This window comes from Vibrio sp. 10N.222.55.B11 (genome assembly GCF_041473705.1).
Taxonomy (GTDB): domain Bacteria; phylum Pseudomonadota; class Gammaproteobacteria; order Enterobacterales; family Vibrionaceae; genus Vibrio; species Vibrio crassostreae_C.
In genome coordinates, this window is record NZ_JBFRST010000003.1 from 1 (window position 1) to 57,671 (window position 57,671).

Genomic DNA, 57,671 nt, shown 5'->3' on the forward strand with positions numbered 1-57,671 from the left:
CTCGCATCTCGCATCTCGCAGTATGTTACAAGCAATAAAAAGCCCCGCAAGCTTTCACTTGCGGGGCTTTTTTAGCTAATTGAGAAAAGGGCTAATTACTTACCAGCTTCTTTTTCTGCTTTAACTTTTGCAATCACTTCGTCAGCAACGTTAGTTGGACATGGTGCGTATTGTGCGAATTCCATAGAGAATTGGCCACGACCAGAAGTGATAGTACGTAGGTGACCGATGTAGCCGAACATCTCAGAAAGAGGTACGTCAGCTTTAATACGAACACCAGTAACGCCAGCTTGTTGATCTTTGATCATGCCACGACGACGGTTAAGGTCACCGATAACATCACCAACGTGATCGTCTGGAGTGAACACGTCAACGTTCATGATTGGCTCAAGAAGTTGCGCGCCAGCTTTAGGCATAGATTGACGGAATGCGCCTTTCGCTGCGATTTCAAATGCGATAGCAGATGAATCGACTGCGTGGAAACCACCATCGAAAAGTTCAACTTCAACGTCTAGAGTTGGGAAGCCAGCTAGTACGCCGTTTTCCATCATAGATGCGAAGCCTTTCTCAACTGCAGGCCAGAATTCTTTAGGAACGTTACCGCCCACAACTACAGAGTTGAACTTGAAGCCAGAACCTGCTTCGCCTGGTTTGATACGGTAATCGATCTTACCGAATTGACCAGAACCACCAGATTGCTTCTTGTGCGTGTAGCTATCTTCAATTGCTTGAGTGATAGTTTCACGGTAAGCAACTTGAGGAGCACCTACAGTTAGGTCAACGCCGTATGTACGCTTAAGGATATCTACCTTGATGTCTAGGTGAAGTTCACCCATACCTTTCAGGATAGTTTCGCCAGTCTCTTCGTCAGTCTCAACTTGGAAAGATGGATCTTCTGCAACCATTTTACCGATAGCGATACCCATTTTCTCAGAACCGCCTTTATCTTTTGGAGATACAGCGATTGAGATTACTGGAGTTGGGAATACCATTGGCTCAAGCGTTACTTGGTGCTTAGGATCACATAGAGTGTGACCAGTTTGCACGTTCTTCATACCAACGATCGCAATGATGTCACCAGCTTGTGCGCTAGTTAGTTCGTTACGGTCATCAGCTTGCATCTCAACCATACGGCCAACACGTTCAGTCTTGCCAGTGAATGAGTTAAGAATCGTGTCACCTTTGTTCAGTTTACCAGAGTAAATACGAACGAAAGTTAGAGCACCGAAGCGGTCATCCATGATTTTGAATGCAAGCGCTTTGAAAGTCTCATCTGTAGAAACGATAGCGTGTTCGCCAGTTTCTTCACCGTTCTCATCCATTAGAGGCTGAGGGTCAACTTCAGTTGGTGCTGGTAGGTAATCTACTACAGCATCAAGGATAAGTTGCATACCTTTGTTCTTGAACGCAGAACCACAGAACGTTGGGAAGAATGCGATATCACGAGTACCTTTACGGATACAACGCTTAACGTCTTCAATAGAAGGCTCTTCACCTTCCATGTAAGCTTCCATTAGGTCATCGTCTTGCTCTACAGCAGTTTCGATTAGCTCTTCACGGTATTGCTCAACGTCATCAACCATGTCCGCTGGAACATCTTTGATTTCGTAGTTTTCAGGAAGACCAGTGTCATCCCAAACGTATGCTTTACGGCTTAGTAGGTCTACAACACCAACGAACTCGTCTTCACGGCCGATTGGTAGAACCATTACTAGAGGAGTTGCACCTAGAACGTTTTTAACTTGATCAACAACGTTGTAGAAGTCTGCACCCATACGGTCTAGTTTGTTAACGAAGATCAGACGAGATACTTCTGATTCGTTAGCGTAGCGCCAGTTAGTTTCTGATTGAGGTTCAACACCACCAGAACCACAGAATACACCGATACCGCCATCAAGAACTTTAAGAGAACGGTATACTTCAACTGTGAAGTCAACGTGTCCAGGAGTATCGATAACGTTTAGACGGTGATCGTTCCAAAAACAGCTTACAGCTGCTGATTGGATAGTAATACCGCGCTCAGCTTCCTGTTCCATGAAGTCAGTCGTTGATTCGCCATCATGTACTTCACCAGTCTTGTGGATTTGACCAGTTAGCTTAAGGATACGCTCAGTGGTAGTTGTTTTACCCGCATCAACGTGCGCGAAAATACCAATGTTTCTGTATTTCGATAAATCTGCCATTGTCTTACTCTGTTAATAGGATATAAAATGCGCGCAGAGTATATCACAATCTGTGAAGACTGATAGCTTTGCATGCATTTGGGACTAAAAAACTTTGCCTTTTTCTAACATATAGAAAAAGGCACTCAGTAGTAACAATCTAAATGATTGTTAATTATAGTGCTAAACTAAAGCCTAATCGGCGTTAAGGTTAGGCTGAATTGCTGCTGTATAGAGTAGCTGAAGTGAGTTCAATTACAACTCATCAAAAGCATTAATTGCTTCCGATAATTTTTTCACACCGTGGATCTGCATTCCTGGAATGCCACCTTTAGGCATGTTAGCCGCCGGTACAATCGCTTTCTTAAAGCCGTGTTTAAATGCTTCATTTAAACGCTCTTGTCCGCTCGGTACAGGTCGAATCTCACCCGCTAGGCCTACTTCTCCAAATACCACCACATCTTTTGGTAATGCGCGGTCTCTGAAACTAGAAAGTAGAGCCATCACCAACGCAAGATCAGCACTGGTTTCGGTTACTTTAACACCACCGACGACATTCACAAACACATCTTGGTCAGCCATTTGTAAGCCGCCGTGTTTATGCAGCACCGCTAATAACAAAGAAAGCCTGTTTTGCTCTAGGCCGACAGCGACACGACGTGGGTTAGCCAGCTGTGAATAATCCACCAGCGCTTGGATTTCGACAAGAAGTGGACGCGTCCCTTCCCACACCACCATGACAGAACTGCCCGAGGTTTCTTCTTCACCACGAGACAAGAAGATAGCGGATGGGTTGCTGACTTCTTTTAGCCCTTGGCCTGTCATCGCAAACACACCCAGTTCATTCACTGCACCAAAACGGTTTTTGTGGCTGCGTAGCGTTCTAAAACGGCTATCGGTTCCGCCATCTAATAAAACAGAACAGTCAATAATGTGCTCAAGTACTTTTGGCCCTGCTAAGGTGCCGTCTTTAGTTACGTGTCCAACTAAGAACACAGCAACGTTATTCTGTTTTGCGTAGCGCGTTAATGCGGTTGCCGATTCACGAACCTGTGCAACACTGCCCGGAGAAGATTGAACATCCGCAACGTGCATAACTTGGATCGAGTCGATAACCATGATCTTAGGTTGTTCTTTCTCTGCAACCTGACAAATCTTATCCACGTTCGTTTCTGAGAGCATCTTTAGGTGCTCTTTTGGCAATCCAAGTCGAGACGCACGCATCGCGACTTGTTGCAGAGATTCTTCCCCGGTTACATAGAGAGTCGGTAATTGAGAAGAAAGCTGACACATGGTTTGTAATAGCAGCGTTGATTTACCGGCACCCGGGTTACCACCAATCAGGATCGCAGCACCCGGTACGACACCACCACCAAGTACGCGGTCTAGCTCTTTAAAGCCACTGCTAAAACGTGGGACTTCTTGCAGATCGATTTCTGACAGCGTTTGAACCGAAGATTCAGTTGCACCGCCCGCATAACCACTCAATCGTTCATTACGTGCGACCTGAGGTGAAGCGGCTAACCTAACTTCTGTGATCGTGTTCCAAGCACCACATGCATTGCACTGCCCCTGCCAACGTGGAAAATCGGCACCACAGTCATTACACACATAAGCTCGCTTTGCCTTCGCCATAAAACCTCAATAATTTACTCAATTACACAATAATGTTGTCAATTTGTGACTTATTTGACCGTACGGATGAAAATAAAAGTTGCAGTCATACCACTTATACTTAAAGATCGATTTAAACTAGTCGATAACATAAACGCACCGTCCATTCTAACAAGAAAAGTATGCAGCAATCTGAAATTCTATCTGTAGCAGAACGTTTAATCCCGGCTTACCACGCCGAAGATTTCGAATTCCTTCTTTCTCAAATGACAGAAGGGGAATCGCCGTCTCTGAAGCTGCTCGTTAAAATGGAACTGAATCGTATCATGGCTCCGTGTACAAAGAGCATTGATTTACGCGGGCGTATTGATAATGAGTGTCGTCAGTTCACTCTCGATGGCCGTAAGCACTGGCTCGATGATATCGCTTTAAACGCATATCAACGTGGTACGAAAAAGTTTAAAGGTTACACAGAAGGCGCATGGGAGTTAGTAATGACTCCGCGAACTCAGCCTCTGAGCGTTGTTAAAACATCTTCTCAAGGTAACCACGACATTACTAGCGCCAATAGCCCGTACGAAGCGGAAGCTATTAACCTAGGTTACGACTTAAAACGCCAAGAGAACAGACTCAAGATTAGCTCGCAGGTCGAGATCACCACATCGAAAGGGCAAAGCCTACATGGTGTAACGGTTGATATCTCCCCGTCGGGTGCAAAGTTCAAAGTACCGAGCGCCTTTCGATACAACCTCGGCGAGATCATCAGCGTTAAGTTCTCAGAGCTTATCGAAAAGTCCCAAGAAAACGATGTTAACCAAGCGGTTGAATTTCGTGTTTTGGGTATCGACGAATCTTATGAGAACAACGCGGTCAAATTTCTAAGAACCATCAAGGTAAGCGACAACAATATTGTGGCTCGCTTACTCGATGAGTCTTTAAATAGCACCAGTAAGAAAACCAGCCATGAGAATCAAGATAGGATTATTCGAACTCGTACTCGAGGAATCGAACATACCTATCTAAAGCATACTTGTAACCTACCCCTGTTTTTCAGCGGCAGCGAACTAAAGCTTGCCCTACTGACGGATAACAACCATCCATTATGGCAATATTGGCACGACGAACGAAATCAACAAGCGCTGGGTACCCTGTTCAACGAGCAACGTATGAACCTGTTGGCGAAACCAGGAGTGAAGGGAACCAGTAACGTTATCTACTCTTTTACCCATGAACACCAAAACAAGACCTTGTTCTATTCAATGATGCTGCCTGAAGCCTCTCGTGAACAAAGACAGCTGTTCTGGCACATCGGTGGCAAACGTAAAAGTTGGAAGGCGTTCAAGTTCTCGGTTTTCGAACTTTCAGACACTGAGCGACAAGCATTAGCTAAACACTCGGATACGCTGGCTCAAAGCTCAGCTCAACTGACTCATTGCGGAATCTTGCAAGAGATTGGCGATCACGAAAGTGCGGCGGACTATCTTCTGAGTGAAAAGCCACGCATTCCAAGCAGTGAATTGAACCGCTTCCGTCACCCGCGTACTGTCGTCGGCAATATTCAAAGCATCTACTTTGACTCTCAGACTCGTCGTAAAGAGCCGAGATACCAATTTAAGTCACCGTTGCAACTTACATCACAAGATGGCGCAGCGGCGAACGGACACACCTTAGATATTTCGAAGCGTGGACTGAGCATTAGCCTTGAACACCCAATGGTACTCAAGATTAATGATCCGGTATTAGTGAACTTCAATGAACTGCAGCTCTATGACAAGAACCTGCCACTGAGCACAGTGCCTTACCACGTAATTCGAGTGAGTCCGAATGGTCGCAACGTGCAGTTGGTTATTGCCGAGAACGCCAAGACAATGCGTACCATCGCTTTCCTTAATGGGCTTATCGATCAAAACCAAAGTAAGCTGATTAAGAAGCAAGAGATACTGCCAACACATTCGCTACTCGAATCACTGCACAACATTTTGTTGAGCAAGATGGTCAGTAACCCAATATTCATTGATAAGCCAAGTTCAACGCTGCGCTGTAAGATCATTGGTGTGAATTTCCCACTGAATAAGCATCTAACGTTACTTGCTAAACTTGGTCACAACCAAAAGTTCTCACTCGAGCCAATCTTCAAGGGTCACACCAACTCACTGTTGGCTGAGCCACTAAAAAGAATTGAAGGTGCGGAGCCTAAGCATCATGACGTGTACATTGCTGCAGTGAAGTTTGGCGACAAAATCCAGTCGGTACACACCAAGTTGGTCAAAGACTTCACCTCAGCAAAGGAACGCATCTTATTCATCAAGAAAGCGCAGCACTTAGGTGATGTGTATGTATTGCGAGTCACCACGGCACCTATCTTTAATCCGCTAACGAGTTTATTCCAGTCGGATTTAGAAGAGCTTTCACGCATCAGTATGCATCAAGCTAAGAAGCTAGAGAATGAGGTGACGGCGTTTATCGGTTATGGCGAGATAGAGGACATTACCGATGAAGTGCTGATTCGATTGGAGCTAACACGCTAGCCTCGAGTGGCGTATTAACTTAAGCATGAAAATTGAAAAAGCAGGCTGATAGCCTGCTTTTTTTGTGTCTGAGCCACTATTGCTAAATAAGATACATCGCCAATAGCACTTAGGTAGAGCCCCTAAGGTTTCGCTTGCCAGCTGATCTTCTGTTGCTTAGCCAATACACCCGACAAGATACACAGCACACCGCCTAAACCTGCGTAACGAACAGCAGTTTGAGCTTGCTGCTCTACTTTTGGTTTTGCGTGGTAGGCAATGCCTAAACCTGCAGAGCCCATCATCACCAAGTCATTGGCACCATCACCAACGGCAACGGTATTATGTAGTTCCAATTCGTACTCTTCAGCCAACTCTACCAAGATATCCGCTTTGGTCTGCGCCGAAACAACATCGCCTAAGACTTCACCCGTCAACTTACCGTTGACGATCTCAAGCGTGTTTGATTGAGCATGGTCTAGATCAAGGGTATCTTTCAGGTAGTCAGAGAAGTAAGTAAAACCGCCTGATGCAATCGCCGTTTTCCAGCCAAGCTTATTTAGAGTATTCACCAGCCCGACCAAGTCTGGCATGAATGGCAATGACTGACGCACTTGCTCTAATATCGATTCATCCGCACCTTTCAGTGCTCCTACTCGCTGGCGTAGGCTCTGTTCAAAGTCGAGCTCGCCTTGCATTGCTCGTTCTGTGATTTCAGAGACTAACTCTCCCACTCCAGCTAGCTTGGCAATCTCATCGATGCATTCAATTTGAATCGCTGTGGAATCCATATCCATCACGATCAAACCTGGCTTAGATAAGTCTGGAACCTCGCTAAGGCAAGCATAATCAAGCTTTAGCGCTTGGAGGATTTCTTCGTGTGCTGGCGTTAGATTGCCTGACATCAAAGCCACTTCATAATGCCCAACCTTCCACGTATCGAGGATGGTGTTGTAAGTGCCAGTGAAAAAGTCGATGTCATCGAAAGATTGTGGAGATAGGTACTCACCAAACACAATCCAATTGGCCTTGGATTTAGCGAGTTGAGAAGCGAAACGAGTCTCGGGGAGTCGAGTTAATAATGTCGTATGCCTTTTTATCGGCAGATATTTCTGAGCGTCCATGTGTATGATTCCTAATTAACTATGCTAAACGTTAACCTATTGCAATTTGAAAACGCAAGTCTCAATATGTCTTAATCATAACATTTGTTTATTTCAGGCTTCGTGAAACATGAATGAATCATTGTTCTCAATACGTAACGCTTTACGAATGCTAGCCCTCATTTTGTTGGCTACCATGTTCGTTGTAACGATTAAAAATACGGTCGTGATCAGTAAAGGTAACGAGAAGATCCAAGCAAAACAGTTGGAAACTCTTACCAAGCTGCTTATCTCTCAGGCATCACTTTCAGCCAGCAAGATGATCACGCAACAAGACCAAGAGCGATTGCTTGATCTGACTAACCAGCTATCTCAAGACCGACTGGTGTTCGATACCACCATCTATGATGCAGAGGGTATTCGACTGGCTTCGAGCGAAAAAGCCCTCTCGGTACGTGAGGTTCTTGGCTTAGATACACCACTTTCAACAGCAAGTATCGGCAGACAACAGTTAGTTGAACCTATTTATTCTCCAGAGAAAACGATCATCGGCTTTATTCGAGTGACTTTTGAAACCGGTAAGATGACGGCGATTTCTGATCACCACTACCGCAAAAGTGATCGCTACATGATCGGTATGGTGTTGATGGGGTTTGTGAGTGGCGTGTTGTTCATCATGCTGATTCGCAGAAGACCAACTAAGTCTGGTGAGAACTTACTATTGAAAAATGTAAGCTCATAAACACACTAGGCTGACAATAAATACTAGACTCAGAATAAATACAGCAATCCAATAAAAAGCCCCGACGCTCAGGCAGCAACGGGGCTTTTTGTTATCTGTTAACTTATCAAGCTAAGACAAATCAAGATTATTCTTGGTCACCAAGCAACACTGAGTCTAGTGCGATAACCATCATGTCGTTGAAAGTCGTTTGACGTTCATCTGATGTCGTTTGCTCACCAGTCTTGATGTGGTCAGAAACAGTACAGATCGTTAGAGCTTTTGCGCCGTATTCAGCACATACACCATAGATGCCAGCCGCTTCCATCTCTACGCCAACAATGCCGTATTTGTCCATTACTTCGAACATCTCTGGATCTGGCGTGTAGAACAGCTCAGCCGAGAACAGGTTACCGACTTTTACGCCGACACCGAGAGCTTTGGCTGCATCTTCTGCCGCGCGCACCATTTTGTAATCCGCAATCGCCGCAAAGTCATGATCTTTAAAGCGAATACGGTTCACTTTAGAGTCAGTACATGCGCCCATACCGATCACCACATCACGCACTTTGATATCTTCGCTCACTGCACCACAACTGCCCACACGAATGATCTTCTTCACACCAAAGTCTTTGATAAGCTCAGTCGCGTAAATAGAACAAGATGGAATGCCCATACCGTGTCCCATTACCGAAACCTTACGACCTTTGTAAGTACCGGTGTAACCAAACATGTTGCGAACGTCGCACACTTGAACCACTTCGTCTAAGAAGGTTTCAGCGATGTATTTAGCACGTAGCGGATCGCCTGGCATTAAAACTACGTCAGCGAAATCACCCATTTCAGCATTAATATGTGGAGTAGCCATTGAAAATATCCTTAATCTCAAAACAAAAAAAGAAGAGAGAAGTTTCCCTCTCTCTTCGTTAACTATTATAGAAAGCTTGTACCGTGTCCCATTGGCGATGTACCAAAGTATGACGCTAAGCTTTGACCGATATCAGCAAATGTATCGCGACGGCCTAAAGAACCGGCTGGAACCTTCTGACCGTAAACAATCACAGGGATGTGCTCACGAGTATGGTCTGTACCTGGCCATGTCGGATCACAACCGTGGTCAGCAGTTAAGATAAGCACATCGTCTTCTTTCATCATATCGATGATTTCATTGATGCGACCATCGAAGTACTCAAGTGCCGCTGCGTAACCAGCAACATCACGGCGGTGGCCGTAAGCTGAGTCAAAATCAACGAAGTTAGTGAACACGATAGTGTTGTCGCCCGCTTCATTGATCGCATCTTTGGTTGCTTCAAATAGCGCAGGGATACCTGTTGCTTTGGTTTTCTGAGTGATGCCACAACCCGCGTAGATATCAGAGATCTTACCGATTGAGTGAACGTTACCGCCCTTCTCATCAACCAACTTCTGAAGAATGGTAGCTGCAGGTGGCTCAACAGAAAGGTCACGACGGTTACCAGTACGTTCGAATTGACCTTTACCTGGGCCAATGAACGGACGAGCGATAACACGACCAATGTTGTAATCTTCTAGCTCTTCACGAGCAATCTGACAAAGATCTAATAGGTTTTGCAGGCCGAATGTCTCTTCGTGACAAGCGATCTGGAAAACAGAGTCTGCAGAAGTATAGAAGATTGGCAGACCAGTCTTCATGTGCTCTTCACCTAGGTTATCTAGGATTTCCGTACCAGATGAGTGGCAGTTACCCAAGAAACCAGACAGGCCTGCACGCTCAAGGATGCGGTCAGTCAGTTCTTTTGGGAAGCTGTTCTCTTTGTCGGTGAAGTAGCCCCAGTCAAACAGTACAGGAACACCTGCGATTTCCCAGTGACCTGATGGCGTGTCTTTACCAGAAGACAGCTCAGCAGCGTGACCGTAAGCGCCAATGATCTCAGCGTCTGCATCCATACCAGGAGCAAAACGACCCGTAGACTCTTTGTGAGCCATCGCTAGACCTAGCTTAGACAGGTTTGGCAGCGTCAGTGAACCTTTACGATCTGCATTGTCTGCAAGACCTTGGTCACAATGATCTGCGATGTGGCCCATAGTGTCAGAACCTACATCACCAAATTTGTCTGCATCCGCTGTTTCACCGATACCGAATGAATCTAAAACTAAAATAAATGCTCTTTTCATTTTCTTCACCAACTTATTGCTCTTTGCACCAGAACTCTGTTTATCGGTATACGCGAGGCATACCGATATCTGTTATTTACACGTCTTCAGAACGAATCTGACGGTAAACGTCTGGCGTTGCTGTATATTCTCCGCCCACAGTGATTGCATTTTGTAATGCAGTTGCAGCTTCTTGCCACTGTTGTTCGTTACGAGCATGAATCATTGCTAATGGCTTATCTTCACTTGCTACTTCACCTAGGCGAATGAAGTGATCAAAACCGACTGCGTAATCAATGCTGTCAGTTGCTACACGACGACCGCCGCCCATACCAACCACAGCCATACCAATTGCACGAGTATCCATTGCTGATACCACACCGCTTTCTAACGCGTACACTGGCTTAATAATGTCTGCTTTTTCTAGGTAGTTATCGTAGTTCATTACGAAATCAACTGGACCACCAAGGCCCGCTACCATTTTACCGAAGCACTCTGCTGCCTTACCGTTATCCAGTACTGCCATCAGTTTTTCACGCGCTTCGTCTGAGTCTTTAGCTAGGTTACCGAGCACCAGCATTTCAGCACACGATGCTAGAGTGATCTCTAACAAGCGAGGGTTACGGTATTCACCCGTTAGGAACTGAACCGCTTCACGAACTTCTACTGCGTTACCCGCTGAAGAAGCCAGCACTTGGTTCATGTCCGTTAGGATTGCTGTTGTTTTAGTACCCGCACCGTTTGCTACTGCAACGATAGATTTCGCTAGCTCTTCAGATGCTTCGTAAGTCGGCATGAATGCGCCTGAACCTACTTTTACATCCATCACTAGAGAATCAAGGCCCGCAGCCAGTTTCTTAGATAGGATTGAAGCCGTGATCAGCGAGATGTTATCGACTGTTGCTGTGATATCACGAGTTGCGTAAACACGCTTGTCAGCAGGAGCTAGATCGCCTGTTTGACCGATGATAGCCACGCCAGCATCTTTCGTTACTTCACCGAACACATCGTTGGTTGGTGTAATGTTGTAACCCGGAATAGATTCCAGCTTGTCTAGCGTACCGCCAGTGTGGCCTAAACCACGACCAGAGATCATTGGAACGAAACCGCCACATGCTGCCACCATTGGGCCAAGCATCAGAGAAGTAACGTCGCCAACACCACCAGTAGAGTGTTTATCAACGATTGGGCCATCAAAGTTCATGTGGCTCCAGTCAATCACCATGCCTGAGTCACGCATTGCACACGTTAGTGCGATACGCTCTGGCATTGTCATTTCATTAAAGAAGATAGCCATTGCGAATGCTGCAATTTGGCCTTCAGAAACCGTGTTCTTAGCTACGCCTTGAATGAAGAAGTTAATCTCTTCAGCTGTTAGGACTTCACCGTCACGTTTTCTGCGAATAATTTCTTGAGGTAGATACATTAGTGCCTCCCAAACTCTAGTGAGTATGGTTTGTAGGGAAAGAGGTAATGTGGAGTGACTTAACGCCACTCCATCAAACAGACTAAATCTTGTTACACCCGATTGGGATATTAGTATGCTGCTGGATCAGCAGTCTGGTCTGTCACTTCTAATGTATTAAGAAGGTTAGTTAGTAGGCTTGAAGCACCAAAACGGTAGTGCATGTTGTCTGCCCACTCAGCGCCTAGTAGCTCATCAGCCATTGCTAGGTATAGTGCTGCATCTTCAGCAGTACGTACGCCACCAGCTGGTTTGAAACCAACTGTTTTAGCAACGCCCATGTCACGGATAACTTCAAGCATCATGCGCGCGTACTCTGGAGTCGCGTTTACTGGCACTTTACCTGTTGAAGTTTTGATGAAGTCTGCACCTGCTTCGATACAGATTTGAGAAGCTTTCTTGATTAGTGCTTCTTCTTTCAGTTCACCTGTTTCGATGATCACTTTAAGCGTGATGTCACCACAAGCTGCTTTACACTGTTTAACTAGCTCAAAGCCAACTTCTTCGTTGCCAGCAATAAGAGCACGGTATGGGAATACTACGTCAACTTCGTCTGCGCCGTACGCTACCGCTGCTTTTGTTTCTGCAACAGCAATTTCGATGTCGTCATTACCATGAGGGAAGTTAGTTACAGTCGCAATGCGTACTTCTGGAGTACCTTGCTCACGCAACGCTTTCTTAGCTGCTGGGATAAAGCGAGGGTAAATACAGATTGCAGCGGTGTTGCCTACTGCAGTCTTCGCGTCATGACAAAGCGCCACTACTTTTTCAGTAGTATCGTCGTCATTTAGCGTAGTTAGGTCCATAAGTTTAAGTGCACGTAGAGCTGCTGCTTTTAAATCGCTCATTTCTATCTCCGATCAATATATTCAAATAGTTAACTACTTCGCCCTCCATCCAGTATAGATGGATATTTTAGTAATGCTCAGTAGCCACAAATGAACGGACTTGGTTCCCTGAAGACTTGATAACTTTCGCTACCAATTGCAATCCTTGTCACCGCACAGTACCAGTTTGGTCTATGGCACAACAAATCAGTCATGTTGTGTCTAACATCTATAGCGTATCGCTAATTTTGGCTTAATCCCAGAAGAATAACGTTCGAGTTGATTTCGAGGTTACTTTCTTGCCAACAGAGACATCCTATCCCTTTAGCTTATACATTATAGGTATCCATCAATAAATTGTAGTGCTCCTTAGAACGCAAACGGTTTGTATCTCAAAAAAACATTCTAGACCCATTATCGACTTCAAGCTGATGCTTATGCTCATCTCAAAAGAATCACTAGGCCTAAAAACAAAAAAGCCCCGCAGCAATTTCTTGCTACGGGGCGATATTATTATGGCGTCTATATATCTAAATCTACTTGATTAGAAAGATAGGAAGAAGCCAGCAATTGTTGCTGCCATCAGGTTAGATAGAGTACCAGCAATTACCGCTTTAACACCCATACGTGCGATGTCGTGGCGACGGCTTGGTGCAATACCACCTAGACCACCTAGAAGAATCGCAATAGAAGAAAGGTTTGCGAAACCACATAGTGCGAATGCGATGATAGCTTGAGTCTTCTCAGACATCACTTGACCAGTTGCTGCAACAACTTGAGCGTTTTCACCAACGTATGGTACGAAGTTTAGGTATGCAACGAATTCGTTAACAACTGTCTTCTGACCAATGAAAGAACCAGCGATAGTTGCTTCTTCCCATGGAACACCAATGATGAATGCTAGCGGTGCGAAGATCCAACCTAGAAGAAGTTCTAGAGTTAGGTTTTCCATACCGAACCAACCACCGATGCCACCTAGGATACCGTTGATTAGAGCAATTAGACCGATGAATGCTAGTAGCATTGCACCAACGTTAAGTGCTAGTTGTAGACCAACTGATGCGCCACCTGCTGCTGCGTCGATAACGTTAGCTGGTTTGTCATCGCCACCGTCCATTTCGTCAGCGATGTTGTCGTCTGGCGTATCTGTTTCAGGCTTGATGATTTTAGCGAATAGTAGACCACCTGGTGCTGCCATGAATGATGCTGCTACAAGGTACTCTAGAGGTACACCCATAGATGCGTAACCCGCTAGTACACCACCAGCTACAGAAGCCAAACCACCACACATTACTGCGAATAGTTCAGAGTTAGTCATTTTAGGAACAAATGGACGAACAACTAGAGGTGCTTCAGTTTGACCAACGAAGATGTTTGCTGCTGCAGACATAGACTCGGCGCGAGAAGTACCTAGAGCTTTCTGAAGACCACCACCAAGAACTTTGATTACAATTTGCATAACACCAATGTAGTAAAGTACAGAGATAAGTGCAGAGAAGAAAATCAGAGTTGGTAGTACTTGGAAAGCAAAGATGAAACCGATACCGTCAACTGAGAAGTTAACTAGGCTGCCGAATAGGAAACCAGTACCGTCTTTACCGTAGTCGATCACGTTTGCTACACCAGCAGAGAAACCTGCAAGTAGATCACGACCCCAAGGGATGTAAAGTACGAATGCACCAAGTGCGAATTGGATAGCGAAAGCGCCACCCACTGTTCTTAGATTAATAGCTTTGCGGTTGTCAGATAGTAGTACTGCGATTGCGATCAGTGCAACCATTCCGACTAGGCTCATAAACAGGCTCATAGTTTATGACTTCCTTATTAGTTATTTATTGGCGTGTTACAAAATGGGGCTATAAAGCGGAGGCAATTATACTCATGCGACCACTAATAAAGTAATGCCGTCCTCACACTTTCGTAGAAGATTCATGTACCATTCACACGCAAATGTGACCCAAATCACAAGCTCAGTGCAATTTACGCAAACGATAAACAAAAACCTTCGATTTTATTCACATATACCGAATGCGCGATGGCTATTTTGCCAAATTTGCGCTGCAATCGATTGCTTTGGCTCTTTTCTAAGCAAAAAAAGTTCATTTAAGATCGTAACTAAATATTTGGAATGATTAACATTTCCTTGGTTTCCATACATGGGCATGTCCGGAGCATCCGTTTCCAATACCAGACATTCAAGGGGCAATTTTGCGATGGTTGTGCGTGTTTTTTGCGCTCTTGGGTAAGTTATCGTTCCACCGACGCCAATATAGAAACCGAGCTTGATCCACGCCAAAGCTTGCTGTTCACTCCCAGAAAAACCGTGAATCACACCACCTAAGGTGAACTTATGCTGCTTTATTAGCTCGATAAGTCGGTTGTAAGACTTCCTCTCATGGATGATTAAAGGCAGGTCAAACGCCTTGGCAAGTTCCATTTGCTGGATGAAAAAGCGCTCTTGTTTCTCCTGTTCCACATCCACAAAAAAGTCCAACCCACACTCACCAATGGCCACACACTGACGTGTTTTTGATGCGAGTAGTTGGTGAAGTTCTTCAAATTGCATCTCATCCGCTTGCTCTAAAAAGTAAGGATGAAAGCCTAATGCGTGGTAAACATTGGGGTGAGATTGCGCAATTTTCTCAAGCTTATGCCAGTTATTTTGACCGATAGAAGGGATGAGTAACTTCTCAACTTGAGCCTGTTTTGCCTCTTTGATATATCCCTCAATGCTCAGCTCATGGGTAAAACCTTGCTCAAACGCCTCAAAGTCTGCGTGGCAATGTGTATCAAATAGCGGAAAATCACTTGTTTGCTGTGTCATCTTTCCCACTCTCAGCTTGCTGCCCTTGAGGATCTCGACGATAAGGAACACAACTGCGCTTGTTTTCAGGCGTTAGCCCAAGCTCTTCACACCACTTATCGTATTTCCTAATCCAAGCTTTTATCCAACCGAACATATTTACCTCGCGCCTTCTATCAATACTTATGAAAAGCCAACACATAAAGTAGAGAACTCAAACTACACATACAAATCATTTAAAAGCCTAATGATTAGCCAAAATATCATAAAAGCATAAATCCAATTTATACATTAACACTAGCTGGCTATATTGTTGAAAACCTCACCACCGAGAATAATAAACGCACTTGCCAAGGAGGCATTGATAGCAAGACGCTCCATTCAATAACGAGATCCTACTTTATGAAAGCATCACTCTTAGCCATATCAATTTCTAGCGTATTAGCAGCACCTGCTTTTGCTTCTGCACCTCAAGTTGACGTAGAGCTAGCAAACCAACAAACACTTCAACTTATTGACGGGCAGATGAACGCTATCGATGCTTCTGTTCAGTATAAGTTAAACGAACAATACGCGAATGCAACTCCGGGCACGACAGCCACAATCGATGACGTCACTTACGAAAAACAATCTAACGGTACTTGGGCTGCAGTTGGTGCCGCTTCTGCTGCATTGGTTGCAGGGCTTTTGAGCACGTCGTCTAGTTCCAATAGCGACAATGATGTGGATTATCTCCCACAACACCCAGACGTTGATGTTGACGCTACACCACGTTGGTCTCCTGAATTCGGTGAAGACCGTCCCGAGATGGAAGAGCGTGACCTTACAATTAAGATCATTAACGGCGAAATCCACGTTATCGACGAAAACACCAGTGAGTGGGTAGGTACTGTACAACGCAAGGATGGTGAGATCATTTTCCGTGGCAACGGCGACTTTGAAAAAACTCTAGTAAAAGTTGAAGGTGACCTAGAAGCTAACGGCAGTGCAGCCATCGTTAAAGGGAATGGCGAATGGTTAGCAACTGTTGAGCGTGTGGATAGTGGTTTTGAGATAACTAGTGGCAAGGGAACTATTGTAATTGATAGCCCACGACCTACTCTCCCAGCCTCTCCAGAGCACCCAGATATGGACTTTGATGATACACCTCGTTGGTCTCCAGATTTCGGTGAAGACCGTCCTGAAATGGAAGAGCGTGACCTGACAGTTAAGATCATTAACGGCGAAATCCACATTATCGACGAAAACACCAGCGAGTGGGTAGGTACTGTCCAACGCAAAGATGGCGAGCTCGTATTTATTGGCAACGGAGACTTTGAAAAAACACTACTTCGTGTGGAAGGCGATGTTACTTCTGACCAATTCTCTTTAGTCAAAGGCAACGGTCAATGGGTTGCGACTGTTTCAAAAATAGATGACGGTGTACGTATTCAAACAAAGAATCACGATCATGTGTTTGATGGTTCAAACATCGACCGTAGCAAGCTTCAATCTATCGACCCAACTAAACTACAGAAAGCTAAATCCGCTATTCAACAACGTTTACGCGGCTAAAATTCAACCTGAGTTGAACCCGCTCACCCGATAATAGTGAACGCTATTATCGGGTGTTTTTACACACTAGCTAAGGAAAGCGATTCGGAATTTGAACATGAAACGCCTTCTATTAATACTTGCTTTGACCTTCCCTTTTTACTCGTCTGCAAATGACACCCTTGTTGAATCTATTGAGCGTTTTACAGATATCTTTTCCGTCAGCTTATCTCAAAACCCAGACAATGATAAAACGGTCGCTACACTTGATATCAACTATCAAATCAATGATAAATTGCGTGTTTTTGGAGAGGTTGATACTCAAGACTATTGGCAAGCAGGGTTGGGATATTCTTTCTGGCAAGGGGACACGTACTACACTGAAAACACCGTAAAAGTCAGCGAACATGAGATCACAACAGGCATTTTTGTTGCTAAGTTGATTCATGAAAATTGGACACTGAACGGTGACATTAACTACAACTATATGGATAGAGATTTCGACGCTTGTCTCCCAAACTTATGTTTGGCATATAAAGCTTCTGACACATTCGATTATAGTGCAGGCGCTCTGTGGAGCCCGATTCAATATGCTGACTTTCTTTACAAATTCAACCAAGAAATCGGATTCAAAAAAGATACCCAAGACTTTTATATTAAAGATGATACTACTACGAGATCTAGACATATCAGAAATGAAACTAGGACCAACATTCATTATCACGAAGTAGCTGTATTCTTTAACTTGAAGTACGTAAAACCGTCCGTTACCTACACCATATACCCTGAAAACAAAAACTATGTGGAATTCGGTTTAGCCTTCGATTTCTAGCTATTTAATAACTGTTTAAGCTCATCTCGTAGCTCTTGGTGTTGCCCATTAGTTTGATACTTCTTGTGATAGAAAAACTCAAACTCCACAGGACGCATTGAAAATGGAGGCTCATGAATCCGTAAGCCAATGGTTTTTGCTAATTGGATCATGCTAACCGGAACCGCAGCAATGTAGTCAGTCCCTTTTACTGCTAAGATCAAGTTAGTTAGATTTCGAACTTCAATTGCCACATCACGTGTGAAGCTCTTTTCGGAAAGAAAGTCGACTATTTGAGTATCTTGTCGAAGTAACTTCAAGGTTACATGCCGTGCTTCAAGAAACTCATCCATCGAAATCTTCTCACCAAATTGACTGTTTTCAGGATCACTCATAAGAAGCAGTCTATCAGTAGTTGCAAATTCAGACGCTAAACTTGACTGTTTAGGTAAACCAGTATCGACCACTAAATCTACTCGATTGAGTCGGATATCCTCGACAACATTCTCTACAGAAATTGGGGATTCAACTAACTGAACACCATTGAGCATGGGCATTTTGTGGAGCAGATTCGCAGGCATATAAACCGTAAAATCACGCTTTCTTGATACTGCACCTTCCATCAGCTCTAAAGCATCAGATAATTGACCTGCCAATTTGTGAGCCATTGACGTTGGTTCTATTGAACGCCCTACTCTTACGAACAACGCATAGCCTACCACCGCTTCAAACCTCTTGATTGCAGCACTAACCGCAGGTTGAGTTAGCTCTAACGATTCAGCCGCTTTGGTTATCGATCTTTGTTGATATACAGAGAGGAATGGCTTTACTAAATTGAGATCAAACACGCTTTACTCCATCAAAACGGTGTACTCTTAGTGTAACAAAAAAGCCGAATGCTAGAAGCAATTCGGCTTTAATATTATCCAACAGTGTTATGTAGAACTGTCGCTATTAGTGCTCGCGCGTCGCTCGGAATTGAACTTCAGGGAAGCGTTCAGAAGCTAGGTTCAAGTTCACCATAGTTGGTGCGATGTAAGACAGGTTGTCACCGCCATCTAGCGCTAGGTTAGATTGGTTCTTACGTTTGAATTCTTCTAGTTTCTTAGCGTCATCACATTCAACCCAACGAGCTGTTGCAACGTTAACACCTTCGTAGATAGCTTCTACGTTGTATTCCGCTTTCAAGCGCGCTACAACCACGTCGAACTGAAGGACACCAACCGCACCAACGATCAGGTCGTTGTTCTGCATAGGACGGAATACTTGTACTGCGCCCTCTTCTGAAAGCTGAACTAATCCTTTTAGAAGTTGCTTCTGCTTCAGTGGATCGCGTAGACGGATACGACGGAATAGCTCAGGTGCGAAGTTAGGAATACCAGCGAACTTAAGGCTCTCACCTTGAGTAAAGGTATCACCAATCTGGATAGTACCGTGGTTATGTAGACCGATAATATCACCCGCGTATGCTTTTTCAGCACGTGCACGGTCACCCGCCATAAAGGTTACCGCATCAGAGATACTTACACTCTTGCCTGTACGAACATGGTTCATCTTCATACCTTGGTTGTAAGTACCCGAAACGATACGCATGAATGCGATACGGTCACGGTGTTTAGGGTCCATGTTTGCTTGGATCTTAAATACGAAACCAGAGAACTTCTCTTCTGTCGCTTCAACATCACGCTCGTTCGCTTGACGCGTTTGAGGTGCTGGAGCCCATTTCGTTAGACCATCAAGCATGTGGTCAACACCAAAGTTACCCAATGCAGTACCGAAGTAAACCGGCGTTAGTTCACCCGCTAGGAATAATTCATGGTCAAACTCAGGACAAGCACCGATAACAAGCTCTAGCTCTTCACGTACGCTTTCCGCAAGATCAGCACCTACTGCTTCATCTAGCTCAGGGTTATCTAGACCTTTGATGATACGAACTTCTTGGATCTCGTGGCCGTGGCCAGATTCATACAAGATCGTTTCATCACGGTGAATGTGGTAAACACCTTTAAACTCTTTACCGCAACCAATTGGCCATGAGATTGGAGCACAAGCCATACCTAGCTCGCTCTCTACTTCATCAAGCACTTCCATTGGGTCACGAACGTCACGGTCAAGTTTGTTCATAAACGTTACGATTGGCGTATCACGCAGACGTGTTACTTCCATTAGTTTACGAGTACGATCCTCGACACCTTTCGCAGCATCGATAACCATCAAACATGAATCAACCGCTGTTAGCGTACGGTACGTATCTTCCGAGAAATCTTCGTGTCCTGGAGTATCTAGTAGGTTTACTAGGCAATCATTGTATGGGAATTGCATTACCGACGTAGTTACCGAGATACCACGTTCTTTTTCCATCTCCATCCAGTCAGATTTAGCGTGCTGGTTAGAGCCACGGCCTTTTACGGTACCCGCTTTTTGAATCGCGTTTCCGAATAAAAGAACTTTTTCAGTAATCGTGGTTTTACCCGCATCCGGGTGAGAGATAATCGCAAACGTTCTACGTTTGCTCACTTCTTGTTGGAAAGACATAGTCGCCCTTTGCTGATCTAAAGCGTAAAAAGGGCAAGTAGATAATACTTGCCCTTGAATTCTGTGTGCGGATTATACAGAAAGCGTATCACTTTCTAAAGGGTCAGTTTACACCCTATTTTTTGGCTAATTTTGTGATTAGCTATCTAGTTAGCGAAAAGACGTAACATGACTAGCTAAAAGACATAAAAAGATAGCTCATAATGATGGCATCTTCGTTGCCTTGTTTAGTTGGATAGTAATTACGACGGCGATCAACTTCGTTGAAGCCGGCCTTTTCGTAAAGATTAAACGCGTTCACATTACTTTCGCGAACTTCTAGCCAAGCGCTTTCAGCATCAGCTTGTTCACATATATCAAGGAAATGTTCCGTTAACGCTTTTCCATACCCTTTGCCTTGCTGGCTTGGGTCTACCGCGATATTAAGCAATGTGACTTCGCCAACGATGTTTTGCGCGAAGAAATAGCCCACCACTTGTCCATCAACTTCAAGGACATGATGACAAGCGCCTCGGCTATCAAGATCTCGGATCATATTTTCAGACCAAGGGTGAGAATGCGCGGCCTGCTCTATCTTCCAAATGGCGTCTAGGTGTTGTTGTGAAGTCGGTAAAAATTGATTAGTCATAAGCACAAATTTGTTGCCATAAGTCGCGGCGGTGTTGGTTGTTACCGTTAATGTCAGACAGTAATGGCGATTGAAGTGTTTTAGCCTTCAGCTCTTGAGCCGACTCACAACCAGCAAACCATATCCACTCAACCGAACCTAAATCCACAGTAGACAAGTGTTGCGGTTGAAGGTGTAAAGCCTGAGATAAGTCGAGCTTGATACTTTTGAGTACTCGCTCAAACATCACGGCGAGATCTTCCTGAGGTTTTTCAGGCGAAACCAACAGTAACTTGCAATCGCTCGAGAGCGGAGTCAATTCAGATTCATAACCTGCTAAACGCTCTGGGTGACTTAGTTCCCATTGGCTAATGCCCATCTCATGTAGGTATTGCGCGTGTGTTTGTGACATATCTAGCGGTAGTAACCTTAAGTTTATTGGAGCCAAAGTTTATTGAAACCAGAAGTTTGTTAGAACTAGTTTTGTGAAAGCTGCCTCTATTGAAAGAGCGCTTATTAGAGCAGGGCTGATACTAACAAAAAATAAAGGAGCATCAAGCTCCTTTATTTAGACTAAATCAGTTTGTATCTTGTTGCGTGATAAATCAGCTTATAAGTCGTTGAACTCAGGACTGTAAGCAATCTCACCAGAATGCCCTGCAAGCGCACCTTCAACTAACTCGATAGCTTGGAAAGCTCCTTCAGGTACATCCCAAGTGCAGCTCAAACCAAATTCACTCGCAGCCTTGAAACCAAAGCGACCGTAATAGGCAGGATCACCAAGCACGACACAGGCTGGGTAACCAAAATCAACCAAAGTAGAGAAAGCATCTTCAACCAGTGATTTAGCAATGCCTTGGTTGCGGAACTCTTCTTTCACAGCAAGTGGTGCAAGCCCCTGCCAGTTGTGATCGTCACCTTTAAGGGTAATTGGGCTAAACATCAGGTGACCAACCACCTCGCCTTCGTCAGAGCAAGCCACCAGCGATAGCGTTAAATGACTATTCTCACGCAAGCTCATAACCAAATTAGCTTCTGCATCCGTTTCAAAAACAGATTTCAATAGACGATCAATGACAAGTATATCTGCCGGTGCTTCAGTTCGAATAAGCATTCATTACCTCACTTTGTGTATCTGGGGATTGTACTCCCTTCTGCACAAAATCAGCTAATTGATTTAACAAAGTTTTCATAGGAGTCGGCAATAAGTCCAAATCTACGCTATCCATCAAGTTTTTGACCTCTAAACCGAGCTCTGTATCACCTTCAATAGACAGTCGACGTTGGAAGAAAAGCGTATCTGGGTCTTCTTTACGTCCCGCAATCAACACAAGATCGTTAAGATTGCCGCTAAAGCTTACATCTTCAACCACCTCTTTATCAGCTACAACCAGTTGCTCATTTTTGTAGCTAATACACCAACTTAACCCCATGTCTTTTATTGAGACTTTCAGCCATTTGTCTTCTAAAAACTCAAAGTCACCGTCCTCTAAAGCTTCCTTGAATACATTCTTAAGCGCCTCCAATAAGGCTCTTTTTTGTACTGTTTTAGGCAATAACTGGACTGGAGATCGCAAAATTGATGCGGCATTTTGAACTAGTTGAGTGCGAATCTTGTTTATCACGTGACTTATCCGTAACTTTGTCAATAATATGGAATGCATCATAGATGATGTTGAGATCTCAGTTACTGTTATGTATCAAATTAACTTCTGTTTGATACTCGACCTTTAATATCCTGAAAATCACAGTTATAGTAACTCAGGTAATGAGAATTACAGCGGATCGCTGCACTCACAGGTAAATATCGATAGCCACACAAAAAGTAATAAATATTTATCGATAGTGAATATTCAAGCTCTTGGAGAATTGGTAGTACTTTGATGCCTCCCCAACAACTACAACATTGGTTTACCCAGCTAACTGCAAATAGTCCGTTCTTTTTTGCAGTACTTGATGCTCAACATAACTATTTTATGGTGAATGAGCGTTACTGCGATATTGCTGGTTTGAGTCAAACAGAGCTTGCAGGCATGAATGATCGCCAAACATTGGGCGAACAGTTCTACCAACATCTCAAGCCTTACTATGAGCGTGCATTCAGTGGCGAAACGATTGAGGCCGAAGTCACCCTCAACGAAACAGACCTCGATACCAGCCTTCATTTCAGCCTATCTCCGCTTACCAATGGCAACAAAACCGACTACATCGTCTTTCACGCCTTCGACACATCAGAAAACCAAGTACTTGTCCGTTCTTTAGAAGAATCCGAAGCCAAATTCCACAAACTATCTCAACTACTCCCTGACGGATTACTGCTCGTTGAAAGTGACTATATCTTGTCATCTAACCCAGCGGCAGCGCGCCTGCTTGGCTTTAACTCAACCACAGAGTTAATTGGCGAACAGCTGGGACGCCTATTTATCGATGAACAAACCAAAACAGTCTTCAATAATAACCTCAGCTCTATTATTTCTGAGTCTGGTTTGGTTTGCTTAACGGGTGCGCGATGCGGCTTTGAACGTAAGGTCCAGCTCAACATCGACTCCACCACCGTTCTTGGAAGCAACACTCAGCTGGTGCTTATTCAAGACGCACAAGAAACCGCAAAACAATACACACCAGCAAACAGTGAAGATGCCTACATAGATGCACTGACCAAACTCTACAATCGAGTTGGGTTTACTAAGCGTCTTGAGCAGTTCATTCACAACGATACGCCGGTGGTGATGCTCTACTTAGACATTGATAACTTTAAAAATATCAATGACTCACTTGGTCATCACATCGGTGACAAGGTGATTAAAGAGGTCGCTTCGCGTCTTAAACGCTTACTGCCTCGTAAGGCCGTGATTGGACATTTAGGCGGGGATGAGTTTGGTATTATCCTTCCAGAACCTGAACATCAGCGAACACCTGAAATGCTCGCTGAAAAGATCATTTCCCTGATCAATCAACCCTTCGATCTTCACCACTTTAGCAAGCGCTTAGCCTGCTCTATTGGTAGTGTGAGCTTTCCTCAAGATGGTACTGATGCTCGTATCTTGCTGCAAAATGCAGACACAGCAATGTATGAAGCGAAAGATCGTGGTCGTAATCGTCTGATCAAGTTCAACGAACAGATGAATAAAGAAGCGCGTATGCGACTGTGGCTTGAGATAGAGCTCCAAAAAGCACTGCAACAAAATGGACTTGAGGTTTGGTATCAACCGAAAGTGAATGCCCGTGATTTCACCATCAACGGCGCTGAAGCTCTGGTACGTTGGAAGCATCCTGTCGAAGGTTATATCAGTCCGGCCGCGTTCATTCCTGTGGCGGAACGAGCAGGGCTTATTGAACAACTTGGCCGAGTGGTAATGCGTGAAGTATTTGCTACGGTTAAGCGCTGGAAGATGCAAGGTATCCTTCCAGGTCGAGTGGCTATCAACCTTTCACCAGAACAGTTTGGTAACCCGAAACTGATTGATTACATGGAAAAGCTACTGCGTTCGACCGAGCTTGATCCAAGTGCGATTACGTTCGAGCTAACGGAAAGTGCGGTGATGAGTGATAGTGAACACACACTCCAAATGCTTAACGCCATCAAGAAACTTGGCTTTGCTCTCTCCATTGATGATTTTGGTACAGGTTACTCTTCACTGTCTTACCTTGCTCGCTTCCCAATTGATGAGCTTAAGATAGACCGTGCTTTCATCTCTGATATCGATACCCTACCAAAGCAAATCACCGTAATTGAAAACATCATCAACCTAGGTAAATCTCTCGATTTGACCGTGGTTGCTGAAGGTGTCGAAACCAGTGAGCAAGCAACTCTGCTATCGAACCTCAACTGTAGTTCGATTCAAGGCTTCCACTTCTACCGTCCGCAACCAAAACAAGATGTCGAAGAGTTGTTTGCCCAAAACCGCCGTCATAAGAACTAATCAAGTACCTCATATTTAAACCAAGCCAACATGTAAAACGGTCACTCGTCAGTACCTCAAACGGAGTAAAAGCAGATTTATCCATCTAAACCTGCCTTACATCAATTCCGTCATTCACAATTCTTCATAAAATGCTCGCTTCAACTTAATTCTACTGGTAGTGAGCAAATGGAACTCTTATGCCCAGCGGGTAACTTACCTGCTTTGAAAACCGCTATTGATTGTGGTGCGGATGCTGTCTATATCGGATTCAAAGACGATACCAATGCCCGACACTTTGCAGGCCTAAACTTTGCGGGTAAAAAGCTCGATCGTGCTGTTCAGTATGTGCATGACCACAACAAGAAAATTCATGTTGCCCTAAATACGTTTGCTCACCCAAATGGCTTCGACCGTTGGACTAATGCCGTAGACAACGCCGCTGCTCTGGGTGTTGATGCGCTGATCATCGCAGACATCGCGGTGCTTGAGTACGCAGCAAATAAGTATCCAGATCTCGAACTGCACCTATCAGTGCAAGCATCTGCGACCAATGCGGCGGCTATCGACTTCTACCATAAAAACTTCAACGTTAAGCGTGTCGTACTACCGCGTGTGTTGTCGATTCATCAGGTCAAACAGCTTTCTCGTAACATCACTTCTGACGTTGACCTTGAAGTATTCGCTTTTGGTAGCTTGTGCATCATGGCAGAAGGCCGTTGCTACCTCTCTTCATACATGACAGGCGAATCACCAAATACCGTTGGTGCTTGTTCTCCCGCAAAATACGTTCGCTGGCAAGAAACAGAAACTGGCCTCGAGTCTCGCTTGAACGAAATCCTTATCGATAAGTATGAAGCAGGTGAGAACGCAGGTTACCCAACGCTGTGTAAAGGCCGCTTTGAAGCCGAGATCGATGGTGAACGTAAGCGCTATCACGCACTTGAAGAGCCCACCAGCCTCAACACGCTATCCATGTTGCCTGAGCTTTTCGCGGCAAACGTTGCCTCAGTGAAGATTGAAGGTCGCCAACGCAGCCCGGCTTATGTTGAACAAGTCACTCGCACTTGGCGCGCAGCTATCGATCGCTACTTAGCGAACCCAGAACAATACCAAGTGGAACAAGCTTGGAATGCGACACTGGCGAATGTATCTGAAGGTACACAAACCACGCTTGGCGCTTATCACCGTAAATGGCAATAGAGCCAAATGGAGAACTCAATGAAATACGCATTAGGCCCTCTACTTTATTTTTGGCCAAAACAAGACGTTGAAAGCTTCTATGAGCAAGCGAAATCAAGCTCTGCCGATATCATCTACCTAGGTGAAGCGGTGTGTTCAAAGCGTCGTGAGATGAAAGCGAAACACTGGATGGACATTGCTAAAGAGCTGTCGGCTTCAGGTAAGCAAGTCGTACTTTCCACCATGGCATTGCTAGAAGCACCAAGCGAAGTCAACATCATGAAGAAGTACATCGATAACGGTGACTTTGCGATCGAAGCCAATGATGTGTCTGCAATTCAACTGGCCAGCGAAAGCAAAGTACCTTTCGTGGTTGGCCCGGCAGTAAACACCTACAACGCACGCACCCTGAACCTATTCTTGAAACAAGGCATGACGCGTTGGTGTATGCCGGTTGAGCTTTCTCGCGAATGGCTAAGCAACGTAATGACCCAGTGCGAAGAGCTAAATATTCGTAACAAGTTCGAAGTTGAAGTGTTTAGCCACGGCTACCTGCCGCTTGCTTACTCAGCACGCTGCTTTACCGCTCGCGCTGAAAACAAAGCTAAAGACGATTGCGAAACCTGCTGTATCAAGTACCCAACAGGGCTACAAGTAGAAAGCCAAGAAGGCCAATCAGTCTTCAACCTTAACGGTATTCAGACGCAATCAGGCTACTGCTACAACCTAGTCAATGATTTACCGAACATGCACGACCTAGTTGATGTGGTTCGTTTAAGCCCTCTCGGTATCGATACCTTCTCTGAAATCAACAACTTCAGAGCAAACGAGCAAGGTCAAAAACCGATGAAAATTGAAAGCCGCCAATGTAATGGGTATTGGCATCAGCTTGCAGGTTTAGACGTTAAGAACATCTAGTTCCTCGCATTGGACTAACCAGTAACAAATACAAAAAAGGTCTAGCATTCGCTAGACCTATTTTATTCGACTTAAGAAACGCGACCTATGCCGCCGCGGTTTCCATCGGTGAGGCATCGAGCTTCTTTATATCTTTGTAGAGCATCACCATCACCATCACACTTAGCGCGATGTTAGACAGTGGGTACGCAATCCAGATCCCCGGCACACCATACAACTTAGGCATAATGTACAAGAACGGTAGTTGGATAAGCATATTACCTATAGTCACAAACATCGCCTTGCTGCCCTTGTTCACCGCTTGATAGTAAGCAGCTGCGACTACCAAGAAGCCATCCAGCGCCAGTGCAAACATGTGAAGGCGAATACCCAACACGGTGTACTCAACCAACTGAGGTTCGTCTGAGTTAAATACTGATACAAACTCACGTGGGAACGCATTGAGAAGCAGCACGAACGCCACACCAATCAATACCGAACTCATCATCGCAATCTTAAGTAGCTTGCGGATGTTTGCTTGGTTACGCGCACCATGGTTGTAGCTCACCAATGGTTGCATGCCGTTGGCGATACCTTCAGCCGTGAGATAATAAACCGTCACGATATAGCCCAAAATCGCGTACGCACCAATCATCAACTGGTCGCCATATTGAGAGAACAACGCATTGTGCAACGCCACCATCATCGAACCATAAGCGTACATAAAGAAGCTTGATGTACCAATGGCGAAGATTTGTGGAATCACATCTAGCTTCAATCTCAACTCATTCCAACGTAAACGTAGGTTTGCTCGACGCGAGAAGAAGTAAGCCAAGCCGAGAGCCGTTACTACAAACTGGGCAATCGCTGTTGCTAATGCTGCACCCATCAACTCCCAGCCATAGAGAGCGATAAACAGGTAATCGAGCACGATATTAATCACCGCACCAACGATCATCAGTATCGTCGCTAAGTTCGGACTGTCATCGTTACGCAGTAGAAACGGCATCGCGATCGAACCTAGCGTGAAGACACTAGCACCAATCAGAATGTGTAAGTACTGCAGACCAAGTTCATACACTCGCCCTTCAGCGCCCTGCCAAAGCAAGAAGTTATCAGCAAACAAGAACAGCAATGCAGAGACAATAGGCGTTATCGCTAACAACAAGGTTAAGCCCGTTGCTAAGATCTGCTTAGCGCCTTGAGTATCTTTTTCACCTTGGCGAATCGAGACAAGCGCACCTGTGCCCACACCCACCAACATACCAATACCAAGAATCGAACCAATCACAGGCCACGCAACATTGATACCTGCAAGTCCATCAGCCCCCACATAGCGGCCAATGAAGATGCCATCCACCACTTGGTACAGGCCATTAACCAACATGGCCGCCACGGTAGGGATTGTGTATCGCCAAAATTGACGACTAATTGAGTTACTCATTTCTTACTCTACTTTCATTTGTGAGTCGCATATCAACAAGATATGACTCGAAAAATTAGTTAACAAGGCTAACTAAATATCTAAATTATTTACTTTAAAGCTTTATTTAATAATAGGTTTAACTGCTGAGATTCTTGCTCAGACAAACGGCTTTCCAGTATCTGTGCCATGACCTGATAGATCTTACTTTCTTCTTCCAAGCCGACTTCCGCTTTGCTGGTCAGTACGACCAACTTAGACCTCGCATCTTCGAGCGAAGCTTTACGCTCAACGAGACCTTTTCTCTCTAACCTTTGAACCATAGTAGTTGCTGAAGGCTTGGTTACTTGCATTTCAATCGCCAGATCTGTCAATCGGATCGGTTCAGGAGAGGCTTGAATGACCTTCAAATAGTCATATTCATTGAAGCTCAATTGGCAAATAGGATCTTCATTTACCTGAGTGCGCCATATCTTAGAGGCGAAGCGCTCAATCTTTTCTAAATTCTGGTTCAGCATACTCACCTAATCAAAGAATGGCATTTAGTTAGCAAGGCTAACTATTTTAGTGTTGTTTAAATAAAAAGCAATCAAAACGAGATGAAGATCATAAAAAAGGAGCATAAAAAAACCGCTGACAGACAGCGGCTTTTCGGAATCAAAATGTGTTGCTTACTTAGCGTTGGCTTCTTCTTCGGCCTCAGCCAGCTTAACTTGCGCTAAGTGCTCAGCTTTAAGTGTGGTGAAGATACGGCTTAACTCTAAGAAAGAGTAACGATGTTCTACGTATTCATACACGTTAAAAGAAACCGCTAACTTGTACAAAGAGATAGCATTCGCGTAATCACCATTCATATGGTAACGCTTAGCAAGGTAGAAGTACGTCTCTGTTAGACGCTGCGCAAGTAACGTGTTGTCACGAGTACCGGTTAAGATCGCCTTGAAAGCCTGCTCTTCAGTAATGTCATCAAGCATAATCGCGACTAATACCCAACCCCACTGCTCATCACGGCTCTCGTAACGTTTTTGCAAATCAAGCTTAGCCTGCTCTGGCGTCAGCTCATGCTGAATGATGTACAACCACAGAGCGCGAAACGGATCGCTAGGATCGTCGGCATAGTGCTTCATCATCTCTTCATTGGCTAAGTCGTAACGCTCGCCATAGTAAAGCGCGATAGAGCGGTTCCTTTCTGCGTAAGAGTTTGCAGGATCAAGCTCTAACGTAGAATCAAAAGATTCATAAGCCGCATCAAACTCCCCTACCTGCGTAAAGTAAACACCCAAAAGATTGAAGATATCAGGTTGAGCAGGGTTCAATGAAAGAGATTGGTTGAAGTCGAGACGCGCGAGATCACGCAGGCCAACACTGTCGTAGTAGTTACCACGTTCAAACAGCATCTTAGCTCGAACTTCATCGTTCAAATCTGGGCGCTGTAATAACTGACTAAGACGTGCAATTTGAACTTCTTGCTGAACGCTTGGTTGCAGTGGCACAGCCATCGGTGGATAAACCCAACTTGAGGTGTTATCTGATGTTGTCGCACAACCTGTTAGTACAAGCAGTAAACACATACTCGCGGTTTGAAACCATTTCACAAATAATTACTCCTGTTATGACCGCAATAAAAAAGGGGAGCGATATGCTCCCCTTTATAACATGCTTTGTTGACGATAGGTTAGAAATCACTAAAAAGCGATATCACCATCGACACACTGAGAATTACTCAGCAGCAGGTGCTTCGCCTTCAGCTGGCGTTTCAACTGCTTCTTTCATGCTTAGACGTACACGGCCTTGACGGTCAATTTCAAGAACCTTAACAGGAACTTCTTGACCTTCAGTTAGGTAGTCAGACACTTTCTCAACGCGCTTGTCAGCGATTTGAGAGATGTGTACTAGACCATCTTTACCTGGAAGGATAGTAACGAATGCACCGAAGTCAGCTAGACGAGCAACTTTACCTTGGTAAATGCGGCCAACTTCAACTTCAGCTGTGATCTCTTCGATACGACGGATAGCTTCTTTAGCAGCTGCGCCTTCAGTAGCAGCAATCTTGATTGTGCCATCGTCTTCGATTTCGATTGTAGTACCAGTTTCTTCACAAAGAGCACGGATAACTGCGCCGCCTTTACCGATAACATCTTTGATCTTATCAGAGCTGATTTTCATTGTGTGGATACGTGGAGCGAATTCAGAGATATCTTCACGAGCACCAGAGATAGCTTCATCCATTACAGAAAGGATGTGCTTACGTGCACCTTGCGCTTGGTTAAGTGCAATTTGCATGATCTCTTTAGTGATACCTTCGATCTTGATGTCCATTTGAAGTGCAGTGATACCAGCGTTAGTACCTGCTACTTTAAAGTCCATGTCACCTAGGTGATCTTCGTCGCCAAGGATGTCAGAAAGAACAACGAAATCGTCGCCTTCTTTAACAAGACCCATTGCGATACCCGCAACAGAAGCTTTGATTGGAACACCAGCATCCATAAGAGCTAGAGATGTACCACATACAGAAGCCATTGAAGAAGAACCGTTAGATTCTGTGATTTCCGATACAACACGAACTGTGTATGGGAATTCTTCAACAGAAGGCATTACTGCTTGGATACCACGTTTAGCAAGCTTACCGTGACCAATTTCACGACGCTTAGGAGAACCAACGAAACCAGTTTCACCTACACAGTATGGAGGGAAGTTGTAGTGTAGAAGGAAGTTGTCTTTCTTCTCACCCATCAGGCTGTCGATGATTTGAGCATCACGTTGTGTGCCAAGCGTTGCAGTAACAAGTGCTTGAGTTTCACCACGAGTGAATAGAGAAGAACCGTGTGTACGTGGAAGAACACCAGTACGTACGTCTAGCGCACGAACCATGTCTTTTTCACGGCCATCGATACGTGGGTTGCCAGCGATGATGCGGCTACGTACTACGTTTTTCTCTAGAGAACCAAGCATGCCGCGGATTTCGCGCTCATCTAGGTTTTCGTCTTGTGCAATTAGAGCTTCAACAACGTCGTTCTTGATTACGCCAACTTGCTCGTAACGAGCCATTTTCTCAGTGATCTGGTACGCGTCAGATAGACGAGTTTCAGCAAGTTCAGCAACTTGAGCTTTAAGCTCAGTGTTAACTGCTGGTGCTTCCCAGTTCCAAGATGGAGTTGCAACTTCAGCAGCAAACTCGTTGATTGCTTTGATTACAACTTGTTGTTGGTCGTGACCGTAAACAACAGCTGAAAGCATTTCTTCTTCAGATAGGTTATCTGCTTCAGATTCAACCATAAGTACTGCGCCTTCTGTACCAGACACAACTAGGTCTAGTTTAGAGTTTTCAAGCTCAGTATTTGATGGGTTAAGAACAAGTTCGCCGTCGATGTGACCAACACGTGCAGCACCGATAGGACCATTGAATGGAGCACCAGAGATAGCAAGCGCAGCAGATGTTGCGATCATAGTGATCATGTCTGGGTTTACGTCAGGGTTGATAGAAACAACCGTAGCGATAACTTGAACTTCGTTTTTAAACGCACTTGGGAAAAGTGGACGAATTGGACGGTCAATCAGACGAGCTGTTAGTGTTTCGCCTTCAGATGGACGACCTTCACGCTTGAAGAAACCACCAGGGATTTTACCCGCAGCGTATGTACGCTCTTGGTAGTTTACTGTTAGTGGGAAGAAGTCTTGACCTGCAACTGCTTCTTTCTTAGCAACAACAGAAACGAATACTGAAGTATCGTCCATAGTCGCCATTACAGCAGCAGTAGCTTGACGTGCAATTACGCCCGTTTCTAGAGTAACGGTGTGGTTACCGTACTGGAACGATTTTACAACTGGTTTTTCAAACATTGTATATCCTTAGCTCTAAAGTCAGACTTTAGATTAAGTGAATAATGACTCAAGACATTACCAATCGCGACTAGTGAAAAGGGACTTAGGATGGTGACTCTTTGTATGTGTTCATACGCCGAATTAAGACCAAATCCGCCTTTGAATAGTCGCGACCTATTGGCCGACATCTGTGACTGTAATCTCTTGAGAGGTTGATTGCCAAACGCTGAAAACGCTATAGGCGGGCGTAGTATAAACTATTTTTATTAGGAGATATATTTCCTATCAGAAAAAGCCAGATGATATTCTGAGCATCCAGCCTAGCATTTTCTTACAGGCACAAAAAAAGGAGCATAAATGCTCCTTTTCTTCAAACTGTCTTTGCAGACATCGCTATTAGCGACGTAGGCCTAGACGCTTGATTAGGTCTTGGTAACGAGCAAGGTTTTTGCCTTTCAAGTAATCAAGAAGCTTACGACGGCTAGAAACCATACGTAGTAGACCACGACGGCTGTGGTGATCGTGTTTGTGCGCTTTGAAGTGACCTTGTAGGTGGTTGATAGAAGCAGTAAGTAGTGCTACTTGTACTTCTGGTGAACCTGTGTCGCCTTCAGATTGTGCGTATTCTGCAACGATTGCTGCTTTAGTTTCTGCATTCAGAGACATAATTCTCTCCTGATAAGAGTAAGTTTATATTTGTAGCAGCCAATCTCTGATTCAGCCGCTACGCGAGCCGAGGATTATAGGGAAGTTTGTCAGTTGGTGCAATAACAATCGAACCCATTAAAAACGAAAAAAGCGAACCACCTAAATTAGGCGTTCGCTTTCTATCTTATTTGCTCGCTTTTCACGACTCAGCGCTAAGATCCGATGTAAGCGCTACGCTTGTGGCTCTTCATCTCTGAAAACAACCAAACGCTTCGGTGCAACTCGGCCATCTTCAGCAATCTGAGCTACGCCGACAAACAGCTTCTCTTCGCCACTTGTCATACGAACCGTGCCTTCAGTTGGCGCACCAGCAACCTGAACTGGCATACCGTGCTGAACTAGGTCAGTCAGTTCCGCGTTCAGGTTTACTTCTGGTAAGTCTTCAACGGCAGTGTCCATTGGCATCAGCAGTGGATCAAGCAGCTCTTTCGGTGCAATTTCTTGCGCCTGTGCTTGCTCTAGGATCTCGTTTAACTGCTCCAAAGTCACCATACACTCGTATGGGTACTTTGCGACACCTGTACGACGAAGCATGGTCACGTGAGCACCACAACCTAGCATTTCACCAAGGTCGTCGGTAATTGTGCGGATGTATGTGCCTTTCGAACAATGCACTTCCATTTCAACTTCATCACCTTCAAAGCGAAGCAGTTCAATAGAGTACACAGTGATCTTACGAGACTCACGAGGAACCTCGATACCTGCACGTGCGTATTCGTACAAAGGCTTACCTTGATACTTCAATGCCGAAAACATTGATGGTATCTGATCGGTTTCACCCTTGAAGCTCGCAATGCAACGTTCAAGCTGTTCTTGAGTCACGTTAACATCACGTGTCTCTACCACTTCACCATCAGAGTCAGAGGTATTGGTACGCTCACCAAGCTTAGCGATAACAACGTAGCGCTTATCAGAATCTAGAAGAAACTGAGAGAACTTCGTTGCTTCACCAAGACAAATTGGCAGCATGCCAGTCGCAAGAGGATCCAGAGCACCGGTGTGCCCTGCCTTCTCTGCAAAGTAAATACGCTTTACTTTTTGCAGTGCATCATTAGACGAAATGCCAGTCGGCTTATCTAATAGAATTACCCCGTTGATAGGGCGACCTTTACGACGGCGAGCCATTACTCTTCGCCCTTAGACTGAGCTTCGTCAGTGCGGCCAGCTTCTTCTTGCTTACGCTTATCATCGTTCAGAACTTCACTTACTAGGTTAGACATACGCATGCCTTCTACTAGTGTGTTGTCGTAAGTAAAACGAACTTCAGGCGTTAGACGGTGGCGAATACGCTTACCAAGAGCCATACGAACTGGCACTTCATGCTCTTTAAGAGCTTTAAGGCATGATTCAGGAGTTTGCTCACCAACACACAGGAAAGTCACGAACACTTTTGCGTAAGCAAGGTCACGAGACACTTCTACGTCTGAGATAGTTACCATACCAATACGTGAGTCACGAACTTCACGTTGTAGGATAAGAGCAAGCTCTTTTTGAAGCTGCTGAGACACACGTTGTGTGCGGCTAAATTCTTTTGACATTTTCTTTTCTCACTTAGAAAGATGGGGGGCTTGGTAATTACCAGCCCCCCATGGTGTATTCAACAACCGATTACTTATTACCTTTACTAGTAATGTTAGTAACCTTAGTCAATATGTCGAGTCGTACAGACTGATTAGTCTAGAGTACGTTTAACCTCAACGATTTCGAATACTTCGATCTGGTCACCAACGCGAACGTCGTTGTAGTTCTTAACGCCGACACCACACTCGTAACCGTTCTTAACTTCTTGTACGTCATCTTTAAAGCGACGAAGTGACTCTAGTTCACCTTCGTAGATAACAACGTTTTCACGAAGTACGCGGATTGGGTTGCTACGCTTAATCGTACCTTCAGTCACGATACAACCAGCGATTGCACCAAGTTTAGGCGACTTAAATACGTCACGAACTTGTGCAAGACCAATGATCTCTTGACGGAATTCAGGAGCAAGCATACCGCCCATCGCCTGTTTAACTTCGTCAATTAGTTGGTAAATGATTGAGTAGTAACGTAGATCTAGGTTTTCGTTCTGAACCGTGTTACGCGCAGTTGCGTCAGCACGAACGTTGAAACCAAGGATGATAGCGTTAGAAGCTGCAGCAAGCGTTGCATCAGTTTCAGTAATACCACCAACACCAGAACCTACGATGTTCACTTTCACTTCGTCAGTTGATAGTTTCAGTAGAGAGTCAGCAATCGCTTCTACAGAACCTTGAACGTCAGCTTTAAGTACAACGTTAAGTTCAGCAACTTCACCCGCCGTCATGTTCGCGAACATGTTCTCTAGTTTCGCTTTTTGTTGGCGAGCTAGTTTAACATCACGGAATTTACCTTGACGGTAGTTAGCAACTTCACGTGCTTTGCGCTCATCACGTACAACAGTCGCTTCGTCACCTGACGCAGGTACGCCAGAAAGACCTAGAATTTCTACAGGGATAGATGGACCTGCAGTTTCGATGTCTCTGCCGTTCTCATCGCGCATTGCACGAACACGGCCGTACTCTTGACCACAAAGAACGATGTCGCCTTTGTTTAGAGTACCAGACTGTACTAGTACTGTTGCAACTGGACCTCGACCTTTATCAAGACGAGATTCAACAACAACACCAGACGCCATGCCTTCTTTAACCGCTGTAAGTTCAAGAACTTCAGACTGAAGAAGGATAGCTTCTAGAAGACCATCGATGTTTGTACCCTGTTTAGCAGAGATGTGAACGAAGATGTTCTCACCACCCCATTCTTCAGGGATAACGTCGTATTGAGCTAGCTCATTCTTAACGTTGTCTGGGTTTGCACCCTCTTTATCGATCTTGTTCACAGCAACAATCAGAGGAACGCCTGCCGCTTTCGCGTGCTGGATTGCTTCGATTGTTTGTGGCATTACGCCATCGTCTGCTGCAACTACAAGTACAACGATATCTGTCGCTTGAGCACCACGAGCACGCATAGCTGTAAACGCCGCGTGTCCAGGAGTATCAAGGAAAGTGATCATACCGTTGTCAGTATCTACGTGGTAAGCACCAATGTGCTGCGTGATACCGCCAGCTTCGCCAGAAGCAACGTGTGCTTTACGAATGTAATCAAGTGTTGAAGTTTTACCGTGGTCAACGTGACCCATGATAGTAACAACAGGAGCACGACCTTCAGCGATAGCATCGCTATCACGGTCAGCTAGTACTGCTTCTTCAAGTTCGTTTTCTTTACGTAGGATTACCTTGTGACCCATTTCTTCAGCAACAAGTTGTGCTGTTTCTTGGTCGATCACTTGGTTGATAGTCGCCATAGCGCCCATCTTCATCATTACTTTGATAACTTCAGTTGCTTTAACTGACATTTTGCTAGCCAGTTCAGAAACAACGATAGTTTCGCCGATAGCAACGTCAGATTTAGCAACAGTTGCTGACTTATCGAAGCCTTGCTGCATTGAAGTTGGTTTAGCAAGCTTACCTTTACCGCCACGACCACGCTGGTTACGACCACCACGGTTGTTTGCAGGTTGGTTAGCAGGAGCTGCTTTCTTCTTGCGACGACGAGGTGCTTTCTCATCTTTCTTATCTGCCGCATCTTCAGCTTCACGAGCGTAAGTAGAAGTAGTCACATGGTAATCCGCAGATTTCTCTTGCTCTTTCTTCTTCTTCTCTTCTTCAGACCAACGTTCTTGGTTCTCTTCTGCTAACTTACGAGCTTCTTCAACAAGCTTAGCTGCTTCAGCTTCTGCTTTACGAGTTGCTTCTAGCTCTTGACGAGCTTTAAGTTCATCCGCTTCTTTTTTCGCTTGTGCGTTAGCGTCTGCATTTTTTGAATTCATGTCTTTTTTAGCCTTTTCAGCTTGTGCGCGTTGAGCCTTCTCTTCAGCTTCACGTTTTGCATCCGCTTCACGTGTTACTTTTTCTTCAGCTTCGCGCTGTGCTTTCTCTGCAGCATCACGTTTCGCTTGCTCTTCAGCATCGCGTTGTGCTTTCTCTTCCGCTTCACGATTAGCTACTTCCTCAGCTTCACGTTTCGCTTCATCTTCAATAGTGCTGCGCTTCACGTAAGTACGCTTTTTACGTACCTCTACTTGAACATCCTTACTCTTACCGCCTCCAGCGGCAACACTTAGCGTGCTGCGGGTCTTGCGTTGAAGAGTTAAACGAGTCGGTTCTGTTTCGCCTGAAGTATCGCCGTGCTCCTTTTTAAGGTGCGTTAGCAATGTTTGCTTCTCTGAATCAGTCACTTGATCCGACCCTGCTTTCTTCATGCCTGCATCAGCAAGTTGTTCAATTAAGCGGTCAACTGGCGTACCAATCTCTTCACTCAGTGCTTTAACTGTTAATTGTGTCATACCGCTTTCTCTCCTTGCTGAATTATTCTTCGTCGCCGAACCAACAGATGTTACGCGCAGCCATAATTAGCTCGCCTGCACGCTCTGCAGTTAGGTCTTCGATGCCTTCTAGTTCATCAACGCCTTGGTCAGCTAGGTCTTCCAGTGTCGCAACGCCTTTTGCTGCTAGCTTGTAAGCCATTTCACGCTCAAGACCTTCAAGTGCAAGTAAGTCTTCAGCAGGCTCAACACCGTCGAAAGTTTCTTCTTTCGCTAGCGCTAGAGTAGTCAGTGCGTCTTTTGCGCGGTTACGTAGTTCTTCAACGATACCTTCGTCTAGACCGTCTACTTCAAGAAGCTCGTTCACAGGAACGTATGCTACTTCTTCAAGCGTAGAGAAGCCTTCTTCAACAAGCATTTGAGCAAAGTCTTCTTCAATGTCTAGGTGCTTCATGAAGTTTTCAATAGAGGCAACTGCTTCTTCTTGGTGCTTCTTCTCAAGATCAGCAACAGTCATTACGTTCAGTTCCCAACCAGTAAGTTGAGACGCTAGACGTACGTTTTGACCGCTACGGCCAATCGCTTGTGCTAGGTTATCCGCTTCAACAGCGATATCCATAGAGTGTGCGTCTTCATCAACGATGATTGAAGCAACATCAGCAGGAGCCATTGCGTTGATTACGAATTGAGCCGGGTTATCATCCCAAAGAACGATATCGATACGTTCACCACCAAGATCGTTAGAAACAGCTTGTACACGTGCGCCACGCATACCAACACACGCACCAACTGGGTCAATACGTTTGTCGTTTGTTTTCACAGCGATTTTAGCACGAGAACCAGCGTCACGTGCAGCACCTTTAAGTTCAATTAGCTCTTCACCAATCTCAGGCACTTCAACACGGAATAGTTCAGCTAGCATTTCTGGCTTCGAACGAGTAACGAAAAGCTGGAAACCACGAGCTTCTGGTTTAACTGCGTAAAGAAGACCACGAACACGGTCACCTGGACGGAAGTTTTCACGAGGAAGTTGGTCATCACGAAGGATTACCGCTTCAGCGTTGTTACCTAGGTCTAGAATAATAGTGTCACGGTTAACTTTCTTAACTGCGCCAGTTACTAGCTCGCCTTCGTTATCGATGAACTGCTCAACGATTTGAGCGCGTTCAGCTTCACGTACTTTCTGTACGATAACTTGCTTAGCCGTTTGAGTCGTAATACGGTCAAACGTTACTGATTCGATATCATCTTCAATGAAACCGCCAAGTTCGATCTCTGGGTCATCGTACTTTGCAGCTTCAATAGAGATTTCTTTTGTTGGGAATTCAACTTCCTCAACAGCTTCCCAACGACGGAAAGTTTCGAAATCACCCGTTTTACGGTCAATTTCAACACGAACTTCAATTTCTAGTTCGCTTTTCTTTTTTGTTGCCGTTGCAAGCGCGATTTCAAGCGCTTCAAAAATACGCTCACGAGGAACTGCTTTCTCATTTGAAACAGCTTCTACTACCGCCAAAATTTCTTTGTTCATTAATCTAGCCTCTTAAGCTCTTCTCTCTAGGAGAACTAAAATTTAGGGATCAGGTTAGCTTTCGCAATATTGCTCAGGACGAATTCTTCTTCTTGTCCTTCAACCAATACTTTCACTGTCTCGCCTTCGATAGATTGGATATCACCTTTCCATTTACGACGGTTGCCGACAGCCATTTTCAAAACGATGCTTACCTCGTGACCAATAAATTGTTGGTAATGCTCTGCTTTGAACAGTGGTCTCTCTAAACCTGGTGAAGACACTTCAAGGTTATAAGCCACTGAAATTGGATCTTCAACGTCCATTACGGCACTTACTTGGTGGCTAACTTCAGCGCAATCATCTACATTGATACCGTTTGGTGAATCGATGTAAATACGTAGCGTTGAGTGCTCACCAGCACGAATAAATTCTAATCCAACTAACTCATAACCTGATGCTGCTACTGGAGCGTCAAGCATTTCAGTAAGTTGTCTTTCTAAACCAGTCATTTAACCACTCCAGAAACAAAAAAAGGGCTCAAAGCCCAATTTAAATTCCAAGCAAACATTATCTAAATACATTTACAAATGCTTAGATAACAAAAAACCCCGTATAAGCCGGGGTTTTTGTTGCTGGACCCTTATATGTTAAGTGCCATCACATTCGATATCGCACCTAACTCACAGTGAGGTTCACACTGTGCAAACTTGCTACCAATACAAGCTATATAATAGCATTGAAATTGGTTGCGGGAGCCGGATTTGAACCGACGACCTTCGGGTTATGAGCCCGACGAGCTACCAAACTGCTCCATCCCGCGTCCGACTTGCGAGCATTATACGCCCAACAAGATGTTTTACAAGTTTGTAAACATGGTGCCGAGAGAGGGACTCGAACCCTCACACCCTAAGGCACTAGCACCTCATGCTAGCGTGTCTACCAATTTCACCATCTCGGCATCAAATCTTTACAGATTATTGTGGAATTTCGTCGCCTTGCGCCGGAACTTCACTCACTGCATCATCAGCTTGTTGAATCACCTGACCTTGGGTCGGGTCAATCCATTGTGACTCAGTTTTATGTGTAGACATATTACCAAGCACTAAGCTAAGGATAAAAAATGTAGTTGCAAAAATTGCAGTCATTCGGGTAAGGAAATTTCCTGAGCCACCAGCACCAAACACAGTGTTTGAAGCGCCAGCACCGAAAGAGGCTCCCATATCTGCGCCTTTACCTTGTTGAATCAACACTAGGCCAATTACACCAAGCGCTGCCAACAGGTAAATCACAAGTAGAACTGTAAACATTTTTCCACCTATGTTCCTAATTGTTGAGCCAGCGCCGTTCAAAAAACTATTTTTAAGAACAAGGCTAGCGACCTCCTAACTGAAGGCCGAGCAATACTAGCGAATGCGACGATGGCTGACAAGGAGAATTTGCTAAAAAATAAGCCTTTACCAAGTGAATGGTCAAAAAAAGGTCAAAAGCGACACAAAACTCATTTATGTCTCTTTTGACCGTGATATAAGTCAACCACTTCTAATCACAAGCGCTATTCGCTGCGCCAGCTAAGTAAAAGGTTAAATTAGCAGTTTGCTTTTACTGCATCTGCAATCTTAAGCGCTGATGCTTGAACAAGCTCTGCATCTTCGCCTTCAACCATGACACGCAGTAGTGGCTCGGTACCAGACTTGCGTAATAGTACACGGCCTTTCTCGCCAAGCTCTGCTTCTACTTCAACAACCGCTGCTTTTACCGCTTCGGCTTCTAGTGGGTTTGAATCTCCGCTGAAACGAACGTTTTCTAGAACTTGAGGGTACAACGTCATGCCCTGAGACAACTCATTCAGTGTCATTTCGCTATCAACAACTGAAGCCAAAACTTGCAGAGCAGCAACGATAGCATCACCCGTCGTCACTTTATCTAGTAGGATAACGTGCCCCGAGTTTTCAGCGCCGATCTTCCAGCCTTTAGCAAGAAGCTGTTCCATTACGTAACGGTCACCAACAGCAGCACGTACAAACGGAATACCTAACTGCTTAAGGCCGTTTTCCATACCCAGGTTGGTCATTAGTGTACCAACAACGCCGCCTTTCAACTCACCGCGACGCAGTGCATCACGAGCAATAATGTAAGCGATTTGGTCGCCATCAACTTTGTTGCCTAGCTCGTCAACCATGATGATACGGTCACCATCACCATCAAAGCCAAGACCTAATGCCGCTTTTTCTTCAAGCACTTTTGCTTGCAGAGCACGTACATCCGTCGCACCGACTTCGTGGTTGATGTTAGTACCGTTTGGCTCAACACCAATCGCAACGACCTCAGCACCCAGTTCTTTAAATACAGCAGGCGCAATGTGGTAAGTCGCACCATGTGCGCAATCGATAACGATCTTCATGCAAGCTAATGTCATTTTATGTGGGAACGTACTTTTACAGAACTCGATGTAACGGCCAGCCGCATCGTTCAAACGTACTGCTTTACCTAGCTCTGAAGAATCAACACATTCGATGTCTTTATCCAACTCTGCTTCAATTGCCAACTCGATATCGTCCGGCAGTTTTGTTCCCTCAGAAGAGAAGAACTTGATACCGTTATCGTAGTATGGGTTGTGTGATGCAGAGATAACAATACCGGCTTCAGCGCGGAAGGTTTGAGTTAGGTAAGCCACAGCAGGTGTTGGCATTGGGCCAGTAAACGTAGCCTGAAGACCAGCAGCAGCAAGGCCAGCTTCTAGCGCTGACTCAAGCATGTAACCAGAGATACGAGTATCTTTACCAATGATGACTTTCTTTGTGCCTTGCTTCGCAAGAACACGACCCGCAGCCCAGCCAAGCTTCAGAACAAAATCAGGTGTAATCGGGTACTGGCCTACTTTGCCACGCACACCATCTGTGCCGAAATAACGTCTTTTATCAGACATAGTGATTTTCCTTAATTATATTTAGTGATTGTTGTTCATCACTTCGATTATTTTCATCGCTTCCAGTGTCTCCTCGACATCATGAACGCGAATAATTTGTGCGCCTTTCATCGCGGCAATCGTCGCGCAAGTGACGCTTGCGACCATGCAGTCGGCCGGAACCTTGTCTAGCAATTTAAAGATCATCGATTTTCTCGACATCCCCGCTAAAACAGGTAAGCCTAACGAATGAAACTTTTCAAGGTGCGCTAATAGGTGGTAATTATGCTCAATGGTTTTACCAAAACCAAAACCAGGATCCAGAATCAGCTGATCTTTTGATATACCAACAGCCTCACAAGCCTCCACCCTTTCTTTTAAGAACGCTTCAACATCCATTAGGACATCATCGTAATTAGGGTTAGCTTGCATGGTTCTTGGCTGACCTTTCATGTGCATCAGGCAAACGGGCACATTAGCATCGGCGGCCGCTTCTAAAGCTCCGGGCTCTTGCAGTGCGCGCACATCATTGATCAAATCAGCCCCCGCTTCAACGGCTTGGCGCATCACTTCAGCTTTACTGGTATCAATGGAGATCCACACATCAAACTTAGCGCGAATTGCTTTAATGGCAGGAATAACGCGAGCGAGCTCTTCTTCTAAAGGTACATCAGGTGCTCCCGGGCGAGTTGACTCACCACCAATGTCAATAATGCTAACACCAGCTTGAATCATTCGCTCTGCTTGCAGTAGAGCACTATCTAATGAATTGAATTTTCCGCCATCAGAGAAAGAGTCAGGCGTAACATTGAGGATACCCATCACATGTGGGCGATCTAACACGAGAGTTTTATTATTTGCTTTTAATATCATGGAAGGCCGATCTTAAAGGGAAAAACACCATAGGCTATAAACAGAAAAACCCTGAGCGTACTCAGGGTTTTAATTGACAGTTTAGCGATTAAGAATCTTTGTTTTGAGCATCATCTGATTCAGATTTAACTTCTTCAACTTTTGACTCTTCAGCTTTAGGTTCCGCTTTAGCTTCTTCCGCCTTAGCTTCAGGTTTTGCTTCTTCCTTTGTAGGTTCAGCTTTTACCTGATCACCCCAACCAGCTGGATCACGAATCTCTTGCTTACGCTCCATCAAGTCATCAATTTGACCTGCATCGATCGTTTCGAACTTCATTAGAGCGTCTTTCATCGAATGCATGATATCCATGTTATCTTCAAGAATCTTCTTAGCTCTATCGTAGTTACGGTCGATAAGGATACGAATCTCTTCATCGATAAGCTTAGTCGTGTCATCAGAAACGTGCTTAGCTTGGCTCATGCCGCGACCTAGGAAAACTTCACCTTCCTCTTCTGCGTAAAGAAGAGGACCCAATTTCTCAGAGAAGCCCCACTGCGTAACCATCTTACGAGCAATATCAGTTGCACGTTCGATATCGTTAGACGCACCAGTTGACACTTTGTCTTTACCGTAAATAAGTTCTTCAGCAAGACGACCACCGTACAGGCTAGAAATCATAGACTCTAGATGTTGGCGAGACATGCTCACACGATCTTGCTCTGGCAAGTACATAGTTACACCAAGCGCACGACCACGTGGAATGATTGATACTTTGTACACAGGATCGTGTTCTGGTACCAAACGACCAACAATTGCGTGACCCGCTTCGTGGTAAGCCGTTGACTCTTTCACTTCTTCAGACATAACCATTGAACGGCGCTCTGCACCCATCATAATTTTGTCTTTCGCAAGTTCAAACTCAACCATAGATACATTGCGCTTGTTACCACGAGCAGCAAATAGCGCCGCTTCGTTCACAAGGTTCGCAAGATCTGCACCAGAGAAGCCTGGAGTACCACGAGCGATCAGCGACGGTTCAACATCACCTGATAGTGGCACTTTACGCATGTGTACTTTAAGAATCTGTTCACGACCACGTACATCCGGTAGACCAACCACAACTTGACGGTCAAAACGACCAGGACGAAGTAATGCAGGGTCTAGTACGTCTGGACGGTTAGTCGCAGCGATAACGATAATACCTTCGTTACCTTCGAAACCATCCATCTCAACCAACATTTGGTTCAGTGTTTGTTCACGTTCATCGTGACCACCACCAACACCAGCGCCACGTTGACGACCTACAGCATCAATTTCATCGATAAAGATGATACAAGGTGCCGCTTTCTTCGCTTGTTCGAACATGTCACGCACACGAGATGCACCAACACCAACAAACATTTCAACGAAGTCAGAACCAGAGATAGTAAAGAACGGTACTTTCGCTTCACCAGCAATCGCTTTTGCAAGCAATGTTTTACCCGTACCAGGAGGACCAACCAACAGGATACCTGTCGGGATCTTACCACCTAGCTTTTGGAAGCGGCTTGGGTCACGAAGGTAGTCCACAAGCTCTTTCACGTCTTCTTTTGCTTCGTCACAACCAGCAACATCAGCAAACATGGTTTTGATTTGTTCTTCGCTCATCATTCGAGCTTTACTCTTACCGAAAGACATCGCGCCTTTACCGCCGCCGCCGCCTTGCATTTGACGCATGAAGAAAATCCATACACCAATCAGTAAGATCATTGGGAACCATGAGATGAAGATAGTGCCAAGCAGGCTCTGCTCTTCAGGTGGTGTACCCTGAACTTTTACGTTTTGATTAATTAAGTCATCAAGTAGCTTTTGATCATAAACAGGCATGTAAGTTACATACTTAGAACCACCACCACGACGTGTGAAAGTGATTTCGCTGTTATTGAACTGTGCGTCTTGAATCTGGCCTTGGCCAACTTCCTGTACAAACGTGGTGTAATCTACTGCTCTGCCGTTACTTTCCCCAGGGCCGAAGCTCTGGAATACCGACATCAACACTACCGCGATAACAAGCCACAGAATTAAATTTTTTGCCATGTCACTCAAGGTGTAAGCCTCTCGATAACTAATTGTAATTAAAGGTAGGGTACTACAGTTTGTAACCTGTAGCCATGTTGTTAACTCTCACTCTTGGAAGAGAATCGTTAACCTTTGTAACCAGTGGCTACGATAAACACTTCACGAGATCGAGCTCGAGAAGAGTCGGGTTTTCTAACTTTTACTGTTTTAAACATCTCGCGGACGTCCTTAACGTATTGGTCAAACCCTTCGCCTTGGAATACTTTTACAACAAAACTACCATTGGTAGCTAGAACTTGTCGACACATATCCAAAGCTAATTCAACTAAATACATAGCTCTTGGCTGATCCACAGAATTGTTGCCTGCTATATTAGGTGCCATATCTGACATCACGACATCAACCATGTTTGGTTGTATACGTTCCAACAAGGCATCTAGCACAGCTTCTTCGCGGAAATCGCCTTGTAAAAAGCTAACACCAGCAATCGGATCCATTGGTAACAAGTCACACGCAATGATTTGTCCGTTGTCTCCAACAATCTTAGCAGCATATTGAGACCAACCGCCAGGTGCTGCACCCAAATCCACAATGGTCATCCCAGGAGACAGCAATTTATCTTTCGTTTGAATCTCTTCCATTTTGAAATAAGCACGTGAGCGATAGCCTTTCTTTCTTGCTTCGTTTGCGTACTTGTCGTCGAAGTGTTCCTTCAACCAACGGCCTGAACTGGCCGAGTGTTTCTGTTTGCTCATTGGATACCTAAAGTGGAGGAAAGTACTAATTGCCGAATAAATTATAGTCTTCAGCATTAGATGGCGTTAAAATAGGTTTTTTCAACCCTAATAGTAAAGAAAATTGGCCGCGTAATGAACCTAAGTACCAAACAAAAGCAGCATCTAAAGGGCCTAGCTCACAGTTTAAAACCTGTAGTGCTAATGGGCGCAAATGGACTTACTGAAGCTGTTCTAGCGGAAATCGAATTAGCTCTAGATCACCACGAACTGATCAAAATTAAAGTTGCATCAGAAGACCGTGAAACTAAGCAGCTGATTATCGATGCAATTGTACGTGAAACTAAAGCTGAGAAAGTACAGACTATCGGTAAAGTTCTAGTACTGTTCCGTCAGTCAGAAGCACGTAAAATCGAGATTCCACGTAAATAAGTTAGCCATATAATAAGCTAGCTTCACAAAGGGATAGCCAGTGCGCTTATCTTTTAGTGTAGCGTGAGAAACGAAAAAGGTCGCATTTAGCGACCTTTTTACTTATCAGAAACAAAGAAAATTCAATTAGATATATTCTACTTTGTCAATTTCGTAATCTTTATCACCGCCAGGAGTCGAAATCATCACTTCGTCGCCTTCCATCTTGCCGATAAGACCACGAGCAATTGGTGACTTCACTGAGATACGGCCAGTTTTGATATCGGCTTCGTCTTCAGAAACGATTTGGTAACGGTACTCTTCGTCTGTATCAACATCAATCAGAGTGACTGTTGTACCAAAGATAATCTTACCCGTGTTTTCCATTTGGGTTACATCGATGATCTGAGCTAGAGATAGCTTGTATTCGATATCACGGATTTGAGCTTCACAGATACCTTGCTCTTCACGAGCGGCGTGGTATTCAGCATTCTCTTTTAAGTCACCTAGTTCACGTGCTTCACCAATAGCTGCTGAGATAACAGGGCGTAGCTTAAGTAGGCGATCTAATTCATCACGTAGCTGCTGAGCGCCACGTACTGTCATTGGAACCTTTTCCATTTTTTACCTCTATGCCAAAACTTTCTTTGGCGAACATAAATACACCCAACGTATTTATTGGGTAGTAGAAACAAAACGATTTGGCTTAGTGTAAACAAACTTTATGGCTAAATCATCTTTATTCCACTTTGCGTTATAAAAGCTGTATCTAGGTCTAAATTACAGACATCACAAAAATGAATAATAACGACCTAATCAATAAGACAGCAAATAAATACCTAAAAAAACAAAAAACAAACAAAATAAACGCAGATCACACTTTTATAAAAGACACTTTAAAACAACAACTTAAATAACAACAAATATAATAAAACAGTGTTCATTTTTTAGTTTTATATCATTTTACTAACTGACTATGGAACTTTAGAGGTAAAAAGTAACCCATGGATTGCACTGGCATTTTTCAGACTTCTGTTCTAATCATGGTTATGAAGCCTGATTAATACAGGCAATACACAAAAGGGTTCAAATCCTTGATAAAACTTCTATGGACAGTAATTAGGAAATAATAACATGAACAAGACTATGATCGCGCTTGCTGTATCTGCTGCAGCTCTTGCTACTAACGCAGTAGCAGCGGACGGTAAACAAGCTGGTGGTATCGACGGCACTTCTGTATACAGCTCTAACGGCACTTCTCTAGAGATCGGTGGTCGTGCTGAAGCTCGTCTATCTCTAAAAGACGGCAAAGCTGAAGACAAAACACGTGTACGTCTTAACTTCCTAGGTAAAGTTGAAATCCAAGACGGCCTATACGGTGTTGGTTTCTACGAAGGTGAATACGAAGCTAACGATAGCAGCGCAACTAACAGCGACTCTATTGATCACCGTTACACTTACGCAGGTCTAGGCGGTACATTCGGTGAAGTTACTTACGGTAAAAACGACGGTGCGCTAGGCGTAATCACAGACTTCACGGATATCATGTCTTACCACGGTAACTCAGCGGCATACAAAATTGCAGCTGCTGACCGTACAGACAACATGCTTTCTTACAAAGGTGAATTCCAAGACCTAGCTGTTAAAGCAAGCTACCGTTTCGCTGACCGTTCTGAAACTGCAGCAGGCGACTTCACTGACAACAACGAAGATGGCTACTCTCTATCTGGTATCTACTCAATCGGCGACTCTGGCTTTAAGCTAGGTGCTGGTTACGCTGATCAAGACGAGCAAAACGAATACATGCTAGCAGCTTCTTACCGCACTGAAGCTCTATACTTTGCTGGTACGTTCACAGACGGTGAGCTAGCGAAGAAGAACGGTGATTACACTGGCTACGAATTCGCAACAGCATACACACTAGAAAAAACAGCATTCACGCTAACGTACAACAACGCAGAAACTGACGGTGAAACTTCAGCTGACAACGTTGCAATCGATGCGACTTACTACTTCAAGCCTAACTTCCGTACGTACATCTCGTACAACTTCAACCTAATCTCTGAAGGTGACAAGCTAGGTTCTGTTGGTCTTGTTAACGGTACTGCATCTAAAGCAGACGCTGAAGACGAGCTAGCTCTAGGTCTACGTTACGACTTCTAATTCTGATTACCTAATGATTCATTAGTTAATTGAGAATCAAAACGCCCGCTCTCTAGCGGGCGTTTTTTATATCTGTATACTGAAAACATCAGCCATCCAAGACAATCTTCTATGCGCCTTCTATCCACACTACTGCTATGTAGTTTTTCCATTAGCGCTTTATCTGTTAACGCATACGCCCCGCTAGATACACTGCCCGATGGTAGTAGTACGAGTTTGATCATCAAATCGTTAAGCAATGGTTCAAGCGAGCTTAATACCAATAGCGATGACTTTTATCCACCAGCCAGCACGTTAAAACTGGTGACGGCTTTAGCGGCTAAATTAGAGCTGGGCGACAACTTTCATTACATCACCAGCATTGTTCGTTCTGGCAATGATTCGATCATTTCATTTAGCGGTGACCCAACACTACAACGTGAACAGCTAAAAAGCCTGTTAGCTCAGTATGCTAAGTCTCAATCCAGAACCATCAAGGGCAACTTATACCTAGATAACTCGACTTTTACGGGCTATCAGCGAGCGGTGGGTTGGCCTTGGGACATTCTAGGGGTTTGTTACAGCGCGCCTTCTAGTGCAATGACCTTAGACAGCAACTGCGCACAAGCCTCTATTTATACAAAAGGTAATGGCAGCACTCGCGTTTATATTCCCGCTCACTATCCGATAGACGTGACGACCACCGCTGCCACGGTAACTCGCTCTGGGCAGAAGGCGACACAATGCGACTTGGAACTCATCACCACACCAGATAACGCTTACAAGCTCTCTGGTTGCTTGGTTGAGCGCAAAAAGCCACTGCCACTTAAGTTCGCCATTCAAAATCCAGAACTTTACACCTATCAAGTTGTTGCATCGCTTCTTGAAGAACTGAAAATAGAAGTAAAAGGTGATGTGATTATTGGTAAAAAAGAGAAAGCAGACAAAACCACGTTAGTCGCTAGTCACAACTCAGAAAAGCTTCCTGAACTGCTCGATATCATGCTCAAGAAGTCGGATAACCTTATCGCAGATAATCTAACTAAAACGCTAGGAGCCACATTTTATGTTCAACCAGGCAGTTTCAATAACGGTACTGAAGCGATAAAGCAGATATTGCTGACCAAGGCTAATATTGACCTCAGTAAAGCGCAGCTCGTCGATGGTTCAGGGCTATCTAGAAATAACCGAATGAGGTCACAGACCATGGCTCAAGTGCTTCGTTATATCTGGGAAAACGATCAACAGCTCAACCTAATTGAGGCTATGCCTACATCAGGTGTAAATGGAACGCTCAAGTACCGTCCAAGCATGAGAAAAGCACCGATTCAGGGCAACATCACAGCCAAAAGTGGTTCTTTGTACGGAACGTACAACATGGCGGGATATGGTTTAGATGAGTCCGGGAAACCAAACTCTTTGTTTGTGCAGTTTATTCGTGATTACTTCCCTGAAGAGCAAGATCCAGACAGACCGGTAGAGGCTCCAATCACCCAGTTTGAGCGTGCTTTCTACAAAGATGTAGTTGAGTTCAGTCAAACACAAAGCAAATCGAAGTAATGTTTGGCTCTGTGTAAACTTCTACTCAAACAATAAAAATGGCGCTGAAGACCTTCAATCTGCAGCGCCATTTTTGTTTCTCAGATGTATTTAGCTATTTTTATAGGTGCCTATTTTTATAGGAGCTAAGCGATACCGAGGAATGAGTTAACCACGGTGAAGTAGATCCACATTCCTGAGATATCAACTATGGAAGCAAGCACTGGGCTCACTAGCACTGCAGGGTCCAACTTGAACAAACGAGCCACGATAGGCAACCCGCCGCCAAGAACCGTCGATATTGTCACCTGAATAAACAGAGCAACAGCGATAGCAAAGGCAATCATGTTAATGTCGTAACCACCAGTAGACTGGTTTTCACTGAACAGCAAGATACGTCCAATCATTACCGCGGCAATCGCCAGTGCTAAACAAATAGCCACTCTAAACTCTTTCCATAGAACATTGGCCCACTGACGTTTTTTCAATTCACCAGTGGCTAAGGCTCTAATCACCAAAGTAGCGGCTTGTGTTCCCGTGTTACCTCCCGCTGCAGCGATAACTGGCATATAGATAGCCAGCAGTACCAACTGGCTTAGGATATCTTCGTACTGAGCGATGATAAGACCAGAAACGATACCTAGCAGTGCCAGCGCAATAATCCAACCGATACGCTGTCTAACATGGCTTAATACACCTGTAGAAAGGTACCCCTGTTGAGGCTCAACCTCTGAATAGATTAGCCCTAGTTGGTGAGCTAGATGTCGCGAACGCTTTTCAAAGCCTTGCTCCTCTAACTCACTAAGTAGAGCTTGAATCGTACTTAGAGAGCATTGCCCTAATACAAGTACTGCATCTTCAAGCGGCATACAGTTGAGAAGCCTAACTTGCTGCTCACGCCCGTATTGCTGAAATGCATTCGATACAGCTTGGATGTCTTGCTCTGAGTACAGAGCTTCAATAGATAAAAAAGTGTTGTTCATTACCGTCATGGCGAATCTCCCGATTGGCAAAGGTAACGACCATCAAAACAAATAGCATAAGTTTATAGATTTATAGATTTATGGATTTATGCGCACCAAGAGCTGAAAGCTACTGGTGTGTCTACTTGTTAGAATCTAGTGTGTGGAAAAGAATGAGGGGGAAAAACAAAGATACCCTACCCGAACGGCAGGACAATAGATCAATACCGAGACGGGTTATTCTTCTCCATTCAAACTAGGAGGATGGTCGGTATTGTTCATAAAAATCTCCAGAATTACTGTCAATATGACAGCGCGCATAGTGTAGCAATAGCCGTTCAAAAACTTCGTCAAATTCCTGTCAATAAATAGGGGTCAATAAAAAAGGCATCCGTAGATGCCTTTTCGTTAAATCATTGAGATTTAATATTACTTAATAGTAATACGAGCAAACTTACGCTTACCTACTTGGTAAACGGCAGTACCTGCTTCAGGCACGAATTTGCTGTCTTCAATCTTCTCGCCTTCAAGCTTAGCAGCGCCTTGCTTGATCATACGCATCGCATCAGAAGTCGAGTTTACAAGACCCGCTTCTTTTAGAACGTTAGCAATTGGTAGACCCGCTTCGAATTCGAACTCAGGCATATCATCTGGCACTTGGTTTTTAGCAAAGCGGTTAACGAACTCTTGCTCTGCTGCATCAGCATCTGCTTCACTGTGGAAACGAGCAATGATCTCTTTAGCCAGAAGTACTTTAACGTCACGTGGGTTTTTACCCGCTTCAACACCAGCTTTCAGCTCTGCCACTTCTTCAAGTGGACGGAAAGACAGTAGCTCGTAGTAGCTCCACATTAGATCGTCAGAGATAGACATGATCTTACCAAACATCTCGCTTGGTGCTTCGCTGATACCGATATAGTTATGCGCAGACTTAGACATCTTCTTAACACCGTCTAGACCAACAAGTAGTGGCATCATCAGTACCGCTTGTGGTTTTTGACCTGCCGCTTTTTGCAGTTCACGACCCATTAGAAGGTTAAACTTCTGGTCAGTACCGCCAAGCTCAACGTCGCTCTCTAGTGCAACAGAGTCGTGACCTTGTAGAAGTGGGTACATGAATTCGTGGATTGCGATCGGTTGACCACCAGCGTAACGCTTTTTGAAGTCATCACGCTCAAGCATACGAGCAACAGTTTGGTTAGAAGCAAGACGAATCATGCCTTCAGCGCCAAGCTCAGATAGCCATTCAGAGTTGAAACGAATTTGCGTCTTCGCAGGATCTAGAATCTTGAATACTTGCTCTTTGTAAGTTTCAGCATTCTTCAATACGTCTTCGCGGCTTAGCGGTGGACGTGTTGAGTTTTTACCTGATGGGTCACCAACCATAGCAGTGAAATCACCGATAAGGAATGTCACTTCATGACCAAGCTCTTGGAAAGCACGAAGCTTGTTAAAGATAACCGTATGGCCTAGGTGGATATCTGGAGCTGTTGGATCGGCACCCAGCTTAATGCGTAAAGGACGACCTTCTTTTAGTTTTGCAATCAGTTCGTCTTCTGGAATCAGTTCTTCTACGCCACGTTTGATCTCGGCTAGTGCAGCTTCAATACTCGCCATTCTTGTTCACTCCCACAGATTTGGCAAAAATACATTAATTAGACATCTTACTTGAATAGCGATGTATTTTGAAACCAGTTACACTATTCCGTCGTCGATTTTCATAATATTTACAGAACGAACCGGAACATGTTGTCTATTTTTGCACGCCTTCCTATTTTGCACCGGGCTTTTATCGCATTTTTTAGTGCCATAATTTTCGTCGCGATTTTCTTACTCCCCGACGTCAACAGTTTGCGTGACGATTCGGGCGCTTTAGTTGTGGGAAAACATTACCCACTGACTATCAATGCCTCTGCACTTATTAGCTCAAGTGACGCTCCACCGACGGCAGTGCTCAATTGGGAGAAATACACCGTTCGCTCTGGCGAAAGCACCTCTGTTTTATTTGAACGTATTGGCCTCTCATACCGTCTGCTGATCACGCTACTCAATACCAATAATGATATTAAGAAGCAGCTGTCTAACCTAAGACCTGGTGATGTCTTGCAGTTCGGCTTTGATGAAAACAACGACCTTATTCAGTTAAAACGACAACTTAGTGCGTTTGAAAGCTTCAAGATCACTAAATCTGGCGATTCTTTCTCATCAAGTTTCGACAAAAAAGAAGTGGTATACCAATACAATTATGCCGAAGCCAACATCACCTCTAACTTCTGGAACGCTGGCGTCAGCGCAGGTTTAACCGCAAACCAAATTATGGAACTGGCCGGCATCTTCGGTTGGGATATCGACTTTGCGTTAGATATTCGTAAGAACGACAGCTTCAAAATCTTATACCAAGAGAAAGTGGTTGAAGGTGAAGTAGTTGGTCGCGGTAAGATCATGGCAGCCGTGTTCAAAAACCAAGGCGATTCATTTACCGCGGTATTGGATGATAAAAGCGGCAACTACTTCGATGAAAATGGTCGAGCAATGAAGAAAGCGTTCTTGCGCTCACCAATTGATTTTCGTCGCGTAACATCGAACTTTAACCCTACCAGGAGACACCCAGTAACCGGTAAGATTCGAGCTCACCGCGGTACTGACTACGCAGCCCCTGTTGGCACGCCTATCTGGGCAGCCGGTGACGGTATTGTTCAGAAGTCAGGTTACAACCAATTCAATGGTAACTACGTGTTCATCCGCCACAGCAACACCTACATCACCAAGTACCTGCACATGAAGCGACGTATGGTGAAAACCGGTCAGCGCGTAAAACAAGGCCAAACCATTGGTACTTTGGGCGGTACAGGCCGTGTGACTGGCCCGCACTTACATTATGAATTCTTGGTTAATGGCGTACATAAAAATGCGCGTACCGTGAAATTGCCTCAATCCAAGTCGTTAACTGGTAAAGCAAAAGCAACCTTTATTGCCAACTCAGAGATTCGATTAAGAAACCTTGAGCGATACGGTCAGTTACTAGCGACTAACTAGGCGTTTGTAGCTTCACTGCAAAATAGAAAAATGCAAAGAGCGCCCATCAAGGCGCTCTTTTTTATGCTCACATACCACAACTAGCTACTGTTTTTCAGGTTTGTTGTTCCGTCCAAGCATTAACAAACAAGGGGTTAATACTAAAGTCAGCACCGTGGCAAACGCCAAACCACCAGCAATAGCGGTCGCAAGCTGTGACCACCATTGTGTACTTGGCGCGCCAAACTCTATCTTTTGATTAATCAGGTCGATGTTCATCTCTAACACCATCGGCATTAAACCTAAGATAGTCGTAACCGTCGTGAGCATTACTGGCCTTAAACGCTGAACACCGGTTCTTAGAATCGCATCTCGCTTGTCCAAGCCTCTTTTGATGAGCTGATTATAAGTATCAATCAACACGATGTTGTTGTTCACGACTATGCCGGCGAGCGCTATTACCCCAATTCCCGACATCACAATGCCAAACGGACGTTGGAAGATCAGTAAGCCAACGAACACGCCAACGGTCGAAAACAATACAGCACTCAGAATCAAAAACGCTTGATAGAAGCTATTGAACTGAGTAATCAGAATCAAAGCCATTACCGCCAAAGCAACCAAGAAAGCACTTTGTAAAAAGGCTGACGAGTTTTCTTGTTCTTCGTTTTGACCACGGATGCGAAATTCCACGCTACTCGGCAGCCCTAGCTCACTCAATGCTTGTTCAATCTTTGGTAGTTCGAGAGCAAGGTTATACCCTTCTTCCATATCCGCCATGATGTTCACCACACGCTTGCCATCAAGGCGTTTAATGGTGTCTTGCTTATGGTCGGGAACGATCTGAGCGAAATTAGTAATAGGTACTAAACCTGCTGGCGTTTTCACCCTAAGCTGGTCGAAGCGCCCGATATCACGCTTATCATTAGGGTAGCGCACCAAGATATCGACCTCTTCTGAAGAGTCATCGGGCAGATAATCACCAATCTTGAGACCATTAGTCACGAATTGAACGGTATTACCCACTAAGGTCGCATCAGCTGCAAAGCGCGCAGCATCGTCGCGGCGAATATCCACCTTCCAATCGATGCCATCGTTACTCGCAGTATCGCTGATATTGGTCAGTGCTTTATTTCCATCAGCCCAACCTCTCACAATTTTTGCAGCCTGATTGAGCTGCTCTGGAGTTCTTGCCGACAGCTCAATCACTAAGTCATTTTCAACCGGAGGCCCAGCATCAGGGAACTTGTATTCAATCTCGACACCAGCGTATTGATCGGTTTGTACCTTCAACTCATCAATAATCGCCTTAACGCTGCGTCGATATTGCCAGTCAACAGGCGTAATTGAGATCAAACCAATCTGGTCGTCACCACCAGTACGCGTGTAAACGGTATCGAACTCATCATGATTGAGCATCATCAGTTCAATATCACGCATGATGTCATCCTTTTCTTGGATAGACAGATCCCCATGCGAGCGAACTTTGACATTAAAGAATGGCGGATCAACTTCTGGGAAGAACTCTGCACCTAGACCCGCTTTTGAATAAGTAAAACCAACTGCAACCGCGAGCAGTGCCGCACTGAACAAAATCTTAAAGGGGTGTTTAATCGCTAAAGAAAGCGTGTGGTAGTAAGCCTTGGTTAAACCAGTAGCCTGTGAAAAGTCACCATTATGCAGTGCGACCATTCGAGCTTGGCTTTTAGACGATACGTATTGAGGTTTGCCAATCAAACCGCCCAGCACGGGCACAAACAACAACGCCATGATCAATGATGCAGTTAAAGTCGCGATCAGAGTTAGTGGTAAGAACTTCATAAATTCGCCCGTCACATCAGGCCAAAACAGTAACGGAGCAAATGCGGCTAAGGTTGTGGCAGTCGATGCGGTTATTGGCCACGCCATCCGTTTCGCTGCATCTCGGTAAGCGGCTTTGCGCCCTTCACCCTCTTGCATTCGCCTGTCTGCAAATTCGGTCACCACAATCGCACCGTCTACTAGCATCCCCACCGCCATAATCAGAGAGAACAGCACTACGATGTTGACGGTTAAGCCAAACACCGAAAGAACCAATAACCCGGTTAGGAATGAGCCTGGAATGGAAATACCCACTAACAAAGCGGTACGCACACCAAGAATCGCGATGATAACGATCACCACCAGAATAATGGCGGATAAGATATTGTTTTGCAGATCATTAAGCATGATCTTCACATCTTTAGATTCATCCCAGGTGTATTTGACCAACAGGTTATTTGGCCATTCCGCTTGCTGCTGAGCACCAGCCATTACTGCCTTGACTAGCTCAACGGTTTCAATGATGTTTTCACCCGCTCGCTTCTTTATATCCAAGACAACCGCGGATTTGCCATCTAAACGGGCAAAGCTTTCAGGATCTCGAAACGCTCGGCGAACCGTAGCGACATCGCCAAAAGTGACCACCTGCTTGCCATCCACTTTAATAGGCAACTCAAGCACGTCTTTTAAGGAGTTAAATACCGAAGGGACTTTGACAGAAAAACGTCCGTAGCCAGTATCAACAAAACCTGCGGCCACCACTCGATTGTTCAGAGCGATCAGATTATAGATATCCGCTTGATCTAAGCTGTAGCTCTCCATCAATAACGGATCGACAATGATCTCGACGATGTCAGCGCGATCGCCCGCAATATCGACTTCAAGGATTTGGCGATAGCTTTCTAATTTGTCTCCAAGCTCTCGGGCAATTTGCACTATGGTGCGCTCAGGAACGGTACCGAATAGCACAACAGACAAAACAGGTTGCTCAGAAGCCAGCGTCACCTCATTTACGGTCGGTTCGTCACTGTCTTCTGGTAGTTTTGGTTTAGCCAGATCAACCGCGTCACGCACATCGGCCATTGCTTTGGTGAGATCGACGCCAACATTAAACTCCAACACAACAGAGGCATGCCCTTCTGCTGCGGTTGCTGTCATCTCTTTTACGCCTTCAATCGACCTCAGCTCTTGCTCAATAGGTCGAACCAATAAACGTTCTGCATCCGTTGGCGAGATCCCTTGGTGCCCGACCGAAACATAGATAATTGGGATGGTAATGTCTGGGCTCGATTCCTTAGGTATCGTGATATAGGTGACGACACCGGCTACAAGGATTAACGCTAAAAGGGAGAGCATTGTTCGAGCACGAGACAAGGCTGCATCAATAATTGAATACATCGGTTATCTCCTACTCTGCGGTTACGTTAGAGAGTTCAGCGACTTGCTCAACAGCAATCACCGAATCACCATCACGCACAAACCCTTGGCCTACTGTGATGATATCGACGCGTTGACCTAGCCCCGTGAGCCACACTCCATCTTGTTCGGCCTTTACTAGCTGAATGCCTACAAACTTCACCGTTGGTGAGTCATCGACTGAAACCAAGGTTTTGACCCCTAGGTTACCCGCCTCATCCAATGCTAGCATCGCCGGTGTTATCTTTATTGCATCTCTTGTTTCTAGGTTGAGTTTAACTTCGGCACTGACACCTGCTGGTAATAGGCCTTTAGAGTTATCGATTTCTATCTCGATTGGGAAGGTATTAGTAGCAACAGAAGAGATACGAGAAACATAGCGTAAACGGCCTTCCGCTTCTTCTCGCCCTAACAAACGAACCAAAGCAGATTGATTGACTAGCAAATGTTGGATATGACGCTCACTGACATCCGCCTCAATAACCAAAGGATCGAGGTCAATCACGCCAGCAACAGGATCGCCAACACTAACGAAATCACCGAGCTCCACCATCAAATCTTGAACCACACCCGAAAAAGGCGAAGTAATCACAGTATTCTTTAAAGCCAATTCCGCATTGCGCATCATGGCTTTTGCTTCTGTTAATGAAGCCTCAGCTGTGGTGTAGGCGATTTCACCTTGCAGTCCTCTTTTCTTCAGTGACTGCGCCGCTTTGAACTCTTTCTGCTTCAAGCGATATAACGCAGATGCTCGCTCTAGTTGAATCTCTAAATCACCCTTATCTATCTGGGCAATGGCTTGTCCTGCTTTAACCATCCCCCCCTTAACAACATTCAATCTGACAATCTTACCCGCGACTTCTGCACCTAGACGAGCATGCCTATCGGGCGCCGTTCTTCCATAGAGATCAATCGTTTTAAAGGTCGGTGATGAGGTGAAGGTTTGAAAGGAAACCTTAGCCAGCGGAATTTCTGTTGCCTTTTTTTCAGGTGACTCTTCTGCTTGCCCTACGCCTAAACCAAGCCAGATCGACAATAAAATCACAAGAGCAAGTGAAACTAACCAAGGCTGCGTGAACTTTTGAGAAAGCGATGAGCCAGAAAAGTGAGTAGACATACCAAATCCTTTTGTGCCATGTGGTTTAGGTGTGCGATTTTATTGCACAACGTAATGTACAACATCCTGATGCACAAAGAGTTACCTTAACAGAGCAACACCGATCGAA

At 44.8% G+C, this 57,671-nt stretch carries 47 protein-coding genes and 2 tRNA genes; 11 read left to right on the forward strand and 38 right to left on the reverse strand.

Translation table 11 applies throughout. The features are described 5' to 3' along the window. Positions 1 to 95 precede the first annotated feature (95 nt). Positions 96 to 2,183 carry an elongation factor G gene (fusA, locus tag AB4503_RS00415; RefSeq protein ID WP_017058825.1) on the reverse strand — a complete coding sequence of 696 codons (2,088 nt, stop codon included), beginning with the start codon at positions 2,181 to 2,183 and terminating at the stop codon, positions 96 to 98. A gap of 234 nt (positions 2,184 to 2,417) precedes the next feature. Continuing rightward, complete coding sequence (radA, locus tag AB4503_RS00420; protein ID WP_017063288.1) at positions 2,418 to 3,797, reverse strand: DNA repair protein RadA; 1,380 nt, start codon at positions 3,795 to 3,797, stop codon at positions 2,418 to 2,420. A 161-nt stretch (positions 3,798 to 3,958) separates the two neighbouring features. On the opposite strand from radA, the gene AB4503_RS00425 reads away from it, so the two are divergent. Continuing rightward, positions 3,959 to 6,304: a PilZ domain-containing protein gene (locus AB4503_RS00425; protein WP_372103582.1), complete on the forward strand. Its 2,346-nt coding sequence runs from the start codon at positions 3,959 to 3,961 to the stop codon at positions 6,302 to 6,304. A 122-nt stretch (positions 6,305 to 6,426) separates the two neighbouring features. Here the strand turns inward: AB4503_RS00425 and serB are convergent, their stop codons facing one another. Further along, positions 6,427 to 7,407 (reverse strand): phosphoserine phosphatase, encoded by a 981-nt coding sequence (serB, locus tag AB4503_RS00430; protein ID WP_017058828.1) that lies wholly within the window; start codon positions 7,405 to 7,407, stop codon positions 6,427 to 6,429. A 109-nt stretch (positions 7,408 to 7,516) separates the two neighbouring features. On the opposite strand from serB, the gene AB4503_RS00435 reads away from it, so the two are divergent. Beyond that, the gene (locus AB4503_RS00435; RefSeq protein WP_076655999.1) at positions 7,517 to 8,128 is read left to right on the forward strand and encodes a YtjB family periplasmic protein; all 612 of its coding nucleotides are present in this window, start codon (positions 7,517 to 7,519) and stop codon (positions 8,126 to 8,128) included. A 127-nt stretch (positions 8,129 to 8,255) separates the two neighbouring features. Here AB4503_RS00435 and deoD read toward each other — a convergent pair whose 3' ends face one another. The 7 genes from deoD to AB4503_RS00470 form a co-directional block, all read right to left on the reverse strand. Then, entirely contained in the window at positions 8,256 to 8,975 is a 720-nt protein-coding gene (deoD, locus tag AB4503_RS00440) for a purine-nucleoside phosphorylase (RefSeq protein ID WP_102331946.1), read from the reverse strand. Between the two features lie 65 nt (positions 8,976 to 9,040). Further along, positions 9,041 to 10,261: a phosphopentomutase gene (locus AB4503_RS00445; protein WP_102331945.1), complete on the reverse strand. Its 1,221-nt coding sequence runs from the start codon at positions 10,259 to 10,261 to the stop codon at positions 9,041 to 9,043. Between the two features lie 76 nt (positions 10,262 to 10,337). Then, positions 10,338 to 11,666 carry a thymidine phosphorylase gene (deoA, locus tag AB4503_RS00450; RefSeq protein WP_017063283.1) on the reverse strand — a complete coding sequence of 443 codons (1,329 nt, stop codon included), beginning with the start codon at positions 11,664 to 11,666 and terminating at the stop codon, positions 10,338 to 10,340. Between the two features lie 110 nt (positions 11,667 to 11,776). Further along, complete coding sequence (gene deoC / locus AB4503_RS00455) at positions 11,777 to 12,553, reverse strand: deoxyribose-phosphate aldolase (protein WP_010436196.1); 777 nt, start codon at positions 12,551 to 12,553, stop codon at positions 11,777 to 11,779. 523 nt (positions 12,554 to 13,076) lie between these two features. Beyond that, the gene (locus AB4503_RS00460; RefSeq protein ID WP_017058833.1) at positions 13,077 to 14,339 is read right to left on the reverse strand and encodes a NupC/NupG family nucleoside CNT transporter; all 1,263 of its coding nucleotides are present in this window, start codon (positions 14,337 to 14,339) and stop codon (positions 13,077 to 13,079) included. 204 nt (positions 14,340 to 14,543) lie between these two features. Beyond that, positions 14,544 to 15,356, reverse strand: a complete 813-nt coding sequence (locus AB4503_RS00465) for a TatD family hydrolase (RefSeq protein ID WP_372113337.1) — start codon at positions 15,354 to 15,356, stop codon at positions 14,544 to 14,546. Next, positions 15,337 to 15,492: a DUF5363 family protein gene (locus AB4503_RS00470; RefSeq protein ID WP_171732460.1), complete on the reverse strand. Its 156-nt coding sequence runs from the start codon at positions 15,490 to 15,492 to the stop codon at positions 15,337 to 15,339. The genes AB4503_RS00465 and AB4503_RS00470 overlap by 20 nt, the downstream gene beginning before the upstream one ends. A 245-nt stretch (positions 15,493 to 15,737) precedes the next feature. Between AB4503_RS00470 and AB4503_RS00475 the strand changes: the two genes are divergently transcribed. Together AB4503_RS00475 and AB4503_RS00480 are read left to right on the forward strand one after the other, a co-directional pair. Then, entirely contained in the window at positions 15,738 to 16,889 is a 1,152-nt protein-coding gene (locus AB4503_RS00475) for a hypothetical protein (RefSeq protein ID WP_372113339.1), read from the forward strand. A gap of 97 nt (positions 16,890 to 16,986) precedes the next feature. Then, positions 16,987 to 17,700, forward strand: a complete 714-nt coding sequence (locus tag AB4503_RS00480; RefSeq protein WP_372113340.1) for a hypothetical protein — start codon at positions 16,987 to 16,989, stop codon at positions 17,698 to 17,700. Here AB4503_RS00480 and AB4503_RS00485 read toward each other — a convergent pair. The 6 genes from AB4503_RS00485 to AB4503_RS00510 all read right to left on the reverse strand — a co-directional run bounded on the left by AB4503_RS00485 (position 17,697) and on the right by AB4503_RS00510 (position 22,446). Next, a complete protein-coding gene (locus AB4503_RS00485) occupies positions 17,697 to 18,527 on the reverse strand; it encodes a LysR family transcriptional regulator (RefSeq protein WP_017059245.1) in 831 nt (276 codons plus the stop codon). The genes AB4503_RS00480 and AB4503_RS00485 overlap by 4 nt on opposite strands. 106 nt (positions 18,528 to 18,633) lie before the next feature. Continuing rightward, positions 18,634 to 20,214 carry a peptide chain release factor 3 gene (gene prfC, locus AB4503_RS00490; protein ID WP_017059244.1) on the reverse strand — a complete coding sequence of 527 codons (1,581 nt, stop codon included), beginning with the start codon at positions 20,212 to 20,214 and terminating at the stop codon, positions 18,634 to 18,636. A 172-nt stretch (positions 20,215 to 20,386) separates the two neighbouring features. Next, positions 20,387 to 20,842: a ribosomal protein S18-alanine N-acetyltransferase gene (gene rimI / locus AB4503_RS00495; protein ID WP_372113342.1), complete on the reverse strand. Its 456-nt coding sequence runs from the start codon at positions 20,840 to 20,842 to the stop codon at positions 20,387 to 20,389. Next, positions 20,835 to 21,233: a DNA polymerase III subunit psi gene (locus AB4503_RS00500; protein WP_017063280.1), complete on the reverse strand. Its 399-nt coding sequence runs from the start codon at positions 21,231 to 21,233 to the stop codon at positions 20,835 to 20,837. The genes rimI and AB4503_RS00500 overlap by 8 nt, the downstream gene beginning before the upstream one ends. 198 nt (positions 21,234 to 21,431) lie before the next feature. Further along, positions 21,432 to 21,935 (reverse strand): GNAT family N-acetyltransferase, encoded by a 504-nt coding sequence (locus tag AB4503_RS00505; RefSeq protein WP_017059241.1) that lies wholly within the window; start codon positions 21,933 to 21,935, stop codon positions 21,432 to 21,434. Next, positions 21,919 to 22,446 (reverse strand): SCP2 domain-containing protein, encoded by a 528-nt coding sequence (locus tag AB4503_RS00510; RefSeq protein ID WP_029235120.1) that lies wholly within the window; start codon positions 22,444 to 22,446, stop codon positions 21,919 to 21,921. Before AB4503_RS00510 ends, AB4503_RS00505 begins: the two co-directional genes overlap by 17 nt. Positions 22,447 to 22,704: 258 nt before the next feature. On the opposite strand from AB4503_RS00510, the gene AB4503_RS00515 reads away from it, so the two are divergent. From AB4503_RS00515 to AB4503_RS00530, 3 genes are all read left to right on the forward strand, one after another. Next, positions 22,705 to 24,744 carry a bifunctional diguanylate cyclase/phosphodiesterase gene (locus tag AB4503_RS00515; RefSeq protein ID WP_017059239.1) on the forward strand — a complete coding sequence of 680 codons (2,040 nt, stop codon included), beginning with the start codon at positions 22,705 to 22,707 and terminating at the stop codon, positions 24,742 to 24,744. 168 nt (positions 24,745 to 24,912) lie between these two features. Continuing rightward, positions 24,913 to 25,926 (forward strand): peptidase U32 family protein, encoded by a 1,014-nt coding sequence (locus tag AB4503_RS00525; protein ID WP_017068227.1) that lies wholly within the window; start codon positions 24,913 to 24,915, stop codon positions 25,924 to 25,926. A gap of 18 nt (positions 25,927 to 25,944) precedes the next feature. Next, positions 25,945 to 26,823 (forward strand): U32 family peptidase, encoded by an 879-nt coding sequence (locus AB4503_RS00530; RefSeq protein WP_017059237.1) that lies wholly within the window; start codon positions 25,945 to 25,947, stop codon positions 26,821 to 26,823. Positions 26,824 to 26,908: 85 nt separating this feature from the next. Here AB4503_RS00530 and AB4503_RS00535 read toward each other — a convergent pair whose 3' ends face one another. From AB4503_RS00535 to rlmE, 17 genes are all read right to left on the reverse strand, one after another. After that, on the reverse strand, positions 26,909 to 28,246 hold the full coding sequence (locus AB4503_RS00535) for an MATE family efflux transporter (RefSeq protein ID WP_372113344.1): 1,338 nt from the start codon (positions 28,244 to 28,246) through the stop codon (positions 26,909 to 26,911). An 89-nt stretch (positions 28,247 to 28,335) separates the two neighbouring features. Further along, positions 28,336 to 28,743 (reverse strand): MarR family winged helix-turn-helix transcriptional regulator, encoded by a 408-nt coding sequence (locus AB4503_RS00540; RefSeq protein WP_017056675.1) that lies wholly within the window; start codon positions 28,741 to 28,743, stop codon positions 28,336 to 28,338. A 153-nt stretch (positions 28,744 to 28,896) separates the two neighbouring features. Then, a complete protein-coding gene (gene nlpI, locus AB4503_RS00545) occupies positions 28,897 to 29,820 on the reverse strand; it encodes a lipoprotein NlpI (protein WP_017059235.1) in 924 nt (307 codons plus the stop codon). A gap of 124 nt (positions 29,821 to 29,944) precedes the next feature. After that, the gene (gene pnp / locus AB4503_RS00550) at positions 29,945 to 32,065 is read right to left on the reverse strand and encodes a polyribonucleotide nucleotidyltransferase (protein ID WP_017059234.1); all 2,121 of its coding nucleotides are present in this window, start codon (positions 32,063 to 32,065) and stop codon (positions 29,945 to 29,947) included. A 378-nt stretch (positions 32,066 to 32,443) separates the two neighbouring features. After that, entirely contained in the window at positions 32,444 to 32,713 is a 270-nt protein-coding gene (gene rpsO, locus AB4503_RS00555) for a 30S ribosomal protein S15 (protein ID WP_010436144.1), read from the reverse strand. A gap of 213 nt (positions 32,714 to 32,926) precedes the next feature. Then, a complete protein-coding gene (gene truB / locus AB4503_RS00560) occupies positions 32,927 to 33,880 on the reverse strand; it encodes a tRNA pseudouridine(55) synthase TruB (RefSeq protein ID WP_372113346.1) in 954 nt (317 codons plus the stop codon). Continuing rightward, positions 33,880 to 34,293 carry a 30S ribosome-binding factor RbfA gene (gene rbfA / locus AB4503_RS00565; protein ID WP_017059232.1) on the reverse strand — a complete coding sequence of 138 codons (414 nt, stop codon included), beginning with the start codon at positions 34,291 to 34,293 and terminating at the stop codon, positions 33,880 to 33,882. The genes truB and rbfA overlap by 1 nt, the downstream gene beginning before the upstream one ends. 134 nt (positions 34,294 to 34,427) lie before the next feature. Beyond that, positions 34,428 to 37,118 carry a translation initiation factor IF-2 gene (gene infB / locus AB4503_RS00570; RefSeq protein WP_048605664.1) on the reverse strand — a complete coding sequence of 897 codons (2,691 nt, stop codon included), beginning with the start codon at positions 37,116 to 37,118 and terminating at the stop codon, positions 34,428 to 34,430. Between the two features lie 22 nt (positions 37,119 to 37,140). Beyond that, positions 37,141 to 38,628: a transcription termination factor NusA gene (gene nusA, locus AB4503_RS00575; protein ID WP_017059230.1), complete on the reverse strand. Its 1,488-nt coding sequence runs from the start codon at positions 38,626 to 38,628 to the stop codon at positions 37,141 to 37,143. A 35-nt stretch (positions 38,629 to 38,663) separates the two neighbouring features. Beyond that, positions 38,664 to 39,119: a ribosome maturation factor RimP gene (gene rimP / locus AB4503_RS00580; RefSeq protein ID WP_004738265.1), complete on the reverse strand. Its 456-nt coding sequence runs from the start codon at positions 39,117 to 39,119 to the stop codon at positions 38,664 to 38,666. A 234-nt stretch (positions 39,120 to 39,353) separates the two neighbouring features. Next, positions 39,354 to 39,430 (reverse strand) — tRNA-Met (locus AB4503_RS00585). 53 nt (positions 39,431 to 39,483) lie between these two features. Beyond that, positions 39,484 to 39,568, reverse strand: a tRNA-Leu gene (locus tag AB4503_RS00590). 16 nt (positions 39,569 to 39,584) lie between these two features. Further along, positions 39,585 to 39,917 carry a preprotein translocase subunit SecG gene (gene secG / locus AB4503_RS00595; RefSeq protein ID WP_017059392.1) on the reverse strand — a complete coding sequence of 111 codons (333 nt, stop codon included), beginning with the start codon at positions 39,915 to 39,917 and terminating at the stop codon, positions 39,585 to 39,587. 278 nt (positions 39,918 to 40,195) lie between these two features. Continuing rightward, entirely contained in the window at positions 40,196 to 41,536 is a 1,341-nt protein-coding gene (gene glmM, locus AB4503_RS00600) for a phosphoglucosamine mutase (protein WP_372113348.1), read from the reverse strand. A gap of 21 nt (positions 41,537 to 41,557) precedes the next feature. Beyond that, entirely contained in the window at positions 41,558 to 42,388 is an 831-nt protein-coding gene (gene folP / locus AB4503_RS00605; RefSeq protein ID WP_372113350.1) for a dihydropteroate synthase, read from the reverse strand. A gap of 88 nt (positions 42,389 to 42,476) precedes the next feature. Next, the gene (gene ftsH / locus AB4503_RS00610) at positions 42,477 to 44,444 is read right to left on the reverse strand and encodes an ATP-dependent zinc metalloprotease FtsH (protein WP_017059395.1); all 1,968 of its coding nucleotides are present in this window, start codon (positions 44,442 to 44,444) and stop codon (positions 42,477 to 42,479) included. A 107-nt stretch (positions 44,445 to 44,551) separates the two neighbouring features. After that, positions 44,552 to 45,181 carry a 23S rRNA (uridine(2552)-2'-O)-methyltransferase RlmE gene (gene rlmE / locus AB4503_RS00615; RefSeq protein WP_017059396.1) on the reverse strand — a complete coding sequence of 210 codons (630 nt, stop codon included), beginning with the start codon at positions 45,179 to 45,181 and terminating at the stop codon, positions 44,552 to 44,554. A 114-nt stretch (positions 45,182 to 45,295) separates the two neighbouring features. Here rlmE and yhbY point away from each other — a divergent pair, with 114 nt between their 5' ends. Next, entirely contained in the window at positions 45,296 to 45,592 is a 297-nt protein-coding gene (yhbY, locus tag AB4503_RS00620; RefSeq protein ID WP_004738252.1) for a ribosome assembly RNA-binding protein YhbY, read from the forward strand. A 126-nt stretch (positions 45,593 to 45,718) separates the two neighbouring features. Here the strand turns inward: yhbY and greA are convergent, their stop codons facing one another. After that, positions 45,719 to 46,192: a transcription elongation factor GreA gene (gene greA, locus AB4503_RS00625; RefSeq protein WP_008222155.1), complete on the reverse strand. Its 474-nt coding sequence runs from the start codon at positions 46,190 to 46,192 to the stop codon at positions 45,719 to 45,721. Positions 46,193 to 46,705: 513 nt separating this feature from the next. Between greA and AB4503_RS00630 the strand changes: the two genes are divergently transcribed. Both AB4503_RS00630 and dacB read left to right on the forward strand, forming a co-directional pair. Then, positions 46,706 to 47,734, forward strand: coding sequence for a porin (locus AB4503_RS00630; RefSeq protein ID WP_372113353.1), 1,029 nt, complete (start codon positions 46,706 to 46,708; stop codon positions 47,732 to 47,734). Between the two features lie 111 nt (positions 47,735 to 47,845). Next, entirely contained in the window at positions 47,846 to 49,273 is a 1,428-nt protein-coding gene (gene dacB, locus AB4503_RS00635) for a serine-type D-Ala-D-Ala carboxypeptidase (RefSeq protein ID WP_372113355.1), read from the forward strand. 125 nt (positions 49,274 to 49,398) lie between these two features. On the opposite strand, the gene AB4503_RS00640 is transcribed toward dacB, so the two are convergent. After that, positions 49,399 to 50,244 carry a magnesium transporter gene (locus AB4503_RS00640; protein WP_017059400.1) on the reverse strand — a complete coding sequence of 282 codons (846 nt, stop codon included), beginning with the start codon at positions 50,242 to 50,244 and terminating at the stop codon, positions 49,399 to 49,401. 399 nt (positions 50,245 to 50,643) lie between these two features. Continuing rightward, a complete protein-coding gene (tyrS, locus tag AB4503_RS00645; RefSeq protein WP_372098446.1) occupies positions 50,644 to 51,831 on the reverse strand; it encodes a tyrosine--tRNA ligase in 1,188 nt (395 codons plus the stop codon). 129 nt (positions 51,832 to 51,960) lie between these two features. Between tyrS and AB4503_RS00650 the strand changes: the two genes are divergently transcribed. Beyond that, positions 51,961 to 53,250, forward strand: coding sequence for a peptidoglycan DD-metalloendopeptidase family protein (locus AB4503_RS00650; protein WP_065584911.1), 1,290 nt, complete (start codon positions 51,961 to 51,963; stop codon positions 53,248 to 53,250). 84 nt (positions 53,251 to 53,334) lie between these two features. Here AB4503_RS00650 and AB4503_RS00655 read toward each other — a convergent pair whose 3' ends face one another. Both AB4503_RS00655 and AB4503_RS00660 read right to left on the reverse strand, forming a co-directional pair. Then, on the reverse strand, positions 53,335 to 56,427 hold the full coding sequence (locus tag AB4503_RS00655) for an efflux RND transporter permease subunit (RefSeq protein ID WP_372113357.1): 3,093 nt from the start codon (positions 56,425 to 56,427) through the stop codon (positions 53,335 to 53,337). 10 nt (positions 56,428 to 56,437) lie between these two features. Further along, positions 56,438 to 57,562 (reverse strand): efflux RND transporter periplasmic adaptor subunit, encoded by a 1,125-nt coding sequence (locus AB4503_RS00660; RefSeq protein WP_372113359.1) that lies wholly within the window; start codon positions 57,560 to 57,562, stop codon positions 56,438 to 56,440. Positions 57,563 to 57,671 lie beyond the last annotated feature (109 nt).

Bases quoted from the DNA above. Each gene is read 5' to 3' on its own strand.
- AB4503_RS00475 (WP_372113339.1), top strand. From the start codon at position 15,738: ATGAAAGCATCACTCTTAGCCATATCAATTTCTAGCGTATTAGCAGCA.
- AB4503_RS00640 (WP_017059400.1), bottom strand. From the start codon at position 50,244: ATGACGGTAATGAACAACACTTTTTTATCTATTGAAGCTCTGTACTCA.
- AB4503_RS00530 (WP_017059237.1), top strand. From the start codon at position 25,945: ATGAAATACGCATTAGGCCCTCTACTTTATTTTTGGCCAAAACAAGAC.
- AB4503_RS00425 (WP_372103582.1), top strand. From the start codon at position 3,959: ATGCAGCAATCTGAAATTCTATCTGTAGCAGAACGTTTAATCCCGGCT.
- AB4503_RS00465 (WP_372113337.1), bottom strand. From the start codon at position 15,356: ATGACACAGCAAACAAGTGATTTTCCGCTATTTGATACACATTGCCAC.
- AB4503_RS00540 (WP_017056675.1), bottom strand. From the start codon at position 28,743: ATGCTGAACCAGAATTTAGAAAAGATTGAGCGCTTCGCCTCTAAGATA.
- AB4503_RS00650 (WP_065584911.1), top strand. From the start codon at position 51,961: ATGTTGTCTATTTTTGCACGCCTTCCTATTTTGCACCGGGCTTTTATC.
- serB (WP_017058828.1), bottom strand. From the start codon at position 7,407: ATGGACGCTCAGAAATATCTGCCGATAAAAAGGCATACGACATTATTA.
- rimI (WP_372113342.1), bottom strand. From the start codon at position 20,842: ATGACTAATCAATTTTTACCGACTTCACAACAACACCTAGACGCCATT.
- rlmE (WP_017059396.1), bottom strand. From the start codon at position 45,181: ATGAGCAAACAGAAACACTCGGCCAGTTCAGGCCGTTGGTTGAAGGAA.
- AB4503_RS00630 (WP_372113353.1), top strand. From the start codon at position 46,706: ATGAACAAGACTATGATCGCGCTTGCTGTATCTGCTGCAGCTCTTGCT.
- secG (WP_017059392.1), bottom strand. From the start codon at position 39,917: ATGTTTACAGTTCTACTTGTGATTTACCTGTTGGCAGCGCTTGGTGTA.
- rbfA (WP_017059232.1), bottom strand. From the start codon at position 34,293: ATGTCAAAAGAATTTAGCCGCACACAACGTGTGTCTCAGCAGCTTCAA.
- folP (WP_372113350.1), bottom strand. From the start codon at position 42,388: ATGATATTAAAAGCAAATAATAAAACTCTCGTGTTAGATCGCCCACAT.
- AB4503_RS00505 (WP_017059241.1), bottom strand. From the start codon at position 21,935: ATGCTTATTCGAACTGAAGCACCGGCAGATATACTTGTCATTGATCGT.
- AB4503_RS00535 (WP_372113344.1), bottom strand. From the start codon at position 28,246: ATGAGTAACTCAATTAGTCGTCAATTTTGGCGATACACAATCCCTACC.
- truB (WP_372113346.1), bottom strand. From the start codon at position 33,880: ATGGCTCGCCGTCGTAAAGGTCGCCCTATCAACGGGGTAATTCTATTA.
- nusA (WP_017059230.1), bottom strand. From the start codon at position 38,628: ATGAACAAAGAAATTTTGGCGGTAGTAGAAGCTGTTTCAAATGAGAAA.
- greA (WP_008222155.1), bottom strand. From the start codon at position 46,192: ATGGAAAAGGTTCCAATGACAGTACGTGGCGCTCAGCAGCTACGTGAT.
- rimP (WP_004738265.1), bottom strand. From the start codon at position 39,119: ATGACTGGTTTAGAAAGACAACTTACTGAAATGCTTGACGCTCCAGTA.
- AB4503_RS00660 (WP_372113359.1), bottom strand. From the start codon at position 57,562: ATGTCTACTCACTTTTCTGGCTCATCGCTTTCTCAAAAGTTCACGCAG.
- AB4503_RS00480 (WP_372113340.1), top strand. From the start codon at position 16,987: ATGAAACGCCTTCTATTAATACTTGCTTTGACCTTCCCTTTTTACTCG.
- AB4503_RS00525 (WP_017068227.1), top strand. From the start codon at position 24,913: ATGGAACTCTTATGCCCAGCGGGTAACTTACCTGCTTTGAAAACCGCT.
- ftsH (WP_017059395.1), bottom strand. From the start codon at position 44,444: ATGGCAAAAAATTTAATTCTGTGGCTTGTTATCGCGGTAGTGTTGATG.
- AB4503_RS00500 (WP_017063280.1), bottom strand. From the start codon at position 21,233: ATGTCACAAACACACGCGCAATACCTACATGAGATGGGCATTAGCCAA.
- AB4503_RS00460 (WP_017058833.1), bottom strand. From the start codon at position 14,339: ATGAGCCTGTTTATGAGCCTAGTCGGAATGGTTGCACTGATCGCAATC.
- deoA (WP_017063283.1), bottom strand. From the start codon at position 11,666: ATGTATCTACCTCAAGAAATTATTCGCAGAAAACGTGACGGTGAAGTC.
- dacB (WP_372113355.1), top strand. From the start codon at position 47,846: ATGCGCCTTCTATCCACACTACTGCTATGTAGTTTTTCCATTAGCGCT.
- glmM (WP_372113348.1), bottom strand. From the start codon at position 41,536: ATGTCTGATAAAAGACGTTATTTCGGCACAGATGGTGTGCGTGGCAAA.
- AB4503_RS00655 (WP_372113357.1), bottom strand. From the start codon at position 56,427: ATGTATTCAATTATTGATGCAGCCTTGTCTCGTGCTCGAACAATGCTC.
- AB4503_RS00445 (WP_102331945.1), bottom strand. From the start codon at position 10,261: ATGAAAAGAGCATTTATTTTAGTTTTAGATTCATTCGGTATCGGTGAA.
- rpsO (WP_010436144.1), bottom strand. From the start codon at position 32,713: ATGTCTCTGAATGCAGAAACTAAAGCAGCAATCGTTGCAGAATACGCA.
- tyrS (WP_372098446.1), bottom strand. From the start codon at position 51,831: ATGGCGAGTATTGAAGCTGCACTAGCCGAGATCAAACGTGGCGTAGAA.
- deoC (WP_010436196.1), bottom strand. From the start codon at position 12,553: ATGAGCGATTTAAAAGCAGCAGCTCTACGTGCACTTAAACTTATGGAC.
- AB4503_RS00515 (WP_017059239.1), top strand. From the start codon at position 22,705: ATGCCTCCCCAACAACTACAACATTGGTTTACCCAGCTAACTGCAAAT.
- yhbY (WP_004738252.1), top strand. From the start codon at position 45,296: ATGAACCTAAGTACCAAACAAAAGCAGCATCTAAAGGGCCTAGCTCAC.
- infB (WP_048605664.1), bottom strand. From the start codon at position 37,118: ATGACACAATTAACAGTTAAAGCACTGAGTGAAGAGATTGGTACGCCA.
- AB4503_RS00470 (WP_171732460.1), bottom strand. From the start codon at position 15,492: ATGTTCGGTTGGATAAAAGCTTGGATTAGGAAATACGATAAGTGGTGT.
- pnp (WP_017059234.1), bottom strand. From the start codon at position 32,065: ATGTTTGAAAAACCAGTTGTAAAATCGTTCCAGTACGGTAACCACACC.
- prfC (WP_017059244.1), bottom strand. From the start codon at position 20,214: ATGTCTTTCCAACAAGAAGTGAGCAAACGTAGAACGTTTGCGATTATC.
- deoD (WP_102331946.1), bottom strand. From the start codon at position 8,975: ATGGCTACTCCACATATTAATGCTGAAATGGGTGATTTCGCTGACGTA.
- fusA (WP_017058825.1), bottom strand. From the start codon at position 2,183: ATGGCAGATTTATCGAAATACAGAAACATTGGTATTTTCGCGCACGTT.
- radA (WP_017063288.1), bottom strand. From the start codon at position 3,797: ATGGCGAAGGCAAAGCGAGCTTATGTGTGTAATGACTGTGGTGCCGAT.
- AB4503_RS00435 (WP_076655999.1), top strand. From the start codon at position 7,517: ATGAATGAATCATTGTTCTCAATACGTAACGCTTTACGAATGCTAGCC.